Below are 57,512 nucleotides of genomic sequence, written 5' to 3'. Positions count from 1 at the left end.
AGCTCCATGAATTGAGAGTCCAACGGGATCCAGCGGTGGTAGGTGATGCCCTTCATGGCCTCGAAGGCAGCCTGAGCCACATCGTCGGCGACTTCGCGGATCTTGCTATAACTGCCCGCCGATTTTTGAGCGGGTTTTGAGTAGTCGTTGTTGTTGATGTTGCCGCTGGTGCCGTTGCTGAGCATGGCGACAAAGGGGGGATCTTGCCTGTCAGCGCCTAACAACTGTTGCAAGCGGTCACAAAAAACAGGGAAGTAATCCGCCGAGACGTGGCCATTGCCGACGCCACCGACATAGTGCAGGGAGTAATTGGCCAGCACGGCCAAGGGTGTGCCTTCGAGCGTTTGGACAGAGACCACGCAGACTTGGGGGTCTGTCGGTCCGGCGGGTTTGACGAGATTTTCTCCTCGCGGCGGGTTCATCTTGACCTTGTCGATGCCACCAAAGGGATTAGGAGGCACGGTGCCTTCCTTCATGAACCAGCGACGGTTGAAGACTTGATCCGGTTCTTCCCCCACAGCCCAGCCGATTTGAGCGGGAGCCAGATTATTCACCGCACGGGTGACTCCATCGGCGATGCGTCGTGCGACGAAGGTTTGGTATTCGGTTAGAGGTTCATTCACCGAGTAGCGATTCTCGCTGAGTGCACTGCTCGCCGAATGCGTATGTGTGGCCGACATCAGTAGGCATTCTCTGGGGATGCCTGTCTGTTCCTTCACAAGGCGAGCCGCTTCATCAAACATCTGCTGAGCTGCACCGAGGAGGTCGCACACCACGATGGCCATTTTTTTTTCGCCATTGTCCAAGACTAGGCAACGGGCATGCAGCTCATCGTGAATGTGTGTGGAGGGGAATGGACTAAAGCCACCGACGATAGCCCCAGCAATGTTCGGCGTGATGTTGCTGGTGGCTGCGCCCGCGCGGAGCTGTTTGGTGGACTCTTGAGCCTGAGCACAGAGTGTGATGAAACTGATCCAGAGAACAAGATAGCGCATCTGACCTCATACGAAGAAGGGCACGAAGTTCATTCGTGCCCTTCCTTAAAGTGTCTCTTTGATACCAGATTGCAGCGCAATGGGTTTACTTGAAATAGCCGCTGACCTTGAGTTTTCGACCGAAGATCTTATCTCCAGCGGCAACATACAGGATGTTATGATCCTTGCCTGCAAACTCGACGCTGACGACCTTGCCATCGCGTACGGGTTTGGCAATGATTCCAGCGAGACGTCCAGCAGGGTCAAAGATCTGAACCCCTAGCTCGGTGGTGACGAAATAACGGCCATTGGCTTCCGTGGTGGAACCATCCCCGGAGGCGCTTTCTTTACCCACAGGCAGCCACATGGTCATGAAGGGCGCGCCACCGGTCAGAGTGCCATCGGGTTCGATGCGCCATGTCCAGACGTGCTTGCCGCCATATTCGGAGACGGCGAGTGTGGCTTCATCCGGCGAGATGGTGATGCCATTCGGCTTGGCCACATGGCCTTCATCCGCGATGATGTGCTTCTTATCCGCCGTGATGAGATGGATGCACTGGGTGGGAGTTTCCGTGAAATACAGATGGCCTTTCTTACTGACGACGAGGTCGTTGCATTTGACGCCCGTTAGAAGCTCCTCCACCTCGCCCTTCATGGAAATGGCGATGATGCGTTGCTCCCGATTGTGACAGGCATAAAAACGCCCATCCGGGCCGATCTGTAGCCCACTGATGCCGGGTAGATTATCGAGGAAAAGGTCGGTTTTACCAGTGGCGGCATCGAGCTTGTAGATGCCTTTGCCTGCCTTGACATCGGTGAAGTAAAGATTGCCTGCGGAATCCGTGCAGAGGCCATCGGTGAAAGTGTAGCCACTGACCGCTTCCACCCAAGGCTGATCATCACTCAAATACTCGTGCAAAGACGTGTCTTGAGCATCTGATAACAGGGGGAAGAAGGCGAGAGAAAGAAAAGCGAAGTGTTTCATGCGAAGTTGGAATAACAAAAAGAGATGAAACGAGGGGTTCTCATTTTTTCCACAGCCAACGAAGGGTGTCGGGAAGCATAGACGCCCCGTGTTTACCATTATGCGTGCCTTCACCCAGCACGAACTGATAATCATAACCAGCGAACTTCAGCGCGGCGGCCATGTCCTGATTGGCGAGAGGCCAATTGCCAAACTGATTGTCGAGATCGTTGCGTCCGTCTTGCAGGAACACTTTGAGGGGTTTTTTGTCGGTCTTACGAATCAGAGCTGGATAGACATGGCCTCCGCGAATGTTGGTGAAGGAACCGATGTGGCTAACCACTTTTCGAAAAGCGTCAGGTCTTTCCCAGGCCACGGTAAAGGCGCAGATGCCACCACTGCTGTTGCCGCAGATGGCGCGTTCGTCGGGATTGGTCGTCAGGTTGTAATCCTTGGCCACAGCTGGCAGGATTTCCTCCAACAGAAACTTGGCATACAGATCCCCGAGTGAATCATATTCAAAGCTGCGGTTGCTGCGGGCTTTGACTTTAGGGTCTTGGTTGGGGAAAACTCCGGGTTGAATGAAGATACCAATCGTCACGGGCATTTCGCCTTTAGCGATCAGGTTATCAAAGACAACGGGGGCGCGGAATGTGCCATCGGCTTTCACAAAACCAGCCCCGTCACAGAAGACCATCACGTACGCTGGCTTTGTTTTGTCGTATTGGGCAGGGACGTAAATCCACCAGTCGCGTGTGGTGCCTGGATAAATCTTGGAGTCATTCCAAGCTGGCATCTGAATGACCTTCCCTTGAGGCACACCTGCCTGGACTTGGGAGTCAGGTCCCAAGACATACTGGTCGTCTTGGGGGGCGGCTTGAAGGCTGAGGCAAAGAGCTAGGGAAAGGGAAAGACAAAGAATGGCTGGCTTCATACAGAGTGAGCCAGAACAAACGTCTCTACGGGCTACTTGTTGCAGGGCTCTGCGACAAAGCACAGTGACTCCTATCAGTGACTCGCGACTGCCACTGGGGCAGGAGTGAGCAGCTTTTGCAGCGGCTTCGGATACACGCCCACGACCACAATCACCACGGCCAACACAATCGCACCTGCCTTGGCCCCCATCGAGACATTGAGGGCATTGGCACTGGATTGGGCATCACTTGAATACATGGCCAGAATCGCACGGAAGTAGTAGTAGAAGCCAGCCGCCGCACCGATCACCGCGCAGAGCAGGGCACCCCAAGCGGCCTGATCCATGAGACCCAGGAACACGAACAGTTTGCCCATGAAACCTGCGGTCAGAGGCAGACCAGCCAAAGAAGCCAAGGCCAGAGTCATCAGCAGTGCCAGCAGAGGGCTGCGCTTGGCCAAACCGCGGAAATCACGCAGGTCTTCACCGCTGCCATTGGCACGGAGCAAGGCCAGAACCAAGAATCCGAGAACCGTCATGGGCAGATAAGTGGCCAAGTAGAAGGCCACCACACCACCTGAGTTCAGGTCAAAGCGTGCGGAACCAGCACCGAGAGCCAGAAGCAGGTAACCCGCATGGCTGATGCTGGAGTAACCCAGAAGGCGCTTAACGCTGGTCTGGAAAATGGCAGGCAAGCTGCCGAGGAGAATCGTAAGACTGCCTCCAATGATCAGAAGATGCTGCACTTCAGTCGCAATGATCGAACCCGGTGCAGTGAACGCGGCCACAGCCCGAGTCAAAACGATGAAACCTGCTGCTTTGGAACCGACCGAGAGGAAGGTTGTCACTGGAATGGGAGCCCCTTGATATACATCAGGAACCCACATCTGAAACGGTGCTGCGGCGACTTTGAAACCAAGACCTGCCAACAAGAAGGCGGCTCCTAGCAGCACGGCTTTTTTCGAAATGGAACCCGAGGCCAGAGCGGCTGAAATTCCTTCAAAACTCATGGAGCCTGTTGCCCCATAGACCCAAGCAATACCATACACCAGAACACCGGTGCTGAGCGCTCCCAAGATCAGGTATTTGACACCAGCTTCGAGGGCGAGACCGTTTTTCCGAGCAAAGGCGACCAAGACGTAGAAGGAGATTGTGACGAGTTCCAACGACACAAAGACGGTGACCAGATCTTTGGCAGAGGCCATCCACATCATGCCTGCACAGACGATGAGAGGCAGGCTGAAAAGCTCACTGTAGTTACCACCTGGAACAAACCGAGTCAGGTAAGTCGAGCTCTCCACCGTCAGCCAGAGCACGAGCAGCGTGATGATCAGAGCGAAGCCTTTGTAAAAAACGGCCAGTGAATCCAGCTGATGATAGGGCTGAACGAACGCAGGCAGATCTGCGGTGGCTTTAGAAGCGAAGAGGAATAGGACGAACGCCAGAGCAACGCCTCCGATGCTGAGTGCGGAGAGTGTGCGGCGATGGATCGTCGGGACAAGTGCTTCCAGGCACAACAGCGCCAGAGCGAAGACGACGAGGAAGATTTCGACGGAGAAAACGGACATGGACGAGGTGAAAATTCGGTTTCTACATCGCAGCCACCGGGGCAGCAGACAGAGACTTCATGAGGCCCAGCAACAGCCAGGGGCAGCAGCCAACGATCAAAAGAGCTGCGGCCAGGAGAATCAACGGGATGCGCTGGCTGACGGCAGGATCATTCATAAACAGACCCGCTTTGGCGGAGCCTTGGAAGATGCTGCGATAAGCGCGGAGCATGTAAACGGCAGACATCACGACGCCCCACACAGCAAAGACGACGGTCCATTGAAGCGGACCGAATTGGGTGTTGCCATTGCCACCGAAGGCCCCGAGGAAGATCATCACTTCTCCCGAGAAGTTTGCAAGGCCTGGCAGACCGATGGAAGCGAATGTCCCAAAGGCAAACAGGATCGTGAACACAGGAGCGTGAGAGCCCAGCCCACCCAGTTTTTCGAACTCTAGCGTGCCGAGTTGATTTCTCATGCGTCCAGCAAGAGCGAACAGCAAAGCAACCGAGATCCCGTGAGCGAACATCAGCAAGACAGCCCCTTGAAGAGCGAGTTCTGAGCCTGCGGCAAGCCCCAGGAAAATGTATCCCATGTGCATCACGGAGGAGTTCCCCAGTACTTGATCCAGCGACCGCTGAGCGATGGTGACAAAGCCCATGATGAGGATGTTCCCCAGCAGCATGAAGAGCAGGGCCTGCTGCACCCACTCCACATGAATACCTTGGGGGAGGAGGGGCAGGGCGATGCGAAGGAGACCGTAGAGACCGAATTTCTTCAGCACACCGGAATGGAGCATGGCCACTGGGGTAGGCGCAGTGGCGTAGGCGGGTGCTGCCCAGCTGTGCAGCGGGAAGAGACTGACCAGCGTGCCAAAACCGAGGAGCAGCACGAAGAAAATCTGAGCCTGCTTTTCAATTGGTAACGGAGTGGCTGCCGCTTGGGCACGCAGAGCGTTCAGATCGAAAGTCAGCTTCTGACCCCCACTGTATTCCAGAACGACCCACGCCAGACCTGCGAGTAAGATCAAGCTGCCTGCGCCGAGGTAAATGGTGGTTTTCCAAGCCACGGCTTTGCGATGGGAGTCTTCACCATGACCGTAGAGACCGATCATGAGGAAGGTGGGGATCAATGCCAATTCATGGAAGGCATAGATGAAGAAGACATCCGTGGAGAGGAAGGCCCCCAAAGCTCCGCCTGCAATCAGCAGTGAAGCGATGTGATAGATGGCTGGTTTATCAGCAGCGATCTGCCAGACGGCGGCAAACGTCACGAGGACGGTCAGCAGCGCGAGGATCAAGGCGACACCGTCGGCCCCCACGCCAAAAGTAATGGCGGGATTTTCCAGAACGACGCGAGCGTTTTGGAAGGCAAAGCCAGCTCCACCCGCCGAAGCGGATTTGAACTGGAAGACCAGTCCAAGAAGGATCAGCAAATTGAGAATAGCAGCCCCAACGGAGGTCGCACGAGCCGGAGCACCGAGCCAAATGGCTAGGGCGGCAAGAATAGGTAGCAGGATGACGATTTCGAGAACGCTCATTCCAATCCTCCATCAATGGCCCACATCGGGCAAAACAAACACGACAACATAAATGACGAGCAACACGCCCAGCCCCAACAAGAAGGTATAGCCTTGAAGATGTCCGCCCTGAAGGACTCGAGCGGCTGAGCCAACGCGGGCAGCTAGATAAGCTGGGAGACGTGCCATGATGCCGTCCACCACCAGGCGCTCCAGACCTGCGACAATCCAAGCCACAGCGTCTTGCAGGACCTTCACGATCACAGCATAGATCTCATCAAAGTAGAACTTGTTAGCGAACAGCTTGATGTTCAGAGGGTCTTTGTCCTTCCCTTTGTAGAGGAAGAATCCGGCACCTGTTCCCAAGATCAAGGCACCGATGGAAGCGATCATGACCGTGGAGTGCGGCTGGGCATGGTGAGGCTCCATCGCCTCAAAGAGGGAGGTAGCCCAATGCCATGGCGAAACGATGGTCAGAAGTGCCAGAATCAGGAGCGGCAGCACCATGATGATGGGGGCTTCCACGGCATGATGGGCCGAGTCCGTGCGAGGTTTGCCCAGGAACGCGACGACAAACAAACGCGTCATGTAGAAAGCGGTCAGCATGGCGGTCACTACACCGATCCAGAACAGCGGGCTGCCACCTTTGACTTCGAAAGCAAGGCCGAGGATCGCTTCCTTACTCCAGAAACCACTGGTGATGAAAGGCACACCCATCAGGGAAGCCGTGCCAATGGCGAAGGTGACGAAGGTCACAGGCATGTGCTTCATCAGACCCCCCATTTTCCACATGTCCTGCTCATGATGGCAGGCATAGATGACGGCACCCGAGCCCAGGAAGAGCATGGCCTTGAAGAAGGCATGGGTGTAAAGGTGGAACATGGCTGGATGACCGGGGCCTGCTTCGTGGTTGTGACCACCCACCTGCATGGCGAGGAGACCGACTGCCATAACCATGTAGCCCAGTTGGGACAGGGTCGAGTAGGCCAGCACGCGTTTGATGTCGCTCTGCTGTGTGGCCATCAGAGCGGCCAGGATGGCCGTAATACCACCGATCCAAGCGATGATCTCAGCGGCGTTGGGGGAAGCTTCGATGACGAACGCACAACGCACCAGCATGAAGACCCCGGCAGCGACCATGGTGGCTGCGTGGATGAGAGCGGAGACAGGTGTGGGGCCTTCCATGGCGTCGGGTAGCCAGACGTGGAGAGGAAACTGAGCCGACTTACCGACTGCTCCCATGAACAGACAAAGGGCTGCCATGGCCATGAACGTGGTCTGACTAGCAGCTACCTGATGAAGAGGACCAGAAGCGAAGCTTTCTTTGAGTCCGGTGAAGCTGACATCGCCAAAGTTGGCCGTGAACAGCATCAAAATACCGATCATGAAACCGAAGTCACCGATACGGTTGGTGAGGAAAGCTTTTTTGGAAGCTTCAGCCGCCGAGGCTTTTTCAAACCAGTGACCAATGAGCAGGTAGGAACTCAGACCCACCAACTCCCAGAAGATGAACATCATGATCAGATTTCCAGCCAGCACGATGCCGGTCATGGAGAACATGAAGAGGGAAAGGGAACCGAAGAACCGGATCTTGGCTTCATCTTCCTTCATGTATCCGAGCGAGAAGACATGGACCAGAAGGCCGATGGAAGTGACGATCAGCATCATGCCGCGGCTTTGCTGATCAATCAGGGCATCAATGGCGATGCGGAGTTTACCCACCTCCAAGAAGGGCAGCAGGATGGGTGAAGAATCCTGGGAGTGGAGGAGCATCAAGCTGATGACGAAGCAGATCGCGGCGGAGGCGACGGACAGGACCACGCAAGCGCCTTTCAAGAGCTTGTGGCCGAGCAGAACCGTCAGCGCCGTGAAGAGCGGCAGCAGCAGGAGCAGGGTAGGGAGTGTGGGGGCGGCGTCCTGGGCGGGCATGAGCTAGAAAGTCAGTTGCGCTTAGCCTTGCAGCTTAGTGACAGATTCAGTTTCGACGCTCTGCTTCGCACGGAAGAGAGCCACGATGATTGCAAGACCCACAGCCACTTCAGCAGCGGCTACGGTGATGGTGAAGAAGACAAGAGACTGGGAAGCGTAGTCCGGCAGACCATCCGTCAAACGGAAGCGCGAGAAGGCGACCAGGGTCAGGTTGGCAGCACTCAGCATCATCTCGAGGCACATGTAGATGATGAGGATGTTACGGCGAGCGATGACGCCCGCTAACCCGAGGGCAAACAACAGCCCGCTGACGATGAGGTAATGATTCAGGGTGATCATCAGGCGTCCTTAACTCCTTTCTCACGCTTGCTCAGCACCACGACACCGATCGTGCCCACCAAGAGCAGCAAACCGACGACCTGAAGGTGAAAGCCGTATTTGTGAAAAAGATTCAGACCCATGAGCTTGGCATCGGGAAGCACGCCTGCTTTGAGATCGTTGGAAATAGTGGCCAACTTCGCTGAAGACGAGGTCGATGCCTGCTCAAGGTTGAGTGCAGCGTCCTTCAAAGGAACACTCCCTGCATCAAAAGAACTGCATACGGTGGCGACTTGAAGCGCCAAAATGGCGGCCAGGACGATTCCGCCTGCGATGGCTGGCAGGTTGGGCGCTTTGCCTTCTTCGGCCTTGATGTCCATGAGCATGATGATGAACAGGAACAACACCATGACGGCACCAGCATAGACCAAGATCTGAATGATGCCGATGAAATAGGCATCCAGACTGAGGAACAGAGCTGCCAAGCCAACGAAGCTCATCGCGAGGGACAGAGCGCTCGTGACAGGGTTGCGCGCGGTGACAACCAGCAGGCCAAAGCCTAAGGTGATAGCGGCAAAGAGATAAAAGAGGATCGAGGGCATGGCCTACTTCAGTTCATTCCACTTGTTCACGAGGCCCACACGCTGACCACCGATCTCATAGAGCTTCTTCTTGTCGTGCACCATTTCAGCGCGGGATTCGCCCGTGATGGCGTAGTCTTTGCGCAGAAAGATGGCCTGTTCAGGGCAGACTTCTTCACACATGCCGCAGTAGATGCAGCGGATCATGTCGATTTCGAATTCTTTCGGGCGCTTCTCCACCTTAGCCCATGGATCGTCACTTGGGATTTCGCCTGGGGTGATGGTGATGGCTTTGGGGGGGCAAATGAATTCGCAGAGCTGGCAGCTCACGCAACGCTCACGGTTGTGTTCATCTGTCACCAAAGCGGGAGCGCCGCGGTAGTGAGCCGGAAGATTGGCATCCCACTTTTCTTCGGGATATTCCATGGTCACCTTGGGTTTGCGCCCGGTGATTTCACGGAAGGTTTTCAGAGCATGGCCCAAGGTGATTTTCAGACCTTTGAAGAGTGTGGAAATGAACCACTTCTCGTGCCAGGCAAGCTTGGGGCGTTGGACGATAATCGTTGCCATCGGAACGGATATTTAAAACTTCAGCGGGAACCAGATCATGAGCACAGCGGTCAGGACAACATTGGCCAGAGCGAGCTCGAACATGAACAGCCATCCCAGCTTCATCAGTTGGTCGAAGCGGAAACGCGGCAGGGACCAGCGGATCAGGATGAAAAAGAGAATGAAACCGACGATCTTGGCAAAGAAGGTGGCGATATGAAGGATACCGAGCCAGATCGGAGTCGCGCCAGCAGTGTATTCCAGGCCCAAGAGAGGTGCAAAGGGAATACTCCAGCCACCCAGAAAGAGTGTCACCGCGATGCCTGACCCAATGATCATGGCGGCATATTCACCCATGAAGAAGAGGGCAAATTTCATGGAACTGTATTCCGTGTGATAACCTGCGACGAGTTCGGTTTCGCACTCGGCCAAATCGAAGGGAAGGCGGTTGGTTTCGGCAAACATGGCCACCGTGAAGATGCAGAAAGAAATCAGCATCGGCACCCAGAGGACCCAACGTCCGACAGTGAGGCCGTTGCCCCACAGTGGCAGCAGAAGCCAGCCATTAGCATCTTGATAGATGGCCATTTTGGAGAGGTTGAGTTCGCCAAAAACCATCAAAACTGGGATGACGGAAAGGCCCAGAGACAGCTCATACGAGATCATCTGAGCCGAAGAACGAACGCCGCCAAGGAAGGGGTATTTAGAATTCGATGACCAGCCTGCGAGAACGATGCCGTAAACGCCCAGAGAAGCGATGGCGAAGACGAAAAGCGGCCCAACGTTGAGATCGGCAATCACCGATTTGATGGGAGCCGTGAAACCCGTGCCGCCAGCGGCGACGATAAGGGGATTTAAGAAGCTCAAATCCAGCTCACTGCCGAAAGGAAGGACCACGCAGGTCATCAGTGCAGGCACCATGGTCAGGCAGGGGGCCAGCCAGTAGTAGAAGGTATTCACCGTGCGGGGGGTGAAATCCTCTTTGAGCAGGAACTTCAAACCATCCGCCAGGGGCTGAACGAGACCGCCGATGCCGAAGATTTGAATGTCTTTTTTGAAGCCGAAAAGCGTCAGCGGGATGCCCGTCCGGTTGGGGCCCACGCGATCCTGAATGATCGCGGAGAAGCGCCTCTCTGCGTAAACGGAGTAGGCGACCATGGGCAGGATGACCAAAAAGGTCAGAAAGACGATCTTCACCACTGAAGTGATGAGGAGGGTAAGATCAAAGCTGGCGAGAAGTGTTGCCATGGGGCTCGGTCATTATCAGGAAGGCTTTACAACGGGCAACCCGAATTTGTGAAAAATTTCACAAGCTCCGTCTTTTGAGAGTCTTTTCCCTCATGTTTGAGCCAAAGGCAGCGGGTGAATGGAGAGAAGATTTCGTCGCTTTGCTTATCGCTTTGGTGAAAAACAAGGCAGAATAGGGCATGCCTCCCTGGATCGAATACTCTGCCTGTGCTGTTTGCGCCATCTCTGGCGTTTTAGCGGCGGAGGGCAAACGGATGGATCTCTTCGGGGCCGTGGTTCTTGCCTTAGTGACCGCCGTGGGCGGGGGGACTGTCCGAGATCTCTGCCTTGGCATTCGTCCCGTGTTTTGGGTCCAGGCCACGGATTATCTTACGTGGTCGATTGTCGCAGCGGTGGGGACTTTCGTCCTCGCTCGTTTCATGCCAATGCCAGCCCGTGCGTTAGCCGTCGCGGATGCCTTTGGCCTAGCGTTGTTTGGGATCGTCGGCACTGAGAAAGCCCTCTTTATGGAGGCGCCTGCCTTAGTTGCGGTCTTGTTGGGGATTGTGACCGCCGTTGCGGGAGGCATTTTGCGGGACGTGCTCCGTGGCGAGATTCCGTGGGTGTTTCGTCCCGAAGTGGATCTTTACGCCACGGCCGTTTGTATCGGAGCCATGGTGTTCATTCTGATGCAACAGTGGCTGCCGTCTGCGGGCTGGCATCGCTATGCAGCCATGAGCGTCATCCTCGTCCTCCGCTTAGCGGCCATGCGTTGGAAGTTGCGACTGCCCATTTTTGAAACTCGGGGCTAATCAAGCCGCGTGCTCAGAGAGGCTCGCGTCCCGTAGCCTCCAAGAACTGCTGCCGTAGGCTGTGATAGTGCGTTTCCCACTGATCTAGACTGCGCTGATATTCAACGATCTGTCGTTCGAGGAGACTGATGCGCTGATGAAGCATGGTGTCCGTGCTGCCCCGCTGCGCGTCGGGCCACTGGGTGCCAACGTGCGTGGTCTCGGCACTCCGCATGTGTTGGGGACTGAAGCTGTAGAACGGCTGTTCATTCAAGCGCGACTCGGAGCCATCAAGGCAATTGATGAGCACGACGTTGCCGTCCACTTGCCCTGAGGCGAGGAACTCTTGGATGGTCGCCACATTGGTCGGACCGTAAAGGAACTGGTCGGGCATCTGGATGAGCCAATCCATCTGCAACTCCTTCACCATCGGTGCTCTCAGCCAATTCTGGCGTCCGTCATTGGAGAGCTTGTCCATGGGCGAAATCTTCGCTTCACTGGCCCAGCCGAGAAGCGTCTCGGTGGTGATCGGGCCAAACTCTTGATTGTCGGAAGCTTTGATGAGGTGCCAAATTTGGTCTGACATATCAGCAGTTTAATAAGATGACATGAGGGATGGGAAGAAGAAAATGGATGGGAAGCTCACCTTCACTCCCTGATGAATTCGTCTGGATCACCGTCGGTGATGGTATGCTGTTTGAGAGTTTGAAGCTAAATCCACAAGTGTGGAGTTTGACTCAGATACCGGAATAGCGATGTTGTTCCCTCAGGGAGGCGCTCGTATTTTATAAAGATGTCTTTCAGGCTTTTTCGAAATGTGGTTATCTTGATCCTCGCGATTTCTGTCCTGATCGTGGGGGCATTGATTTGGATGGCTGGGGAGGAGTTAGCCAGCCCGGGGGCGGCCCCTTCATGATTACCATCTCGAGTTTCTTGCCGACCCCGCATCGCATGGGGTGCGGTTGGAAAAGTGGTCTCTGAGTGACGGCACGCCCTCCATCCTATGTGAACCGGTCGCTGAGGGTAAGCTCGGACAGCGAGGGCTGAAGATTCGTCAGCAGATGCTGGATCGAGGTATCGAGTTGAAGCCCGCGGGACAAGTGGTGGGAACTTTGGTCCTCGTGCATGGGCGTAAGGCCCGTAAAGAGGACTACTTGCTCATCGCTGAACGCCTTTGTGCGGTGGGATTTCGTTGCCTGCTGGCTGACATGCCTGCGCATGGAGAACATCCGGGCCAAATGATCTATTATGGCGTAAGAGAGGCTGGGTTACCTGTGCGCTTGTTGAAGGAGGCCAGTGAGCGATTCCATTTTGCACCACAACCTGCGGGTTTGCTTGGGATGTCCATGGGTGGTTCGGTGGCCGTTCATGCGGCGGATCAGCCGGATGCTCCATGGCGTGCCTTAGTGGTGATTTCGAGTTTCGATGCGTTGGGGCCCGCGATTGAGGTTCAAGCCCAGAAGATGACAGGAGCTTGGTTGGGCGGGCTCTGGGCGGGAGCTGCAAGTGAGGCCTATTCCTGGCGCTCTGGCCTAGCTGTCTCGGCCATTCAGCCAAGGGTTCATGCGGCTCGTTTGCGGATGCCGACACTCATTGCGCATGGCACCCAGGATCATGTGGTGCCGATGGAGTCTGGACGTAGGCTCTATGAAGCTTTACCGGAATCCCTGGTCAAACAATGGGTGGAGGTTCCTGGCGCAGACCACGACAATGTTCTCATCACCGATTTTCCTATCTATGCCACAGTGGCGGAGTGGATGTGGAAGTATGCTCGCTAGTGGGAACAGAGATCTCTTCGTCGTTGATGATCATCAAATATTGATGAATGATCATATGTTGATAAGATCTGGTTATGCCATCCATCTTGAAATCACTGAGCTTGATTGCCGACCCGACGCGGGTGAGGATTTTGCTGCTCCTCGGTCAGGAGGAGCTCAGTGTGGCCGAGTTGCAGGAAGTCTTGGCCTTACCACAGTCGAACATTTCCGCTCAGTTGGCCAAGCTCAAGTCAGCCGGATTAGTGAGTGACCGTCGCAGCGGTAAAAACCGTCTTTATCAGTTGGATGAACCTTCGAGCAAAGAGAAGAGTGCGCATGAGCACTTCATGGCGCTGCTTGAGGCAGCGGGAGCAGAACTGAAAGAAGTGAAAAAAGACGCTGCCGCTCTCAAAGTGGTTTTGCGTAAGCGCACTCGTGCGGCTCAGGCTTACTTTGATACCTTGGCGGGAAAGTTTGGTCGCCATTACATTCCCGGGCGTTCTTGGAAGGGCTTGGGGGAAACGCTGCTGAAACTGATGCCGCCTCTCATCATTGCCGATCTCGGGGCGGGCGAGGGGACGCTTTCGCAATTGCTGGCTCAGAGGGCGCAGAAGGTTATCGCTGTGGACAACAGTGAGAAGATGGTGGCTTATGGTGCAGAATTGGCCTCCAAGCATGGCTTCTCCAATCTCGAGTATCGGTTGGGGGATATTGAGGAGCCTCCGATTGAAAACGCCTCGGTGGACCTCGTGTTTTTAAGCCAGGCGCTGCATCATGCGCTAAATCCTGAGCGGGCCATCAAGGCCGCTCACGCCATCCTCAAGCCAGGAGGCAGGATTGTGATTCTGGACCTGCTCAAGCACCAGTTTGAAAAAGCTCGTGAGCTTTATGCCGATGTTTGGTTGGGGTTCTCGGAAGCCGAGTTGCATGAGTTGTTAGGCCGTGCCGGTTTCCGGGATGCGGAAAGCAGCGTGGTTCATCGTGAAAGTCAGAGCCCTCATTTCCAATCGGTGCTCGCTTTGGCGACCAAGGCGTGAATGCGTTTTTGTTCCTTAGTTTGGAATAAAAGAGAGGATGCGGCTTCTCAAAGGAGCCGTTATGAAAACTTTTATATCCTTTGCTTTGTGGGTGGTCACCTGTGTGGGAGTCTTCGCCGCTCCCCCTGACGATTTCACCCTCAAGTCAGTGAGTGAGACGGGCTCCTTTTCACTCCAAGCGGCCAAAGGCCAATTTGTGGCTCTTCACTTTTTATTGAAGACGGAGTGTCCGGTGTGCTTGCGCCATACCCGAGAACACATGACCAAGGCGGCCGCTCTGCCGAACGTCATCCAGGTGTTTGTGAAACCGGATACGGAAGAAGAGATTCGTGCATGGGCGGATCAACTGCCGCCTGAAGAGCTCGCCAAGACGCCGATCTATCGTGACCCCGATGCGGCATTGGCCAAAGCCTTTGAAATCCCTGATGGTTATGCCTTTCATGGCCAGGTGGTGCATTATCCCGCCACCGTTTTGATCGGCCCAGATGGCAAGGAAGTCTTTCGATATGTGGGAAAGAATAACCGTGACCGCCTTTCGTTTGACCAGTTAGCGGCCAAGGTGGCTGAGTTATCCAAGCCCGGCAAATGATCTCAGGAAACGTCTAGCCGACCTTCGACTTCAACTGAGCGACGACTTCCTGAAGAAACATCCAATTGCGCGTGATTTGGGTGCAGACGAAGGCGACCAGGAGGAAGGTAATGGGCAGTTTAGCCCGTGGCCAATGCTCCAAGCTACGCTCTAAACCAAGCCCCACGGCAATGACCACGGCTGGTGTCCAGAGACAGGCCTGGACGAGGAGCCGATCTAGATCTCCATACCAGGGTAGTGCTGCGAGGCACCAGACCAGGATGCTGACGATGCCCAAGGTGAATGGGTCCATCTGAGCACGCCACACCAACCCCGCAAAGGCGAGAGCAAGCAGGAGCAGCCAGCCCGCCATGATGCCGTTCTGAAAATTGAGCTTGGGCCAGGCAGCTCCCGCCAGCACGACACGGCGGCGGTTTCCCAACCCGTTATCGGCTTCCGTTGAGACGACTCTGGGTGCCACGATGTTGGCTAGAAAAACCTCCCGTGAGACCAGGCCTGCATTCTCCCGGGTGGAGATCCACGGTTCACTGCGGATTTTCCAGTCGGTCAGCCGGGTTGGGAGAGGGGTAGATTGGGGATAGATCACGCGTTGCAGATTCGCCAGACCGAAGCTGACGGTGATGGCCACCAGCACCACTAGAAGTGGGCGGACGATGAAGCGTTGTTGCTGACTGCTATCGTAAGCACAGCGAGCCAGGGCCATGAGGAGGGCTGGCAATACGTTACCCACGAAGCAGCCTATGGCGTAGATACTGACAAGACCATGCAACCACCAGGGAGCCAGAGCGCCCCTGGCGGTAACAGCCATGAGAGCAGCCAGGCCAAGTCCGGCGAAGACCCACACCTCTGGTAAAGGCGCTGTCACGAACAGGCAGGTGCTGGCACCACAGATCACCGAGATCATCACGGCCCTCAAGGAAACAACGCCGCTCCAGAGTAGGGAATGATAAACCATGACCACCGTCAGGGCACCTGCGAGGCAGGTCAGCAGGGCGACACTGTATTTTTTGGCCTGATTGAGATCTTGGCCGAGCCATTGCCACCCGTGAATTAGAGCTTGGGTGGGGCCCTGATGCAAAAGAGTAAAGACGGAATGCTCCGGGCCAATCTGGCGGTGATTACCAGTGCGTGTCGTGGTCAGGTCTTGGAAAACGGTCTGACTTTCAGCACCGAATAAAAGACCGTCACGCACGTAGATGGGGCTGTCGCGGAACTGTTGGTGCGCGGCAAAGAAAAGGCTGTAAAAGGCAATGGCTAACACGGCTCCCATCCCACGCCACCGAGTGATAACGTCGGTCTTTTGAGAGGCGTGAATATAGGTGGATTGGCGCATGGAATCTTCAAGCTCCGCGAGATTGCTCCAAGCAGCAATCAGGAAAAAGTCTCCCAGCGAGGCGAGAAATGCAGCTTCGAGTGACAGTCGCCTTGTCAGGGCTATTCAGGCGGCTAGTTTATCGTCTCGATGAAGAGGCTGCTCCGACGACTGTTTAAGCTCGGCTTCGCCAGTATTTTGCTGGCGGCGGCAGTCTATGCAGGGACGGACTCCTTTGCCAAGCAGTGGCGGGAATTCATCGTGGGGCAGCTTGCTGAGCGGGGCCTGCACATGGACTTCAAAAAGCTCCTGCTGAATCCTTTTGGCGGACTGATCGCTAAAGATGTGCGGCTCTTTTCAGATGCGGAGCGCTCGCATGTTTTAGCTTCCGTAGATCGTCTGAACCTGGACTTCGACTATGGAAAGCTTCTGGAAAAGAAGTTTGTCGTCAATGGACTCGACCTCAGCCATGCCAGTGTCTCTTTGCCTGTCGATGATGCTGGGGGCGCTCAGACCATGATCACCATGGAAGACTTCAGCGCACGTGCCTTTCTTCGCGAAGGCGTGCTGGAGATTCGTCAGGCGGAGGGAGTCTTATCTGGGATTCATCTCAGCATCACCGGCATGTTGACGCTGCCGGAAAAGAAGGCGGATGATGCGCCCAAGATGCAACTGCCCAACCTTTCCGTCAGTCATCAGATGGAGGTGCTGAATTCCCATCATCGGCGCATTCAAAAAGGGCTCGATTGGCTGCACCGATTTAAGTTCGGTTCGGTGCCCAAGCTCCGTCTGGAGGTCAATGGCGCGATGGATCGACCGCTGGAGTTGGTGGCACGGTTGTTTTTTGAAGTCTCCGGTTTGCGTTACGATACCTACGTCTGCGAAGATCTCGTCGCGGAAGCTGAATACAATGCGGGGCTGATTGATCTGACTCGGCTGTATCTGAAGGATCCGACAGGGCAGGTGAATGCCAGTGCCACCTGGCGGATGGGAACCCCAGAACTGCGTTTCCAAATGACTTCCAGTGCAGATCTGCCGAATCTGGCTCAGGCCTTTTTGAACAGCGATAATCTGCGCGAGATTGTTTTCTACGGCACCCCACACCTTGCTCTCAACGGCACTTGGTTCGTGGATGGTCCTCTGGCCAAAGGTAAGCGGCCGCTCATCGCCACCGGGCGTTTGGATTGTGGGCGCTTCAGCACCCGTGGAGCTGTCTTCGACGGCCTTGAAGCGAATATCGGAGTCGCCCCCGAAGGAGTCTATATCCGTGACCTCCTGCTGAAGCATGAAACGGGGACATTGTCCGCCCAGGCTTTGTCTCATGATACGGAAGGGTTTCGTTACCGTGCGGTGCTGCGCATGGACCCCAATGCGTTTTTGCCGTTTGCAAAGATGCCGCAGACTCGTGAGATTATCTCGCGATTTCAGTTTAACTCCAAATCGAACATCTACTTTGAAATCGAAGGTTCTGGGCCCAAAGCAGACCTGCAAGAATGCTTAAACGCCGGGCGTGGTGAACTCCGTCACTTCCGTTATCGAGGCGTGGACTTGGAATTGATGGAAGCGGATGTGGAGTTCCAGGGGCCGGTGATGCATTTCCGTAACGGCAAGCTTGAGCGCGAGGAAGGGGTAGGGCAGGTGGCTCACGTGCATGTGGATGATCGTGAAAAGTGGGTTCGCTTGGAAGGCATCCGTGCAGGCCTAGATCCTGTTGCCGTGACGAGTTGTTTTGCTCCCAAAGTGGCGGGAGCGATCGCCAAATACCGTCTTCCAGCCACCACATCGGTGGAGATGGACGGCATCATCTATTACAAGGATTCGACTCGGAATGACTTTGAAGTGAAGTTTCGTCATCCTTCAGGGACGGGCCACTATGTGTTGATGGGAGAAGACCATCTGATTTCAGCGCCGGAAGGCCACTTGGTCTTCAAAGGGGATGACTTACGCTTTGATATCGATGGTCGGCTCTTTGGCCAGCCGATGAATGCGAAGGGAAATGTAGATCTGGCTCCTGGGACGAACGACTTCAGTGTGGCCGTCAAAGCGGGCAAATTCCCGTATGAGGTGTTCAGTAAGGACATGCCCTTCGAGGATGTGATTGCCAATGTGGCCAGTAAGGGCAGCACCACCTCCTTCGATATCAGGTCGGCTTTGTTAGGCGGGCGTTTCTCCCTCAAAGGATCACTGAACGAACGCGTGCAGCCGGAGCCCTATCAGGGAGAGTTGCGCCTAGACGGTGTGAGCTTGCCGCAGTTAGCCCAGATCTATTCGAAGAACAACGATACGGAAGGTGACATCACCGGCCACTTTCGGTTCGAAGGGAAAATGAATGATTGGATGGCCCTGAAAGGCGGTGGTGCAGCCATCATCGTGAATGGTAACCTGTACACCGTGCCCATTCTGGGGCCTCTAACCCCTTTGTTAGGCAGCGTTCTGCCTGGCACGATCAAAGGTTACAATGTCGCCAAAGAAGGCAATTGCACCTTTGAAGTGGCGGATGGCTTTGTGGTGACCAAAAACTTCGAAGCTCTGACCAGCGTGTTTAAAATGGCCCTCAGCGGCCGCATCGACTTCATTCGTGATGATGTGGACGTCACCGCTCAAGTGCGCATCCGTGGGCTGCCCGGATTGGTTTTCCTTCCTTTCAGCGAACTGCTGGAATACCGAGGCACCGGTCCGATCAATAACACCAAATGGTCGTCCAATCTGCTACGCATGGACAATGATAAGGATGATCGGGCTCCGCCGAGTGTGGAGACCATGAAAGAGGCGCAGCGGATCTCAGGTGAGGCCACGCGGAAAGCTTCCCCCCAGGCCGAGCCGAAACGTCCAGGCTCGATCTTTAACCGGCCAGGCGGGCGATAAAGATTTGCCGTTGCACGCGCCTCAGACCCCAGCTATGGGCAGGCACGGCGCGTCAGCCCCTGATGCGTTTTCTTTATCAAGTCCACGTCATGCATGAATGACATGGCAGCCTTTCGTAGATGCAGGGAAGACCGTGAGAATCGGTCACAGTGGCGCTGCGGTATCGGGTCACAATTTCACAACATGCGGTTCAGTGATGAGCGGCAGGCAAAGTCAATCGGTGGGTAACTGCCGGTGAAGGCGAGTGAAAAAGGCGAGGAGTCATCCTCACAAACCCGGAGTCCGAATATCTCTCTCCGAATGCTCACACCCGCTCCTCCATGGGGAGACAGGCGGGTTCACACTTCATCGCAACAATGAAGGGTGGGATCGAATGCCCAAGCTAGGTCAGTCTGTTTCAGGCTGCCGCCTCGGCTTGTGTGCTCGCTCTTGCCGCACCTTAGCAAGACCTAATGACATCAAAAACCTATGGCCTCCGTTCCATCATCGGCACGGCTGGCATCGCTATCGCAATCACTCCCTATCTGCTGCTCTCCGCTGAACCGGCGAGAGAAGCTGCTCCAGAAACCAAGGATACCAAGCTCCTCCCCGAGATTGTCGTTACCGCCACGAAGACGGAAACCGAGTCATGGAAGACCGCCTCCTCCGTCACTGTGATTGATCGTGAGGAACTGGAGCGCGAAAACTACCCCACCTTGGTGGAAGCTCTGCGCCGGGTTCCCGGTCTCACTCTCGCCGACCGTGGAGGGCCTGGCACCATCACCACCGTGCTGATGCGTGGCACCAAATCGGAGCATACCTCGCTGCTCATCAACGGACGCCCCATCCCCATGAACCTAGCCGGTCTCTACAACATCGAGACCACTCCCCTGGATAACATCCAGAGAATCGAAGTTCTACGAGGACCCGCCTCTAGCCTCTATGGAGGTAAGACCATCGGTGGAGTCATCAACATCATCACCCGCAGCGGACGCGGTGTGGAGAAACCCGAGACCACCGCGTTCTTCGAGGCCGGTAGCTACGGCAGCTTTCGCGAGGGCGTGAGCACGTTGGGTTCTGCTGCTGACTTGGACTGGGCGTTTGATTTCAATCGCTCGGACCTCCAGGGACAGCGCATCAACAGCCAGTTCCAACAGACCGGGGGAGCGGGGCGCGTGGGGTATCAGATCACCGAGACGCTGCGCTTTGAACTGGATGGTAACTACTATGAAGCCATCGTGGGAAATCCAGGCAATCGTCTGGCTAACAATCCCAATGTTCAACTCCGCACCGAGTATTGGAACATCTCGCCCCGCCTCATCTGGGATACCACGGAGAATTGGCGACAGACGCTGACCTACTCCTACAATGCTTTCCGTCAGGCAGCTACAGGCTCCACCAGCTCCTTCAGCCCCAACAATCGCATCACGGTGGAGACCCAGTTTCTGGAATATCAGAGCGAGGTCAAAGCCACCGACTGGTGGACGCTGACCGCTGGGGCTTGGTTTCAAGATATGGGTTATGATCGTTTTAATGATGACACTGGTATCCAGGACATCAGCCAGCATGAGACCAACTGGGCTCTCTATGCGCAGTCTCAGATGGAGATTGCGGAGGGACTGAACTTCGTCGCCGGTCTGCGTTACGATAACTACTCCGATTTCGAGGACGCCGTCACGTGGCGCGTCGGCCTGAGCTACCGCGTGCCTGTCTTGCAAACCCTCCTCCATGCCAACTACGGCACCGCCTTCTCCCCTCCATCTCCGCAGGATCGTGAACCCGCTTTGTTTGGCAACGCCCTACTGGCCAAGCCTGAGCGCAGCCGGGGTTACGAGGTCGGCTTTGAGCAGCCGATTCCCGCCGCCAAAGCCAAGTTCAGCGCCACTTACTTCCACAACGACATCGAGGACACTTATCAGTTTGATCTGTCCACCTTCTCCCTTCTCGCGATTGGAGAAGCCCGCACGCGTGGCGTAGAGCTCGGTGCCGAGTGGCAGCCGCTCGATCAGCTCGGCTTCTATGCCAACTACACCTACCTTGATGCCGACGACACTCTGGCCGATCTGCGCCTCGTGCGCCGTCCGCGTCACTCCATCTCCGGTGGGGTGATCGCCAAACCGGTGGAAGATGTCACCGTCAGCCTCTCCGCCACCTATGTCATGGACCGCGAGGACTTCGATCCTGTGACCTTTGCTCAAACGGATCTCGAGGATTACCTCGTTGCCCGTCTGTCTGTCGCTTGGCGGGTGCACAAGAACGTCGAGCTCTTTGCCCGTGTGGAGAACCTCTTCGGCGACAACTATGAAGAAGCCGCTGGTTTCCCTGCCTATGATACTGGTGCCTATGCGGGTGTGAAAGTGCGCTTCTAATTAAACCCCGCTACTTCACAGAGCCGGAGCCTGATTGAGATCGGGCCCCGGCTTTTTAATGCTCCTGTCGCTAGGACCAAGTCTCCTTATTTACCTCACGCCCAGGCTTGGGCATCGGCGATGAAGGTGTCTACATCGGCTTCGGTGGTGGCCCAGGAGCACATGAGGCGTGAGCCACCGCCGATGAAGCTGTAGAACATCCAGCCACGTTCTTTGAGACCGGATTTCATGGTCTCGGGTAGGCGGGCAAAGACAGCGTTGGCATCCACGGGGTAGAGGATTTGAGCGCCGGGGAGTTGGCCCAGACCATCGGCCAGCTTGCGGGCGAGCCCATTGGCCCGGGCAGCATGTTGGCGCCAGGTGTCATCATTCAGGATGCGCAGCCACTGGGCGGAGATGAAGCGCATCTTCGAGCACAGTTGGCCGGCTTGCTTGCAGCGGTATTCGAAGTCGCGAGCGAGGTCGTGGTTAAAGAAGACCACGGCTTCGGTCACGGCCATGCCGAGCTTGGTGCCGCCGCAGCAGAGCACATCCACCCCGGCTTTCCAGGTGAGGTCGGCAGGAGTGGCTGTTTGCGCAGCCAGGGCATTGAAGAAGCGGGCTCCGTCCATATGCACATGCAGGCCGTGGCTCTTGGCCAGCTTGCAGAGTCCGGCGATCTCGCCCGGGCGATAGACGGTGCCCAGCTCAGTGCTCTGGCTCAGGCTCAGGGCCTTGGGGCGTGGATAATGGAGATCGGTGCGATGGGTGATCAGGCGCTCCACATCGGTGGGGTCCAGCTTGCCTAACGAGCTTTTGGCCGTGAGAAGCTTGGAGCCGTTGGAGAAGAACTCCGGTGCCCCGCATTCGTCGGTTTCCACATGGGCCAAGTCACTGCAGATGACGCTGTGATAACTCTGGCAGAGAGAGGCCAGCGCGAGGGAGTTGGCGGCGGTGCCGTTGAAGACAAAGAAGACCTCACAGTCGGTATCGAAGAAACGGCGGAAGCTCTCACAGGCCTCGGCGGTGATGGCATCGGCTCCGTAGCTGGGATGGTAGCCCACGTTTGCTTCCGCCATGGCTTGCCAGGCTTCAGGACAGACGCCGGAGGTATTGTCAGAGGCAAAGTGGTATTTCATGGAGTGTGAGACGTGCAATCATCCGCCGGAACGGACTCAGGTAGCAATCTTTTAGAGCAGCACGCTCAGGCAGCTTGGCAAGCACACGGATTGATACCTGGGTGATGGGCTTGGGCAGTTCCAAAGCCGCTCGCACGGGACCTGGGATGGACAGCTAGGGCATGGCTTCCTCGCTGGATCAGTTCATCGAGGTGACGCGGTATTCCGTCACGCGAATGACGCTAGGTGGAGCCTTGCCCCTTGAGGGGGCAAGTGACGATCCCTTGACGGTAGGACACCTGCCTGACCTCCTCAGAGCAGCCTCGAGCGACCGTGCGTTTGGCGTCTCTACTTGGCCACGTAGTCCACCACGCAGACCTTATCGAGCAGGGGTTTGAGCTGTTTCACAAACTCCTGGTGGGCGGCGTGGGGGAGGTAAACTTCCAGTCCGGCTTTGTCGGCAAAGGTGACGAAGAAGCAGTGGGTGAAGCCGTCGTTGAGACCTTCAGGGCTGACGTTGATGCCCCACTCATACCCTTTGACGGTGTCGATCTTCGTCGCCAGCTCACCGAAGGCCTTTTCGATGTCCTGGACTTGCTCGGGGCTGGCGCTGTCTTTGAACTTGAAGAGGACGACGTGGCGATAGGGGGCTTCGGCAGCAGGGGCGGTGGTCATGAGGAGAAAGGCGGCGGCAAGGGTGAAAAGGAAGGATTTCATGCGAGGTGAAAACAACGTCGCTAAGATCCGACATGATGCAGCAGATATTGACCATGGCGCCTGCATTCGCTCTGGCAGGGGGCTTTCTCCTGGGTATGTCTCAGGCCCTCTCATGCCTCCTCCGACTGCTGCTCTCCTTTCTGCGACCGAACTCGCGCTCTCTTACGGCAACCAGCTCCTGCTGGAGGCCGTGACGCTGGCGGTATCTGCCGGGGAGAAAGTGGGGCTGGTGGGCCGCAATGGCTGTGGTAAGACGAGCCTGCTGAAGATCCTGGCGGGTGTGGAGCGGCCGGACAGTGGCGATCTGTCCCTGCGTCGAGGTTTGCGTATGGGCTATCTGCCGCAGGAATTCGAACTGGATGGGGAGAAGACGGTGCTGGAGAACATCCAATCCGGCGCGGCGGATCTGATGAGCTGGCTGACGCGTTATGAAGCAGGGGAGGGGAGTGAGGCCGAACTGGCGGAGATGCTGCACCAGATCGAGGCGGCCGATGGCTGGAACCTGGAGGCCCGGATTCGTGCGACGGCCACGGCTTTATCCGCCCCGGCTCTGGATGCCAAGGTGGCTCCGCTTTCCGGGGGGGAAAAACGCCGCGTGGCTCTGTGTCGGGCGTTGGTGGCCCAGCCGGATCTGCTGCTGCTGGATGAGCCGACCAACCACTTGGACTCCGACTCCATCCGCTGGCTGGAAGACACGCTGAAGAACTTCTCAGGGGCGGTGATCTTTGTCACTCACGACCGTTACTTTCTGGATGTCATCGCCACACGAATCATCGAGCTGGCGGATGGCGTCTGTTATTCCCACCCGGGGAACTACACGGCCTTCCTGGAAAGCAAAGCTGCACGCCAAGCCATCGCTGAACAGGCGGAGCGTCGCCGTCAGCGCTTCCTGCGCACAGAGCTGGAGTGGGTGCGTGCAGGGGTGAAAGCCCGAGGCACGAAGCAACGCAGCCGCCTGGATGCTTTTTATGCCATCGAGGGGCAGGAGGCCCCGCCTGAAGAACGGGAGATGGATTTGTTGTTACCCCCAGCGGCGGAGATGGGAGACATCGCCGTGAACCTGGAAAACGTCGGCGGTAAGGTGGATACAGAGACGGGGGAGCGGTGGCTTTTCAAGAACCTCGACATCGTCTTCCGCCCCGGTCAGTGCACGGGCATCGTGGGGCGTAATGGAGCGGGGAAGACCACGCTGCTACGCATCTGCATGGGCCAGCGGCCACCGGATGAAGGCAAGGCCACGGTGGGGAAGAAGGTGGTGTTTAACTACATCGACCAGACCCGCATGCAGCTGAATGGCGAGGGCACCGTGCTGGAGGAAGTGGCGGATCAGGATGATGTCGTCTTCTTTGGTCAGCAGAAGCTGGGGGCCCGAGGTTACCTGCGGCGGTTCCTCTTTAACGATGATCGCACCAATGAACGGGTGGATCGTCTCTCGGGTGGAGAACGCGCCCGTCTGATGCTGGCCAAGGTGCTCAAGCGCGGGGGCAACGTGATCGTGCTGGATGAGCCGACCAATGATCTGGACCTGCAAAGTCTGCGTATTTTAGAGGAAGCCCTGACCAGCTTCGAAGGCAGCACCATCGTGGTAAGTCATGACCGCTATTTCCTGGACCGTGTCTGTGATCAGATCGTGGCCTTTGAGGAAGGTGGCGTGCATGTGCAGGAGGGGAACTACAGCTACTACCTGGAGAAGCGTAAGGAGCGTGAGGCCCGGGATAAACTCTGGTCCGCACCTGCCAAGCAGGAGAAACCCACTGCGGCTCGAACGAACACCAAACCTCGAAAGCTGAGCTTCAAGGAAACTCGTGAACTGGAAGTCATCGAGGAAACCATCTTAGCCGCTGAGGAGAAGGTGGCGGAACTGGATGGCACGCTGAACGATCCCTCCTTCTACATCACCCGCTCCACTGAGGCCGAGGGGTTGATTGCCGAGCTGGAGAAGGCGAAACAGGCGGTAGCGAGCCTTTATGCCCGCTGGGAGGAACTGGAGGCCATCAAAGCGGCCAGTGAGGCGGCGGGCTGATCAAAGTTGGCTGAGGGCCCGTGGCTTCAGAAAGGGAAGACCTCTCAGCACGCCCCTACCCCAGCCCTTTCGCTACGCGGGTTTCACCCCCGCAAGCGGAGAGAGGGAGGATGTCTGGGGGCCTTCGATAAAAGCAGACCAAGCGATTCGCCCCTCTCCCTTGAGGGAGAGGCTGGGTGAGGGTGAGTGTTTCATGTCCACACGATGTCTTTGCTCGCGAACACGAGCGATGGCTCGTGTCGAATGGAAGCCCACTTGGATTCCAGATAGGTGGCGGTGCCTTCTCAGGGCGTAAGAGTGGAGGATTCTTGTCGTCATAGGGTGCATGCGCTTCACCACGCTCTTCAGTCTCGTCCTTCTCGCTGCCAGTCAGGTGCTGGCAGCATCGCGGCCTAACATCATCCTCATCATGGCGGATGACATGGGGTATTCGGATCTCGGTTGCTACGGCAGTGAGATCCAGACGCCGAATCTCGATGCCTTGGCACATAAGGGGGTACGCTTCACACAGTTCTATAACACGGGTCGCTGCTGCCCCACCCGGGCTTCTTTGCTCACCGGTCTGTATCCGCACCAAGCTGGGATTGGGCACATGATGGAGGACAAGGGCCTGGATGGCTATCGCGGGGAGCTGAGTCGGGATTCGGTGACGATCGCGGAGGTTCTCAAGCCTGCGGGCTATCGCACCTACATGGTGGGGAAATGGCACGTGACGAAGAAGACCCAGCCTGCGGGGGAACAGGACAAGAGTAACTGGCCGCTCCAGCGCGGCTTTGATCGATTCTATGGCACGATCCATGGCGCAGGGAGCTTTTACGATCCGAATACGCTGACGCGCGATAACACCTTCATCTCGCCGTTTGCGGATGCCGAGTATCAGCCGAAGGACTTCTACTACACGGATGCCATCGCGGATAACGCGGTGCGCTTCGTGGCCGATCACAGCCGCGAGCATCAGAAAGAACCTTTCTTCATGTATATGGCCATGACCGCTCCCCACTGGCCCATGCATGCCAAGCCGGAAGACATTGCCAAATACAAAGGCAAATACGATGCCGGTTACGATGCTATCCGCGCGGCTCGTGTGGCGAAGATGAAGAAGCTCGGCCTGCTGTCGGATTCCTGGCAGGTGGCGGCTCAGGCGGGCGGGGCCTGGAGTGAGGTGGGGAACCGAGAGTTTGAGATCCGCTGCATGGAGGTCTTTGCCGCCATGATTGACTGTCTGGATCAAGGCGTGGGTCGCGTCGTGGCGGAGCTGAAGAAGCAAGGGCAGTATGAGAACACGCTGATCCTTTTCCTCCAAGACAATGGCGGTTGTGCAGAGCCCATGGGCCGGAATGGTCCCTTCACCCCCCGTGCGGACAAGCCCTCTCTACCCGCCATGGCCGCGGCGGATCTACAGCCCGACATGATTCCCAAACAAACCCGCGATGGGTATCCCATCCGCCAAGGTTATGGTGTGCTGCCTGGGCCGGCGGATACCTATCACGGCTATGGCGAAGCCTGGGCGAATGTGAGCAATACGCCCTTCCGCGAATACAAGCACTGGGTGCATGAGGGGGGCGTCAGCACCCCCCTGGTGGCGCATTGGCCACAAGGCATTCCCGCCCCTCGGCAGGACCATTTGGAGAGCCAGCCTGCTCACTTGATCGACCTCATGGCGACCTGTGTGGATGTCGCCGGGGCAACCTATCCCAGCGAGTATCAAGGGCACAAGATCACACCGCTCCAGGGCGTGAGTCTAAAACCTGCGATGGCCGGTGAATCGGTGAATCGCCAAGGCCCCATCTTCTTCGAGCATGAAGGCAATCGTGCGGTGCGTGATGGCCGCTGGAAGCTGGTGGCTAAGGGACCGCGTGGCGAGTGGGAACTCTATGACATGGAGGCTGATCGCACCGAGCAGAATGATCTCTCCAGCAGTCAGCCGGAGCGAGTGAAGACCCTGTCAGAACAGTGGCTTGTCTGGGCCAAGAAATCCCAGGTCATCCCTTGGATCTGGGGACTGCCGCATGGCGATCCGCTGCCTGCCAAGAAGGCTGGGAAGCGTAAAAAGAAGGAGAACGAATGATCAAACGACTCTTCACATTCTCGGCACTGCTGCTCGCAGCCACGAGCCAAGCGCTCCATGCGGCGAGCGATAAGCCAAACATCCTGCTCATCTGCGTGGATGACCTGAAGCCGAACATTGGCTGCTATGGGGACGCTTTGGCTAAAACGCCCAATCTGGATCGCTTGGCAGCGCGTGGCATGCGCTTCGACTTGGCTTTCTGCAATCAAGCCGTGTGTGCACCCTCCAGGAATAACCTCTTGTTAGGTTCGAGGTCCACCTCGCTGGGTATCTACAATCTCTCGGATAACTTCCGCAAAGCGGTGCCGGATGCGGTGACTCTACCTCAATACTTCAAGCAGCATGGCTGGCGTGCCGAGGCCATCGGCAAGATCCTGCATACCGGGCATGGCAATCATGATGATGAAGCCTCCTGGAGTGTCCCTCCTATCAAGGACAAGGTGGTGGAGTATCTGGACCCGGTGAACTCCGCCAATGGCAAGCTGACTCGTGAAGAGGCTTTCTTTAGCAATCAGAAGCTGGGTAAGATCCGCACCCTACCCAAGGGAGCCGCTTGGGAAAACCTGGACGTGCCGGACAACGCCTATGCAGATGGCCGGATTGCCGACGCGGGAATCCGCAGTTTGCAGGCGGCAAAGGCCAAGCCTGATGAACCTTTGTTCCTCGCGCTCGGGTTTGTGAAGCCTCACTTACCCTTCACTGCACCGCGTCAATACTGGGAGATGCATGATCGCTCTGCCTTTGCTTTGGCCCAGCGGACCACGCCTCCAGATGGGGCGCCTGAATATGCAGGCAAGACTCTGGGGGAGCTGAACAACTACACACCAATCCCTGAGAACCCGCCTCTCACGGAGGACACCCAGCGCACTTTGATTCACGGCTATTATGCTGCAGTCAGCTTTATGGACGCGCAGTTGGGCCGTGTTTTGGATGAACTGGATCGTCTGGAACTGGCTCAGAACACGATCATCGTGCTCTGGGGAGACCATGGCTGGCATCTGGGAGATCACGGCATGTGGACCAAGCACACCAATTATGAACAGGCCAACCGCATTCCGCTGTTCATCATCGCCCCAGGAGTGACTCAGCCCGGCAGCCACACAAGGCAGCCTGCGGAGACGGTGGATGTGCTGCCGACCCTGGTCGAACTCGCTGGATTACCGAAACATCCGGGCCCTCAACCTCTGGATGGAACCAGCCTCGTGCCCGTGCTCAAAGACCCGAGCGTGCGTGTGCGTGCTTATGCCACTCATGCCTTCCCAAGGCAGCGGGATGGCAAGCAGGTGATGGGACGTGCCATCCGCACCGAGCGTTATCGGCTGGTTGAATGGAAAGAACCTGGAACTGCTCCTGAGACCGCGGATCTGGAGCTGTATGACTATCAGGAAGATCCTCTAGAAACCCACAATCTGGCGGAAAGCCAGGCGAGCGTGGTGAAAGAACTCAGAAACTTACTCCAGGAGCAGCCAGAGGCTGCCCGGCTGCCGAAACAACCTTAGTTTAGTCCCGACCGAGCCATGAAACTGCTCTCTCTTCTCTGCTTCTCTTGGATTTCGCTGGCGAGTCTTGCTGCCGATAAGCCTAACGTATTGTTGATCCTTGCGGATGACTGCACTCACAATGATCTATTGGTTTATGGTGGCAAGAATGCCAAAACGCCGAACATCGACCGACTCGCCACAGAGGGGCTGGTTTTTAACCGTGCCTATGTCAGTGAGGCCATCTGTCAGCCCTGCCGTGCCGAGCTTTACACTGGCCAGTTTCCCATGCGCAACGGCTGTGCCTGGAATCACAGTGCCAGTCGCACGGGAACACGTAGCCTGCCGCAGCATCTCGGTCCGCTGGGATATCGCGTCGGCATTGCCGGGAAGGTTCACGTGTTGCCTGAGGAGTCGTTCCCCTTTGAGTCCGTGCCTGGATTCGATCCCAATTGTGTTCGCAACCCCACCCAGCCTCACAGTCTCGCGGGTGCGCGTGAGTTCATGAGCCGAAATGCGGAGCAACCCTTCTGCTTGGTCGTGGCCCTGGTGGAGCCGCATGTGCCCTGGGTGATGGGCGATCCCAGCCAATATCCGCCGAAGAAGATTCAGCTCCCTCCGAACATCGCGGATACACCGAAGACCCGGCAGGACTTCGGTCGGTATTTAGCGGAAATTACCTTTATGGATGGTCAGGTGGGCGAGATCCTCCAAACTTTGAAAGAGACAGGTCACGCCGAGGATACGCTGGTGATGTTCACTTCCGAACAGGGCTCTCAGTTCCCAGGGAACAAGTGGACGAATTGGGATACGGGGCTGCATACGGCATTGATCGCTCGCTGGCCCGGAAAGGTGCCGGTAGGACAGCGGACGGATGCCATGGTGCAGTATGCAGATGTCACCCCGACGCTCATTGATCTGGCCGGTGGTTCGGTCAAAGATCATCCTTTCGACGGCAGCAGCTTTGCGGCGGTTTTGCGTGGCAAGGCGACTCAGCATCGCAGCTTTGCCTACGGTGTGCATAACAACATCCCCGAGGGGCCGGCTTATCCCATCCGCACCATCTCGGATGGCCAGTATCGCTACATTCGCAATCTGACGCCCAACGAGATCTACATTGAGAAACATCTGATGGGTCAGCTGGGAGGCGCGGTGGAGCATAATGCGTATTGGCCGACCTGGGTGGCTTTCTCGGCGGACAAGCCCGAAGTTTACTCCCTGGTGAAGCGCTATGTCAGCCGCCCAGCCGAGCAGCTCTATCACACCGCCGAGGATCCTTTTGAGATGAAGGATCTGGCCGAGGACCCGCAATACGCAGAGATCAAGGCCAAACTCAGCTCAGAGCTGGATCGTTGGTTAACAGAGCAGGGGGATCCTGGTATCCCTCAGGATACGAAGGGGGCCCACCAAGCTGCCAAGCAAGGCAAGCATGTCTATTTCACCAAGCCCTGAGATCGCAAAAAGTGCCAAGACAAGCCGATGCTCAGGTTCACATTCCTGACATCGTCGCAGTTGCCAGTTGCGAGCAATGCATCCATTCTGCGCCCCGTGATTTCCTTTTCTCGCATTTCCTGCCTGTCCTGTCTCTTGTTGCTGTCCTTTCTGGCGGTCTCATGCGGCACTAGCCGACCTAAAGGTCTGCCACGAAATCTGCCCACAATCAATCTGCAAGGCTCTGCGCAAACCCCTGCGCACAGCATGGAGCGGAAGGATTACCCGTTTGACCCAGCCACTGGAAACTACATGGTGGCCTGGGCCTCCGAGGGCGAGAAAGCTGCGTCCGAAGCGGATGCACTACGCTGGGCTTCATCCCATGGTGGCAGTGTCTCGCGCAAGCAGCCTTCCCGGGTGATGAAGGTATCTTCCAAGAAGTCCTCCAGTTCTAAAGGGGGCAAGTCTTACACCATCAAGAGTGGAGATACCCTGGGCGCGATTGCACGGCGAAACAACACCACGGTGGCCAAGATCAAAGCTGCCAATGGCATGAGTTCCGATTTCATCCGCGCCGGAAAGACGCTGAAGATCCCGTAAAGGGGAAGACTCAGCCCTCCACGGTGCGGCATTCGACGCGTCCTGCTCGCAAATTAGCCCAGGGAACCTGATCCGAAACATCTTGCGGATCAGGCACGGCGGCTAACTCATCAGGGAGCTTAGCTGGTGAAAGGATGGCGAGAAACACCAAGGGTTCTTGGTGGGGATTGTAAGTGGCATGAACGACGCCTGCGGGGATATGAGCCATCTCTCCCGCTTTCAAAACACGGCACTCCTCACCCACCCACTGTTCCGCACGCCCATAGAGCACATAGATAATCTCCTCTCGATGGGGATGAATGTGAAAGGGATGGCAGTGCATGGGGGCCATGTTGGCCCGCACCAGAAGAAGCTTTTCTGCCTCCACGAGATCCGGCCTGCAGAGCCACTCGTTGTTGGTCCACGCATTGGATTCGCGGGCGGCATCATCAATCTGGATAAAGCGGACGGGGGAGTCGGACATGCGAGCAGCCTAGCAATCTCTCCCTCATCGTGCAATGGCTCCAGCCTGGATAACACCCACCTCTGCCTATCCGATACCAACTTGGCCGAAGCTCTGCTTGCGTTTATTTTCCTGAAAAAGTGTAGGCAATCATCCTTATCGACGTAAAACTCACACCATGATGCGCACCTCAAATCCGGTTTTAAATCAGTCCACCTTCGAGTCCTCCATGGCTGTGAGAGGTGCTCAGCAGATGACCCTGCAGGGAACCGTGAATAAGACCGGCATCCTCCTGTTTCTGACTTTTGCCACGGCGCTTTACACCTGGAACATGGCCCATGCTCAACCAGGCTCTGCCATGCCGTGGGTCATCGGTGGAGCCATCAGCGGCTTCGTTCTGGCCTTGATCACCAGCTTCAAACCGGTGTGGTCGCCAGTCACAGGTAGCTTTTATGCTCTGGCCGAAGGCCTTTTCCTGGGCGGCATCTCAGCGCGTTACGAGATGCAATTTCAGGGCATCGTCCTCCAGGCGATCTTGCTGACGGGCGGCACCTGCCTCGCTCTGCTGGCGGCTTATTCCATGCGTCTGATTCGAGCGACGGAGAACTTTAAGCTCGGTATCTTTGCGGCCACGGGCGGCATTGCTCTCGTGTATCTGGTGACATGGGTGCTGAGCTTTTTTAGCATTCAGGTCCCTTACATCCATGAAAGCGGCATGATCGGGATCGGCTTCAGTGTCTTTGTGGTGATCATCGCTGCACTGAATCTCGTGCTGGATTTTGATTTCATTGAAAACGGCTGCACGCATGGAGCCCCCAAATACATGGAGTGGTATGCGGCTTTTGGCCTGTTGGTGACCCTGGTCTGGCTCTACATCGAAATACTGCGCCTGCTATCCAAACTCTCCAAGAGAGACTGAATAGCAGGCGGCGGTGTGAGAACGACTGATGGAGGAAATTAGAGCCGATCAATCATCGCCCTTTTTCTTCCGTTCGGGCTTGGCCTGCGGTCTGGTAGCGGGTTTAGGTGCCGCTTGTTTCACCTGAGGGCGAGGCTGGGGAGCACTCTTCCGGACTTCAGGTTTAGGGGCGCTTTTCGCTTGCGGGATTGAAGGTCTGGCTTGCGGTTTGGCGGCTTTCACCTCAGGAGCCTTCACCCGTGTGTCGCGGCTTTCAACGGAGGGGCGTTGAGGCTTGGGCATCGGTACCGTCTTCGCTTTTGGAGCTTCTGATTTCGGCATCGGACGGGTTTTCGGGGTCGCCTTCGGCTCGGGCATAGGCACGGGGCGAGTGGCTTCGGGCTTCACGCGAGGCATTTCAGGCTTCGCTTTGGGTGCCGGTGCTTTCCGCTCGCTGTCAGTTTTGGGGGATGGAGGAGAGTCTTGAACCTTGGACTTTTTGGTATCGGGCTCATCAGACGCTCCGCCGCGACGACGAGGGGTTTCGTCTGGCACCACGCCAGGGGCTAAACGTGGACGAGGGGCTTCGTCTGGCTTTACTCCAGGGCGACGGTCATTCGAGTCTCTTTCAGGACGCATGGTGCCTTCCGGGCGACGATCTTCATTCCGATCTGCCCCAGGGCCGGGACGTCTTTCATCCCGGTCAGCGCCGGGAGGCATTCTGGAGCCTGGACCGCGATCCCGTTCATCTCGAGCATCATCACGGGGAGTGCGATCCACATCAGGGCGGGTCATGGTGCGTCCCTCCCGTTCTTCACCTTTGGCGGCGGGTGGCTGATCTGCTTTACCCAGCTTGCTGGCGGCTCCAGGGGGCAGGCCCTTGCGGACTTCTTCATCCACCTCACGTGGATTTGGGCGCTGGGTATTGCGCTGACGTTCCTGAACAGACAGCAGGCGGCCTACAGCGGGTGGTGGGGCTTTGCTGGTGGCAATCTCGAGGCCCTTCGCGGGAAGGTTAGCTGGTTTGGCTTTGGCAAACTCGGCCTGACGACGCTCACGCAGTTGTTCAATGGCTTTGGAGTCGCCTGCGCCACGCCAACCGCGGTCAATTTCAGGGCGCTCGATACGACGGCTCACGCGAGATGGCAAAGCAGGGGCGTCATCACGACGAATGCTCGGCGCTGCGACTAACAAACGATCATCTTCAATGCGGGACAGGCTGCGGAAGTCCCGATCACGTCCATCACGACGATCAATCCAGTCCTGACGGAATCGGTCATCATCCCGGCTTAAGCGCAAGCGGCGGATGCGGTTATCCCCACGGTCAAAGCGATCTGGATCGGGACCGCCCACGAAAATATTGTTCACCACATTCTGGCGATACGTGATGTTCGTCACGTTTACCGACCGATTCACATACGTGATGTTACGGCTACGATCCACGATGACCGGCCTCAAAGAACTGCGGCGGGCAAAGAGATTGAACGGGACAAAGTTGTAGTAGGCGGGACCGACATCATAGTAGGCGTCCGACCATTGGTTAAAGCCGATGCTGGCTGTCCACCGCGCCTCAGGGGGCAGAGGAGCCCAGCCGATGTAGTCATCGGTTTGGCGCCAGGACACCCAGGCAGGTGCCCATTCATAGCCCGGCACCCAGACCCAGCTGCCTTGCATGCGCACCCAGCGTCCATAGTGGTAGGTCGCCCAGCCGAAGGGCTCCTCCGAAATCCAGGTCCAGCCAGCATCCGTGTAGGCCCAATAACCGTCGCTGTAAGGAGCCCAATCCGATTGGGAAGCCATGGCGGGCTGGAAGACATAACCGTAATCATCCGCATAGATCCAGTCGCCATGCGGGCTGAGGTTATCGAAGAAGAAGTCAATGGAGACATTCACCTCCGCTCGCGCCGTAGGGACCGGCGCAGCCATCGCGAGAAGCGTGGCGCATAAAAGAAGAGAAAGAGATTTCATGATAGGGTGGGTTAGTTCACTTCACCCGCCTTGGATGCAGTTAGGGGTGTCTTTCATTCGATCAAAATGCAGACACCCCCAGCCAAGCATTCCACCAGCTGGAGAGTTACTCCCTTCCCTTCGCATGGACGTAGCCACACTCGTGATGCAATATAAAGCGTTGAAAATGAGTGATTTGACTACCTGGGGAGATTTGGGATTTCGTGCGTATCGCAACACTTTCCCGATGGTAAGCATGCAATATCGTGTGAGGTGAAGCACGGGGGCTTTTGAAACAGGCGTAAATCCAGAGTTACTTTTCCTTTCAGCTAGGGCCGGGCCTTTATCTTTCAGACGTGAAGAATAGTTGACCTCTCAAGACTCCCAACCACCGAATTCTAAGCTCTCAACTTCAATGACTAGAGCTATAATTTTTCATGCCGTGGCCGCACGTGGAAAACGTCCAGCTACCGCTTCGGCTCATACCGCAGCGCCACCGCGCCCGAGTTGAACTCCCGGCGGCCGACGAGCTTTAAGTCCACAACCTTCGATAGCCCCGCAAACAGCGTCGGCCCATGACCTGCGATTCTGGGGTGCACGACGAACTCGTATTCATCGATCAACCCCAACTCTGCCAAGGCCAGCGGGAGCGTCACACCGCCGACGAACAGCCCCTTGCCTTCGCCATGCTTGAGTTGCTCCACTGCCGTGGTCAAATCTCCGTGTAGCAACTCCGCGTTCCAATCCACCTGCTTCAGCGTGGTGGACACGACATACTTCTTAGCGGAATCGATCGTGCGGGCAAAGGGTTCCATCCACTCCGCCATCCACTCGGGGCGCTGCCCACTGGCGGGCCACCGCCACGCGATCTGCATCATCTCGTAAGTCACCCGGCCAAAGAGGAGGGCATCGGCCTGGGCAAGTTTCTCAGCCCAAAAACGATGCAGTTCTTCATCGGTGACGCCTGCCCGATGATCGACACAGCCGTCCAAGGTGACGTTGATGGAATACTGAAGGTGTCGCATGAAGTGTTATTGAGTAGGCTGATGTCAAAGAAAAGCCATCCGTTTGGCGAGACGAAAATGAACGCCTTGAGCGAGCGACGCTATCGCCAAGTTGGGTGTTGTCGTGACTTGTTGAGGCCCCCCTTATTTGTCGTGAGTTGAGCGTGAGTGCTGCGAGATGGCCAAGACCAACCGCTCCCGCAATGGATGCTATCAATGCAAAGAATGGAAATAGTATGTAGAGGAGTAGATGGCCTTGGTTGTTTGGGCCCGGCTTTGCTTGAGTTCCGAGAAAATAAGACATCATGTGCCCGTTTAAATAAGCTGTTCCCAGACCGACTACTGAGCCGATGAGAATCAGACTTAGCGTGACCCAAAGAGGTGCTCCCGCACTGTTTGCAGAAACTGGTGTCCCGATCGCAAAAGTGATCAAAGTTAGGAAAGAGGTCAGGTCTGCGACATTCATTTTTTATGCCACGGGTTTGCAGGCATCAATCGCGGCGGCCAATCGTTCTGCAAAGTAAGGGGCATCATCAAGAGTGAAAATCTCGGTGAAGTTCTTCAAACGAGGATACAAACGAGAGTCGTGGGTTACCTCAGCCGCTTCGATGCTCAGGATGCTAACTTCACGGTCGCGCCACTCGTTGAGCAAGTCAGGGACAATGCAGGGGTCTCCTCGCTTCGCGAGTCCAACGAGGGCCTCGCCACGGATCTCATGGTCGGGATCAGCCAATGCCTCTCGTAGCGCCTTTCGAATCTCCAGCGAATCTGCCTCGATCTGAGAGCCGAGCCCAAAAACGGCCCAGTTCCTCACATCATGGTCGTCGTCTTTGGAAAGTTGGATAAGCGCTGCAATAGCTCGGTCATCCTCATGCCCGGAGAGTCCTAATACCACACCATACCTTACAATCGCGTCAGAGTGGCCGCATAGACCGAGGAGACTCGGGATCGCTGAGGGGGCTGAGCGGTGGCCCAAGCCGACGGCAGCGCAATGGATAACATAGGGGTCTGAATCGCCCAACAACTCAGTCAGGATCGCCACGCTCTCATTCTGAAAGGTGCGATCACTCCACCCAAGCTGCGCCAGCATATCAGCTCCTGTGGCACGATCCGCAGCATCGTTACTGCGACAGTACTCGCTGCCAAGCTTAAACTCGTCTTCCCCTCCGCGGTAATGTAGCAAGGCAAGGCTTGCTTCTTGATCATCGTCGTCGAGGGCTTCGCGGTAACGTCGTGCAACCTCGTGACTCGGAGTCGGGTCCGCTTCAAAGTGTTCGTGGTGCCGAGTTTTCATTCTGCGCTGAATGTCCAAGTCATCTTGCCATCCCGGGTCTGACCGACGGCGTGCTGCGCCTTCCGGTTGATGGTTCACATTTCTTCCCGCTCAAAGGAGGTCGGACGTCAGGATCAATGGCCTGCTAACAGTTTGTGCTGACCGACCCTCATCCGAATGTAGTCAAAGTTTTCACAAGCGATAGTATCAGGGTAACCTCTCCGTTCAATCAAGCGGACAGGGCGAGAAAAGTCGTAAAACAGTTCGTTTCGTGGTTCTGCTCCAAGCCGCTCCAGCAGTTCGATGGCAATCCGTTCGCTAAATCGGTCCTTCTTCAATTTCGTTTTATAGAGACTCAAATCTTCTTCAGGGAGTGGTGCCCCAATCTCGTGGAACTCCCATTTCGAGTCCTGCTGCGAGCAATGCACAGTCCTCTCTAACAGTGTACCATCTGAACCAATCATCCGATGGCAGAAAGTGCTTCCTGGCTGAAACATAGAGGGGGTATCAGACGCCTTCCAGTGAATCGTTCGCAAACCATGTTGGCTCGTCAGGCAGTAACACAGCGAATCGTAGCCATCACAGAGGAAACAATTCGTCCAGAGCGCAGTCCACCTGCTTTTGGTTGGGATGCAGAAGAACTTGGTCGGCACATTGGTGAATGAATTGACGGAGCGATACAAGGCATTCCAGTCCGTCGGGTGACACTCGAACTCCTCAATTTCTTCAGATCCTGTGAACCGCTTGATTTGAGCCCGGACCGCGTCCGTTACGATGGAGACGTCTCCCTCGACAAGATCAATCGACACGCCAAGAGGAAACCACTCGTGGAAAACGTTAGTGCCTATCACTTGGAATGTCCTTTCTTTAGAGAGCATCGGAATGACATGGTGCTTTGCTCGGCTGCTTCAGAGGTTTCTGTGGAGAGCGTTTTTTAGTCCTCTTGTTTGGCTTTTGAGATTCTATTGGTTAGAAGTGCATATCGCGCAATGCGAATCACGCCAAGACAGGCAAAGACAAGTGACGGAAGCGCCCACACCATCCCTCCTGAGTTCACATTGCTTCCATCGGGTGTGAGAAAGCTCGTCTCCACTTGAGCGATCTCCTCCCGCCACGCCCAGAACCGACCATAAAAGCAAAAGCCAAAAAGAGCTGCGAAACCAAAATGAACGATCGCAATGATGAGGTGGGACCACCTTCTCTTGGCAGTGAATGATGTGTTGACTGTCACTTTCGATTTCGTGAAGATTCCCATGTTATGGTCGAGATGAGCGAGCCATTTGCTTGGTGTGATCGGCGCCCGTGCGCAGCACGGAGATAGCACTGATGGTGATAAGCAATCGGCTTCGCCCCGTCGCATTGTTAGGCTCCTTTTTCATATGCTATCGTCGTTTCGATTCCTTGGAGCTTCGCTTTTTGGGCGTAGTCTCGCGCGCGCCACATGGCAAGACACGGAACGGTAATCGACGCGTCATCCTTCCGGTATGCTTCCAATAACTCAGCTGTGGATCGGTTCGATAATTCTCGAGCGATGGAGCGGACGATAGGAATCTGCTTCGGGGAGGAAAGGCGGAACACGAAATCATATTCATGTTCGATCTCGATTTCGAGTGGAAAGGATGCTGTGCCGCAGGAAGTGAATCCGCAATCTTTACAGCAAGACGTCCAAAAAGCGGCACCCGCCATGGTCATTCGTGGGCTGTGGCACTGCGGGCACGTCTGCATGTCTTTCTGACCAACGTCTCGAATCTGGCGACGGCGAGCGCAAGCCGTTTCTGATACGACAGATCGCCTTCGCGCCATGGCCTAAATCCGTTTTGTTCGGCCGTTGATGATTTGAGGGATGCGATCATCGTGTCAGGGATTTGGAAAGGACCACGCTGCGATAGTTGGTGTCACGCCAGGATACATGCTGAATGAATCGATAACCCAGGCTGGAATACCAGTCCCATAAATGGGTCGCTCCCTCCGAAGTATCCAGGGCAAGCTCGGTCGCGCCTCGAACAACGGCCTCATGCTCCATCCTCTGGATCAATCGCTCTCCGATCCCTCGGCGCTGAAAAGCGGGATGCACGGCAAACTGACCGAAAATAAACACAGACGGTTCCCGATACCATTCACAGGGGGAATCGGCTTCGGAGGCTCGGAGTGTGATGGTGGCAACGATTTGGCCCGATAGCGTACCCACGTAAGCCCATCCCGCCTTCAGTCGCTGCAGCGTAATCGAATCATCCTGATGGGAGGCCAGGTAGCGAAACCCTCTCTCAGCGAGAGGCGCGTAGGCCGCATGAAGAAGGGCCGTGATGGCTGAAAGATCATCCTCCTCTCGAAGGGCTCGAATCTGGACTTCCTCGCTCACGATGGTGTGATTAACGCCCCGGATCAGGCGACGTGAGCGGGAGGCGTCGATGACACTACAGATGCCATACGAGCCGTTGCCTGCATCCTTTTGTTAGTCCTTGGCGGCTTTCCAGTTTGCATATCGTTGGTCAATGATTGGCTTCAGCAAATCAAAATTGTCCCAAGTATCAGCCACATAATATAGCTCGGGCAGCTGCCGTCCGAGCATGTCCCCATAATCGCATAAATACTTGCCAGTCTCGAAGTCGAAGTAGCTGGCTGTGAAAGCATTCCCCTCGTCGTTCAGATCTTCGTCCGTAAACTTACCATCACAGCTACTCAAGAAAAATGCTCCTGGTGTCACGGTGCGATCTCTGAGCATCGGAATGCTCTCAGGGAAGTCCTCAATATGAACGTCGCCAGCAAGGCCCGAAAGTAGCGCCCATGCAACAAACATGCCGGTGTGGGTGGCACCAGCTTCTGGTGGTAAATCCTCAGGGAACTTGCCTCCAGAGTGCCAAGACGTGTCGTCGTATTTCATCTTTGAAGAGGGAGTGTTTCTTTTCTGGGGCTAACGTCTAAGATGAGCCGCAGAGGTAAGTGGCGCAGGCCATGCGTTAGCATGGCCTGTGACACTTACCGGAGTTGGCTCCATCGCGTTGTTAGGCTCAGGTTTCATTTCTTATATCTTTCGCGTCATGAACACGCTATTAGGATCAAGCCTGTATCCGCTGAATGGCCCACAATAAACAAATCCTATTCTTTCATATAGCTTTCGCGCAGGGATAAAGAAATCCATCGATCCTGTTTCGAGAAATAAGGTATCTAGGCCACGCTTCTGTGCCTCCGAAATCAAGTGCCTACAAAGCGTCTGCCCCAAACCTCGACCTCGATATAGCTTTGATACGCGCATCGACTTCACTTCTCCCTCATGCTTGGAAATGGTCTTTAGTGCGCAGCATCCGACTAAGCCGACATCATTCCACGCGGTCCAAAACGCGATCTCCGGCTTCCATAGTCCGTTTAGGTCCAGCGCGTGCTTGCTCTCCGGCGGGGAGACAGAGCGCATATCTTGAATGTGCTCTTCGAGGAATGCAGCTATTTCGGGGTCGGACAGATCGTCGATTTTGATGTTCATATATTTCTGCCTAACGATAAGCTGTGGCGACGGCGGGGCGCAAGAATTCGCTGACACGACAGACGGTTACGAGCCGTTGCCTGCATCCGTTTTGTTCGGCCTTGTGTTCATGGTGAGGTTGTCGATGTGGGAGTCTGAACCGCAATGGCTGCGACAAGCTGCCATCCAATGAAAAGCACCAACCAGAGCAGCAGCAAAGGCGTCGCACTCAAAACCTTGCCCAAATAAGAGGTTCCTTCGCCGACTGTCGCGATCACAAGCCATACATCTGTCACGAATCCTACCAGCAGGGCGGACACAGCAAATGTCCTCCCAAGTGCCACGCCTCGCATGGCCCATGCAACACCGGCCAGCGGTGCGCCTACGATGCTCAAAGACGAGATGACTCCAGAACCCCAACCATGGCCTGGGCCTGTAAAGAGGACACTAAGACCGCCGATACCCAATCCAACGACAAGTCCCAGCGCCAAGGAACCCAAGACACTGCCTGCGCTGATTCTGGTGGCGTCACTCATTTGGGTTGGGCGAACGATTAAGCTGTGCCGACCGCCGGGGCGGGGTGAGCGTGGAAACGGGAAGGCGGGTTCGAGTTACGGAGCGCTCCGACGACAGGGCAGCCCAGGTGGTTGGCACCAGCGCCTTGTTCACCCTTGGTTGGCTGCGAGTGTTAGCTCCACCGGGTGAAGGCGTGATAGTGGGCAGGCTGCTGCCAGTGGTCGAGCTCTGTATGAGCCAACAGGCATGGAGTAGTCTATGACAGGAAGAAACGATCATCTGGAAAGACTGTCAAACTCTGTTGGAGAATCCGGTTACATCAGGCTGTGAACCGTAAAATGCCCCCGGATACTCTCCATGCTCCAGCGGGTGTCTGGCGGCGTCAGAAGTGAGGCACCAATCGATCAGACTACGGACTCCCGACGGTAGAATGACGCCATCCATGTCAAAGCGCGGACAACGAAATCGAGTCCAACAACCGCCTGTTGGTGCGCCTGAAAACTCCGACCCAAGCACGATTAACAGACTGGTGGTATCGTCCTGTCCCAGAACATAATGAGTAATGAAACGCTTATCGTCACTGACCACATGGAGGACCATGTCGGTGCTGTCCAAGTCTGGGGCAACCCACCAAACGAAAAGCCGCCCATCCCGGACAAGCTTGCGGCGACTTTTGGTTGAGATGGACATGAAGCGCAGAGTCTTGGGTGAACGGTTAAACTGAGGCGATCGCTGGGGCGGGGGTGGACATCGAATCGGCGGTGAGGGGTGGAGTTAAAATAGAACATCTCCGGCACAGAGCCCCGGCGGTTGCCTCCTGTGCCTTGTTCTCCTTCGTTGGTAGACTGCGGCTATTCATCATGGTAACTCTGAGCGAACCCACGGGTCAGAAACAGTCTCTCTAGTAGCCTCCCAGCCCACGGGCAGATCAGTAACTAAAGCAAGCGAAGGGTCTAATGCCAGCATATCTGGCTTCGGAAGTACAACAGGACCACGCAACGGCTCAATGTCATCGTAGAACTGCCAGCCACCATGACCGTCCTCATGAACAATTCGGGTAACAGGTTGGCGTCTCTGAGCTACAGCCTCGGTGGTGATGACCGCTGGGTCGAGTGGACTAAACCAGTCGGAGTTGGGCTGCTTCATTGTGCGTGGCGCGTTGAGTTAGGCGAACGATCAAACTGAGGCGACCGCTTGGACGGCGGTGGACGTCGAATCGGCGGCATAGGACTTATAGAGCGAAGTGAACGAAGGACGTTATCCGCTGTGGTCACTATTGATTTCTTCTGCACGTTTTTGGTGTTGGCGAATACGGTGAATCGCACAGGCTGCCGATAGGGGCAGAAAGATCGACGCAACAACCAAAAAGCTTAAAAGGTTTATCTCCGGGAGAGAAAGTCCGAATGAATCCGTTCCGTAAAAGAAAATTAAACCTTGGCTTCCCTCTTTGAGGAATCGAAACGTCAAATAAGCCATCGCTAAAAGTAAAGTCACGATAGCAAAAGCTCTCCAAATCAACTTTGGTTCACGGGAGAACGCACCGACCATTGGGACTGCCATTGTCACGATGAAAACATAGTGAAGGAAGATTAATGAGCCACCGAACATCAAGACGAAAAGTGAGACCCAGTAGCCCTTGGAGTGAAGGCTTCCTAGAGAAGGAACATGAATCAGCGGCGTCTTCATTTCTTGGCAGAACGTCTAAGCGCTGGCACCGCTGGGGCGGAGGTGAGCGTCGAGACGGGATGGCGGGTTAAAGTTACGGAAAGCATGGCCGATACAGCAGCCCCAGCGGTTGCCCAGCCGCGCCTTGTTCGGCTTCATGTTGTAGCGCTGCGGCTTCATAATCCTTGGCTTGGGTCCTCTAAGGCTCTTTGTCACTGAGCCTCACGGCCGTTGCTGTCCTCGGTTGCCTGAGCAGCACCGACGAACAAATCCGCACCAGCAAGAACCATCCGTGCGATGGGTTCAGGCAGCATAAACCACTGCTGATGTTTGTAAGTGCTGGGAAATCCTTGTGGGCGCTCATCGCTTCGATTCCAAGTGACTCCAATTGCGCCCTCAGTGCTTCGGGCGATAGCATAATCATTGGTCTCGACGAGATAGGTCTCTACGTCGAAGGCTGAAGTAGAGCCGAGTGTGATATTCAGTTGTTTTGGGAAATGCATTGTCTTTGTGTTTCTGCCTAACGTTAAAGGTGAGGCACGGGCTTTAGCCCGTTGCCTCCACCGCTTTGTTCGGATTGTTGGATGTATCGACCGCCGTTCTCGTCGATTGATTCTTCTGCGATCTTGAGAACGGAGTCGCGGAATGCAATTAAATCAGGCAAGGTGGATTCAGAAGCAAAGAAACCGAAGGCATATTGCGGTCCTCCAGAATCTATGCCGCCTGTGATCCATGAGTCGGCAAGTGCATCTAGGTTGCGGCCATGCCATGTAGGAGATCCGCACTGAGACAAGACCGAATCATAAAAAGCTTCTTCGCTCGTAATGAGTGACCAATCAATGATCACTTGAGTAGCATCGGCATACTGCAAGATACGGTGCCATGCGGAGCCGATACGCTCGCGCTGCGCCATCCAGCCCGGAGGCAAGTCGGCAATCTCAGTAACGCTCTGATCTATATTCACGATCTCCTGAAGCGAAACTAACATAGCATCCTTGGGGTGCGTGATATGCTCTGAGCAAAACTGCCATCCGTGATCATCCTCATCATGGTAGGCGCGGGTAATAGCGGCACCATTCTGCATAACATGTGTAGTCGTCATCGTTGCGCAGTTGGGTGGTTGATCGAATGGCCACATAGTGTCTTTCTTCGCCGAACTAGTTGATGAGAAACAATGGTGTCGAGTACGTCAACAGCCTTATGGCCGACAGTTTTGTCGAGTACGAACAAGTTTTTAGCATTAGGGATGTCTCCTTTGGCGCAGATGCCGTTAATAAGTGACACAATTGTCGATGATAACGCAAATGCGCGTCATAATCTCATGTAATTATTACCGATAGTCTTAAAAGACTCCACCTGAATGATGTCGGGTCATATCATCGGTTGGTTCTAGGGTGTGACCTCGCCATTGGGCGCTTGCATTTCCGAAAGTTAATCCACCCGATGAGGGGAGTGAGAAAGACTAACAAAAAACGTGTTTCACGATATCGGCAGAACTTGAAGGCTAGAGGGTGGAGATGATGCGGGGGCGGAAGACATCGTCAGACCTTGGGGAATACCGGAGTTGCGGGCAGGAGTGCCCGCATCACTTGACGGTGCGCAGTGCTCCCAAGGAGTCGGGGCGGCTCGCCCCAGACCTTTCATCACGGATGACGCGTCAGGTCGTGCTGCGCACGAATGCAGCCGAGGTGCCTCCATACCCAGTGAGGCTACCGCCTGCTTTTGTAGTCAGTTGTGTCCACTCGCTCGCGGTTTTGTGCAGCGGGATGATTTTGAAACACAATGTGTTAGGTCGCTGGGGTCGGGCCTTTATCGACAAACGGAAAAAGGTCTGCCAAACGGGATGGGACCGTTTGGTTCGGTGGTCCTGCGAGTCCCCAATAGAACAGCGGCGTCTCCCGGAGATCGGGATGACGCCGCTGCGTAGAAAGTTCGGTCTGAGTCGTCGAGGCTTAGGCCAGCTCTTCGGGAGTACCGTGGTGCTGGAGGGCAGCCTGAACGAAGCCACGGAAGATCGGGTGCGGATCGTTGGGCTTGCTGCTGAATTCGGGGTGGAACTGGCAGGCGACGAAGAAGGGGTGGTTCGGCAGTTCGATGGTCTCGGCCAGCTCGCCTTTCTCAGAGACGCCGCTGATGACGAGGCCATTGGACTCGAGCTGGTCTTTGAACTCGTCATTGACCTCATAACGATGGCGATGACGCTCGTTGATGGTGGTTTCTTGGTAGAGTTCGTTCACCTTGGTGCCCTCGGTCAGTTTGGTGACCCAGTTGCCGAGACGCATGGTGCCGCCGAGCTGCTTCACCTTTTTCTGCTCCTCCATCATGCTGATGACGGGAGCGGGGGTGCCTTTATCAAACTCGGTGCTGTTGGCGTCTTTCAGGCCGCAGACATTGCGGGCAAACTCGATGACGGCGATCTGCATGCCGAGGCAGATGCCAAAGAAGGGAATGCCGGTGCGGCGGGCATAACCTGTGGCGGCGATTTTGCCCTCGGTGCCACGGTCGCCGAAGCCCCCGGGGATGAGGATGCCCTGCAGGCCGCTGAGGTAGATGTCGGGGCCGCCTTTCTCGATGGCCTCGGCGTCCACACGCACGATGTCCACTTTGCAGTCATTGGCTGCGCCAGCGTGGGTGAGTGCCTCGTAGATGCTCTTGTAGGCGTCTTGGAGTTCGATGTATTTGCCCACAACACCGATGCGCACGTGGTGGGTGGGGTGAATGACGCGCTGGACGAAGTGGCGCCACTTGCTGAGATCGGGCTCCTGCGTGGTGAGGTTGAGCTGCTTGCACACAACGTCGTCAAAACGCTCTTCGTGCAGTTTCAGCGGCACCTCATAGATGCTGTGTTTGACGTCGCGGACCTCGATGACGTCCTCGATGGGCACGTTGCCAAAGAGGGAGATCTTTTCACGCACGTCCTGATCCAGTGGATGCTCAGTGCGGCAGAGGATGATGTGGGGGGCGATCCCGATCTCACGCAGCTTGGCGATGGATTGCTGGGTGGGTTTGGTCTTCAGTTCCTGAGCGGCCTTGATGTATGGCACGAGGGTGGCGTGGACGAAGAGCACATTGCCCTGGCCCATCTCATGACCGAACTGACGGATGGCCTCCAGGAAGGGCAGGCCTTCGATGTCACCGACGGTGCCGCCGATCTCGGTGATGATGACGTCGGCGGTCATCTTGGAGGCAACTTCCTTGATGCGGTCTTTGATCTCGTTGGTGACGTGCGGGATGACCTGCACGGTGCGGCCCTGGTATTTACCAGCACGTTCTTTAGCCAGCACGCTCTGGTAAACCTGACCGCTGGTAAGGTTGTTCAGGCGGGAGAGATTGGTGTGGGTGAAGCGCTCGTAGTGGCCGAGGTCGAGGTCGGTCTCAGCGCCGTCATCGAGCACATACACTTCACCATGTTCGTAAGGGTTCATGGTGCCCGGATCGATGTTCAGATACGGGTCAAACTTCTGCATGATCACCTTCAGCCCCCGCAGCTCCAGCAGGGTGCCGAGCGCCGAAGCGGCCAGACCCTTGCCCAAGGAGCTGACGACGCCTCCGGTGACAAAGATGTACTTCATGGGCTGGTTTTGTTGGGAGGTAGGCATGGTCGGTCAGGGGGAGGGTTGGGAAAGGAGTTGCTGTTCGATGGCGGCGGCCTGCTCGGGGGTATCCACGCCGGGCGAGAGGTCGTCCGTGAGCACGATGCGCAGGGGAACGCCGTTTTCCACGGCACGCAATTGCTCAAGGGACTCCGTCTGCTCCAGCCGGGAGGGCGGCCAAGCCACGAACTGAAAGAGGAAGCTCCGCTGGAAGCCGTAGATGCCCAGATGGCGGTAGTGACGCACACCGGCCGTGGCATTGCGCACGTAGGGCAGGGGCGAGCGGGAGAAATACAGCGAGTCGCCTTTCACATCAAAGACCACCTTCACCACATTCGGGTCGGTGACCTGGGCGGCATCGTGGATCGGCGCGGCAGCGGTGATCATGCGCACCTGGGGCTCGCGCCGCAGGACAATGGCGAGTTCGTCAATGAGGGCTGGGGAGATGAGCGGTTCATCGCCCTGGACATTGATGATGGTGCGGTGATCGGGAAACGAACGAGCGGCCTCAGCGATGCGATCCGTGCCACTGGGGTGATCGGGCGAGGTCAAGACGGCACGCGCGCCAAAGGAGGCTGCGGCTTCGGCGATGCGCTCGTCATCGGTGGCGATGATGATGTCGTCCACTTCACGACAATCCTGGCAACGCTCCCAGACATGCTGAACCAGCGGCTTTCCCGCGATGAGATGAAGCGGTTTGCCAGGGAAGCGTGTCGATCCCCACCGAGCGGGGATCGCGACGAGAGTGCGTTGGTTTTCGGAATCGGCCAAGGGTGGTGACAGGGCAGTTCCTCTGAGATGGCGCGGAGGGGCGGGACGTGCAAGGGGAATGATGCAGCGGAGAAGCGCCGGTTTCTGTCCCACAGTGCTGTTTTTTGAGCGTCGCGAAGGAAAGGTTTCCGCTTCAGCGGATGGCCTGGGCAGAGGTGGCGGGCGAGTGCGTTTTACCATTCTTCCGGACCCATCTGACGGAGCAAGTGGGCTTCCCCCCGGTGCTTGGGATATTTCGGACTTCGAAAAGATCCACCGCATTGAAAAGATCGCTGAGTTTTTTAAAACCATAGTTTCGGCAATCGAATGAATCTTGGTTCGAGATGTGTTGGCCGACTCCTCCCAACACCGCCCAACCATCATCGCCTTCGTTTGCCTCCACGGCGCTACGCAGCATGTTCATCAGTTTGCAGTCTTGCTTTAAAATCCGACCCTCGGTGGGGGCTTTGGCCGATTGGGTCGTGGTCAGGCTTTCATCCAAGAACAAGAAACGTGTGCAGCTATTCACAAACGGGGCGGGAGCCTTTTGCTGCCCAAATCCAATGACCTGCCTGCCCTCTGCACGCAGCCGGAGGACGAGCGGAGTGAAATCACAATCTGACGAGACTAAACAAAAGGTGCCCACATTCTTGGTGTAGAGAATGTCCATTGCCTCGATGAGCAAGGCCATGTCAGAGCCATTTTTCCCCTTCACCAGATCAAAGTGCTGAACCGGGCAGATGGCATATTCGAGGAGCATTTTCTCCCAGCCCGCGAGTTCCGGTTTCTTCCAGTTACCATAGGCACGGCGGATATTCACGACACCATAGGAGGCTAACTCACTGATGATGAATTGAATTTTCGCCGCCGGGGTATTGTCGGCGTCAATAAGTAAAGCGATGTTTTCGGAAGAGGGAGTATTCATGGGGTAAAGCTATATCGAGTTAGCTCAAAGCGAGAGAATGCATGTGCGAACGATAGACATCGTTATATTATAAAGTGAGTGGGCTTTTCTAGCTGGGGTCGTTTTAACGGGATGTGTCTTAGAAGGCAGTCGCTGCAATCTTGGCCTTTCGCGTTAAGCGCAAAGTCAAAAGGGCGCCCAAGAGACCGATGAAGCCGCCAAGGTAACTCGCATTGTGGATGTAACCGACGCGGATGAAGGCGAGCAGATTCTTAACTGTATCCAAAGTCCAGGGTTAAAGCTGGCTAAATGCCAGGAGTGCGGATAAAAGGCCCTAAGCTAACTTTGAAGTCGAAGGAAACTCCCATAAGCCCGGTGCCGAAACACCGCGTCAAATCCCTCGCCGCAATGCCACTACCCCTTTGTTCTCATTCCTGACAACTCCTTCCATGCTATTTTTAGTCTTACCATCACAAAAGGCTTGGTAAAACCTCCCGGATCGATATTTTGCAAGGGATACGGTTGGGTCTAGCTCAGCCATGACAGTGAAAGACATCTGCTAGCATTTTTTTATGATCCCAGAAGACCATTTATACGAGAACACCGATTGGGAGTCGCCTCCATCTTGTAAGTGCGGCCAGATATCTGACGCTTGCAAAGAGGGATTTCTCTTCGCGAGCAGATTCAACGAAGGTGGCCAAACCATGCTCTACATTATGCCTACCAGATCCGACGGCACTATTGCCAGATCAAAGGGTATCATGATTTCGTACTGTCCGTGGTGTGGAGATCGCATCACCGGCAATCGACGCATAGCACGATCATGACCACAACGCCAATAGATGGCGAACAAGGCGGTGGAGGCAACTCCGCAGAGCTTCGTGTCTCATCTTGATCGTTCGCCACAAAAACATGGCCAAAGAATCTCCCCTATTTCAGAGCTCCCTCGAACTCTTTGCGCACGCTATTGAACATTTCAATGGCGGAGCCGAGCTGGATCGGAAGCTGGCGATCCTTCACCTAGCGAATAGCGTAGAACTGATTTTCAAGGATCTACTTCTTGATCTCGATGTGTCGATTTTTAAGGGAGCCAAGGAGACAATTTCGATTCATGGCGCGATCAAGGAACTTAAAGACAAGAACGTTCCGCTTCCGTATCTCAACAAGGTTGAACTTTTGATTGATGAGCGGAACGCTCTTCAGCATCGATATGGCTCGCCGAATGAACTCACCACGATTTTCTACATGGAATCGACCTACGAGTTCATGAAGAGCCTGCTTCAAGCTCAGTATGATTTGGATCTTGATGAGGTGTTACCACAGTTCACCAATGCGGCCGATATAGAAGCGTTCCGACTCAGAAAGCCTCGTGAGGAGAAGGAGCTGGAAGGACTGAAGAAGGTGTCGAAGGTCCATCCATTGGGTGCCTTCCTTGCGGCATACAACTACCTTGATACAGTCATCCGGAAGTTTTCCTCGGAAGTCTCTCAAGGTAGAGATCGTATGATGATGATGTCTAGCCGCCCAGTCTCTCTACGGACTGTTGAGCGATATGGAATTGAGGTTCCAAATGATCTTTCCGAGAAGGTCGATGATTTGCGCCAGATGCGGAATCACGTTGCCCACGGGAGAACCGAAGCAAGCCGTGCTGATGTCGAGACTGCAATCAAGGTTGCCGAGGCCGTTGAGAAGTTTCTTAGCGAGCAAGATATTGAGAAGGCTTCACACCTCTACGATGAGTATGAGCGCAAGCGTCAAAGTGAGCAGCCTCGATTCTATGGAGGCGGGGAAGTTGTGTATCGACCCTCCCAGAAGAAAACAATCGGCGAACAAGACGGCGCTGGACAACCCGCTTCCCACTCCGAGTCGGATTCGGAGGGTGGTAACAACCCTCAACACATCGCCCCATGAATGACATCATCCTTCTGATTATTGGCGCCACTGTTGGCGGAGCAATTACCAAGTTAACCGAATTGTGGGTAGAATCCATCAAACGACGAAACGAGGTGAAATCTAGGCCAGTCATATCTAGAATTGAAGATGTTCTTACCTGGCGTTGGGATGGGAAAGCTCTGTTGAAGCGCCTTATCGAGCAAGATAGAGATTTGATCGGTGAAGAGCTTACGCCACTTCGCGAGGGAACGGTTGAGCAATGGGCTCCGGTGTTTATGGCTCATCCAGATGGTTGGGCGCTGCTCACAGCGGGGCCAAAAAATATAGTTGGGTATTGGAGCATAGTTGCTCTCAATGACGATCATTACGCCCTAGCAAAAGCTGGCGAGTTGTTTGATAGCCAAATTAAAACTGATACTGTTGTTCCGTTCGATTTTCCCGGAGTATATAACGCATATTTTTCACATTTAGGTGTCCTTCCCGGCTATCGCCCACATAGACGGAAGCTTATTGAGGCTTTTTACGAGAATCTTGAGCAATTAGCCTCAAAAGGAGTATTTTTTCGAGAAATTTGTGCAAACGCATTTTCTGATGAAGGAATTGAAATATGCAAGGGATTTATGACATACATAGGACCTCACAAAGATTTTGGTCATGTTTATTCTTTACCGCTATTTCCTTGGCCGAAGAGGCTACAGCACAAGAGGTGGCATGAACTAGAGCGACTGTATCAGAAAGCGTATCAAGAACACAAGAACGAGGCAGAACATGTTAGCAACCGGCGTTCAGTTGGTGCCTGATCCGAGCCGTCAGGCGCATGAGCTGAACTCGAATTCCACCCGCGCGGATGGATCTCGTCAAGCGTAGCCAAGAGAAACGGCGATGTCAGACTTCCATCAATCTATTTTGACGAAGGCAAATGCGGCGATCGCTCAAGGCGACAATGAGTGGTTCCTGTCGTTCTGCACCGAGGACACGGAATGGACGTATGTCGGCGACTAGACGCTTCAGGGGAAGGATGCCGTTCGTCGGTATCTTGAAGCGGCGGAGGAGCCTCCCAACTTTACCGTCACGGCAATGATCGCCGAGGGGGAGTTTGTCACGGCGCTGGGCGACATCACCACGAAAGACAAAGACGGGAAGAGGGTCCATCAATCCTACTGCGACGTCTGGCGCTTCCGCGATGGTCAAATGGCCGAACTCAGGGCTTTCGTCATTCCAACTGAAAGTTAAACGATGAACTCCAATGCCGGTTCAACGGAAACTCGCCTAACCATGCGTTGCGGCGGCTGCGCCGCCTTTCGCTGTCGCTGAGCTTGGGGGCGTTCGGCAAACCAATGCACACTCGACCGTAAGGTGCTTTCAGGCCGTGTTTAAGACCACCATAAAACTCGCATGGCGAAAGTGCCCTACCTTATGCTTCGTCTTTGCGGTCTTCGTTTTTTTATTTCTCACGATACTTCCGATCTTTTTTCCTGGGCCACCCCTCGATGAGAACGACCACCTGCTTGGTCCGACCATAGGCATCGCAGGATTGATTTTGGTTGTAGTCCTTTCAATTTCTCTTCCGGCATTGGTGATTGGATACAGACTAAAAAAGAAGGCATCAGCTAGCAACCGCCATGACTCTTGAATCCAATACACGACGAATGCCGAACAAAACGCTGGTGCCAACCGCCGGGGCTGCTCTGTCGGCCATGCTCCGCCGTGCCTTCATCGTCGCATTCGTTGCATCGACCGTCTTTGCGGCAGATGCGCTCGACGCGACCAAAGTTCCCAGGAGCTTTTCTGAGATTGTTGACTCAAATCCTTCGGCCACTTTCGTTCGGTGCCATGATCATCCCGACATCGTGGCAGTGTATTGCGAGCAAGAGCCCGAGTGGTGGGGACGACTGTCCGTGTATCAGCGGAGCGGTGATGCCGTCGATTGGCAATATTCATATCCAGACTCTTATGAGGAGTTTCGCGGTCACTACGTGGTGAGGTTTCGTTGGATTCCACTGAGACAGGCAGAGAAACCAGTTTTGGAGGTTATCGAGAGCACACACATGGGGAATGGCTCTCTCTGCCTTTGGGAGCTTCGTGGTCGGACGTTGCGACTATTGCTTGAGACGACCGTTCGAGGGAGGTTTTGGGACCCTCCGGCGGCGTTCAGAGTGCCAGAGACCGGTGAGGCGCGTTTCGAGGGCGACCATCTCGCTGTGGACTATCAGAGACCAGCTGGAGAGGAGTTTGATCGAATCCATTTGACCGGTTCGATTCAGATCTCTGACATCGAGGGCAAGGCGATGCCATCTCGCAGGTTTCAGCAGGTTTGCCGATGGGACCCAGCCAAGCGCATATTTTCAGCACAGGCACCCACATCACCATGATCGAGCTACAAGAACCAACCAACGCCGAACAAAACGGATGCAGACAACGGCTGGAAGGCTATCTGTCGTGTCAGCAACGTCTTGCGCTCGCCGTCGCTTGATCCGAGACGTTAGGGCCACTCCACGCTTATGACACACGTTGATCCAGAAGACCAGAAGATGCCCGGACCAAACTGCGAGGCGGTCATCCCTTCTACCCGAGCAGCCAGGGCGTCTTTCGCGCTCGCCATTATCACGTTTGCTGGGAGTGCCGTTTGTATCTTGGGAAGACACGGGCCTCCTGCCGTAATCCTCGTGCTTGCTGGGGTGGCCGGAACTTTGACAAGCGTTCGTGCGTGGCAGATGCGCAAACTCATGATGGAGCGATCCAGAAGATGACAACTTCGCCTAACAAAATCGCTTCACCCAACAGCCACCCGACCTGTCAGTTTGATGTAGCGGCGGAGGTTCTGACGCCCGATTTCCTGCGGACGCCTTCCTCCGGTGGCTGTGGGTGAACTGGTCGTTAGGTGCTGCTATGCGCGTCCTGTAACGAAGACCCGTGAACCCAGCCCTGACAGCACCAGCGGAGTATCGCACTGACACCCGAGCCACGAAGCAAGCATTCCTGTGCATTGCGGAGTTTGTCGTGGTTGCGTTCTTTGCGTCGGCGCTCTATGGCGGAATCGGCTGGCACGAGGCTCTTGGCATTTCGGTGTAAAGGGAGAACGTGGCATACTCCAAGTGGTGACTTTGGTAAGTCACGCTCCTTGCGTGGCACTTTTCAGACAGCCTCTGAGCTTGATGGCGTTAGGTGTCAGCCCAGTGTGATGATCAAATGGACCTGGCTTATCGGGGCAGGCCATCGTTATCCCCCGCCATCACAACTGGACAACCGGAAACAAGGCTGGAAACGATCTCCTGGGATGAATCTCCAGGCCATCCGGGAAAATCGTATCGTGTTCCTGATCCGTGAAACGGTGCAGTCGTTCATTGAGGACAAGGCTCTGCGTCTAGCGGCGGCCTTGGCTTACTATTCGGTCTTTTCCATTGCCCCGCTGTTGGTGATCGCCATCAGCCTTGCTGGTTTAGTATTTGGCGTGGATGCGGTGAAGGGGCAGTTGGAGGATCAGATGCGGAGTTACATTGGCAAGGAGGCGGCCAGTGCTGTTCAGGCTTTGGTGCAGAGTGCGGCTAAGCCTAAAGAGGGGTGGATCGGCACCGTCACGGGGTTTGCAGTTCTATTGCTCGGTGCGTCGGGTGTCTTTGGGCAACTCAAAGACGCCTTGAATACGATCTGGGAGGTGAAGCCTCGCCCTGGGAGTAGCGTTTGGTTGTATATCCAGGAGCGATTGTTGAGCTTTGGCATGGTGTTGGTCATTGGCTTTCTGCTGCTGACCTCCTTGCTGCTCACCACGGCCTTATCGGCCGTAAGTGATCAATTGGGGCGGGTTCTTGGGTTACCTGAGCAAGTTTGGGTGTCATTGGCTTTTGCCATGTCCATGGGGATGGTGACCGGTTTGTTTGCCATCATCTTTAAGGTGTTGCCGGATGCGCAGGTGCGCTGGCGGCATGTGTGGTTGGGGGCCTTTGTCACCGCAGTCCTTTTTGAAATCGGCAAGTTCGCCCTAGGCTTCTATCTGGGGAGGGAGAGCACCGTCTCCAGTTACGGAGCTTCGGCTTCGGTGGTCCTGTTGCTCCTGTGGATCTATTACGCGGCCTGTATCCTTCTTTTGGGGGCAGAGTTCACTCAAGCGTATTCTCGGCTTACGGATCGAAAAGTCAAACCAGCGCCGAATGCAGTGCCTATAACTCGCCAAGAGCGTGAACAGGAAGGTATGGAACCTTGATTTGTAAGAGTCGAAGACGTCCTTTCAATACTTCGCTAAGGGTGAACTTAGCAGTTTGGAAACATTTTTTGTAAAGCCATCCAACCAAGTGGCTAAGCAGATCCGAACTCTAGCGACTATGAAAACACCTCTTGAACATTATTTGTTTGCCATGAGTGGCGAAGACTGGGTTTTGAAACGCGAAGTCGCGGAGCATCCCATGGAAGTTTATATCCATATGGAACGCTCTTCAGCTCTTCAGCACGCTATCCAACGAGTTCGAGAAACTGGAGGAGTGCTCCGAGTTTATGATGTCGAAAACGAGTTTGTCGAACGGCTGGAGTTTCCAAAGATGGGTCGTCTCAAACTCACTGCCTTAGCTGCGTAGTCGGTCGTTGAGGGAAAGACCGACTGACGACATTAAAGGCGTGGGCGATTGGCCATCAGTTAAACAAACCGGTTTGACGAAGAAGCCAAACGTAGAAAGCAAAGAGGGCAAACAGCAGGCCAACCATGAGGCATAGGAAGAAGGCTAAGGCCAGAAACATGCGGAAGGTGCTGCGGCGGACCTCCCGTTGACGACCGGCTTGCCAAGCTTGCAGTAGCCGGAGATTGCGCAGGTTTGATTTGAAGAATGCGCTGACGACCGGGCCACCGAGGGGAAGAAAGTCAAACAGGGTGTTGATGAGCATGTTGCCGCTCATGCGGATGAGCACGGGAATCGACACACCACAGCGGATAGCTTCCACCAGGATGACGAGACCGCCACCCGAAGCCACGCTACTGCCGACTCCGGGGAAAAGGGCGAGAAGAGGATCGAGACCGATTTTGAAATTGGTGCCTGGGATACGCAGCCAATTGTCCAGCCATTTGGCCAGGAATCGCGCCACCTCAGATTCGGTGCCTGGCAGAGATGACAATGTTGAGGGCTCGCTTGAAGATGCCGATGCCACCTTACCCTTGGGAGGAAGGATTTCATCAATGAGGATCCGATCAGGAAGTTCTCCAGGCATAGGCGTCTAAAGATATACGCAACTGCCATGCCTGCCACGGGGATGTGGAGGATGATTCTCAAAGTTTTTTGCCCGAGTTCTGCGTGTGAGCAGCTCAGAGCATGGTGTTCTCGAGGGCCTGGACTTCTTTTTTCACCAGGGCGCCGACGCGATGTTTGGCGAGATAGACCTGAGCGGCATTGATGCCCAGGGCTTCACTGGTTTTCTTCACGCCCCAGCCTTTCATGACGTAGCAGTCAAAGATTTGAAACTGCCGAGGAGAGACCTTGGCTTTAACGCGCTCCAGCGCTGCTGCGGTGATGTTATCGCGCCATTCCTTGTCCCAGATGTTTTCGAGGAGGTTATCCTTTTCGTTGGAAAGGCGATCCAGCGCCAAGTTGCTGGTTTCTTCGGATTCGGAATTTCCCTGATCTGCTAAAGACGGCTGCCGCTTGCGAGCACGGAACACGTCCAGGACACGCCAGCGAGTCATCTGTAGCAGCCACGCCTTGAAGGACCCTGCACGAGGATCATACTGGCCTTTTTGCACCTGTCGGGCGATGGCGATGATGGTCTCCTGAATGACATCAAAGGCTTCCTCGCGGGTGAGGCCGGCTTTCGTCGCCACACTGTAGATGAGCCTCCAGTAGGTCTGGTAAAATTCATTCCAGGTCCTTTGGTCTTCCCAATTGTTCAGGCGCTCAATCAGGCTCTTGCGGGTTTTTTCCCACAAGCCCTTATCTTTCTTAGCATCTTCGGGGATGTCTGGCAGTTCCGGTTCCTCCATTAAGGAGGATTGTCTTCGTTTGAACCCTGCTGTCAAACCCCGTCTGTCAGAGGATAGCCCCCCGTCAGAAAAAAATGTCTCTTTCGCAAAAGATGCTGGAGGGGGCACTTCGACCCAGAAATCAGCTCTGACGGCTGCGAATTTCGAGCAGCTTCTTCATCACATGGCCTAGATTTCCAGACCATTGCGCAGTGCCAAAGGCATCGTGGAGGGTGTGATAAAGCGCATACAATTCAGCATAAACCGCCTGATTCTCAGGAATCGGCTCATAGACCTTTTCACGGGTGGCGGTGACTTTGGCTTGCAAGGTGCCCACATCGGCCACGTCGGCTGCGGCAGCTCCGAAGATCGCGGCACCCAGAGCGCAGGTCTGCTCGCTTTGGCTGACCTTCATGGGTTTCCCGATGATATCGGCGTAACACTGCATCAGAGTGGCGTTTTTGATGGAGAGACCGCCCGTATTGATGATTTCCTCCACCTTCACACCATAGTCTTCCACCCGCTTGATGATGGTTAGGGCGCCAAAAGCCGTCGCCTCAATGTAAGCACGATAGATCTCGTGCGCTTCGGTGTGGAGCGTTTGGCCTAACAAAAGGCCCGTTAAACGGACATCGACAAGCACGGTGCGGTTGCCATTGTTCCAGTCGAGAGCCAGCAGACCTGAGGCACCGGGTTTCTGCGCTGACATGGCTTTTTCCATGGCCACAAACTTCTCTCCTACAGTGCTGCCGTAGCTCTCTGGGACGAGGTGATTGACGAGCCACAGAAAAAGATCCCCCACGGCGCTTTGGCCGGCTTCGATGCCGAAGTATCCAGGGAGCACGGACCCATTGACGATCCCGCACACGCCGGGAATATCCGCTAGAGGTTTGTTCGCGGGTGCGATCATCAGGTCGCAGGTGCTCGTGCCCAGGATTTTGACCAGGGTGCCTTCCTTGATGCCCGCACCCACCGCACCCATGTGCGCATCGAAGGCTCCAACAGAAATTGCGGTGCCTTCTTTGAGTCCGAGCTTAGCAGCCCACTCGGCACACAGGCTACCGGCTTTGACATCTGACGTATGAGCCTCGCCGTAAAGGCGATCCCTCAGATCCGCCAAAGTGGGATCTAGTTGGGAGAGAAACTCCTTGTCGGGCAAACCGCCCCACTCCGCACTAAACATCGCCTTATGGCCAGCGGCACAAACACTGCGTTTCAGCGTGGTGGGCGTGGTGTCACCTGCCAGCACTGCTGGGAGCCAATCGCAATGCTCGACGAAGCTATATGCGGCAGCGAAGACTTCAGGATCAATCCGGCGCAGGCGCAGGATCTTACTCCAGAACCACTCGCTGGAATAAATGCCTCCGCATTTCGCGATGATGTTCGGCCGGATTTGACGAGCCAACTCGGTGATCTCTGCGGCCTCGGCGTAGCCTGTATGATCCTTCCACAGCCAGACCATAGCATTGAGGTTGCCTTTGAATTCTGGCAGCAGGCCGAGGGGGGTGCCGTCCTGATTGACGGGGATCGGTGTGCTGCCTGTGGTATCGATGCCAATGCCAATGACTTGGGCCGGATCGAAACCTGGGATTTTGGTTGCTGCTTGTTCCAGCGCTCCTCGGGTGATGGCCACCATGCCATCCAGGTAATCTTGAGGGTTTTGACGAGCCACATGCGGGTCTTTCGCGTCCAGCAAGACCCCCATTTCTCCGGAGGGGTAGTTGAAAACGGAGGAACCCATTTCTGCACCATTCTCGAGGTCGATCAGAAGGGAGCGGCAGGAGTTGGTGCCGTAGTCGATGCCAAGGGCGTATTGTTTCATGGTCGGTCGGGAAAAAGATAAAGGTCGGTGTGAGTGTAGGGACTGCATCCCACTCGGCGAGCAAAAAACGGACGAGTGGTGTCACCTCAGCAGCATTAGACTTTGGCGGCTTTGGCAAGTCTTTCTCATCTTGACGCCTTGATTCCCCTCAGGTGGAGAGCAGTGGCTGGGTGGAGCTTCCCCCATCATGATCAACATTTCCTGAAGTTCCGGTATCTGAGCTGCGCTGCCGGAATACGCTGAACTACTCGACCAATTCTCCTACCAACAAGATGGCGCCGGGGTAGATGTTCGTGCCGTCGAAGCGTTCAGGTTTGTCGATCTTATTGTTATTCTTTTCGAGAATCTTTGCCTTATCAGGTTGGTCGGGGTGGATCTCGATTTTTACGGTGTGCACGGTGTCAGAGAGATCACTGCCAATCAGTAGGGTATTCAGGCGATGATAAGTACAGTATGCGTCAAAGCGTGGCACGATGCGGGCAGGTTGATCGTCCAACGTGACGATGACCTGACCACAATCAGGGCCTACGAGGTCATAGATGGCGCAGCGGGTGCCTTTGAATTTGAAGGTGATGGTGTCACCTGCTTTGCCTGCCTTGTGCAGATCCTTCATGCGGCTGGCCCAGCGTTTGCCAAAGGGATCATTCGCCAAATCCATCTTGGCAAATCCAGAGGACAGTTTGGCAGCAGAGATGGGCAGCATCTTGGCCTGCTCGTAGTTCGTGGCGATGAATGGCGCGTCCAGCACGTGGGGGGCTGGGGTCTTCGTGGCTTGC

Annotated in this window: 53 protein-coding genes and 1 pseudogene (2 of these 54 running past the window's edge); 19 read left to right on the top strand and 35 right to left on the bottom strand. The window is 55.5% G+C overall.

The features are described from left to right. The 10 genes from B5D61_RS14045 to B5D61_RS14000 form a co-directional block, all read right to left on the bottom strand. Positions 1-995: the 5' portion of a hypothetical protein gene (locus B5D61_RS14045; protein WP_078813998.1), read on the bottom strand. It extends 433 nt beyond the left edge of the window; only the first 995 of its 1,428 coding nucleotides appear in the window; it begins with the start codon at positions 993-995; its stop codon lies beyond the left edge, outside the window. A gap of 85 nt (positions 996-1,080) precedes the next feature. Then, positions 1,081-1,959, bottom strand: a complete 879-nt coding sequence (locus B5D61_RS14040) for an SMP-30/gluconolactonase/LRE family protein (RefSeq protein ID WP_176159434.1) — start codon at positions 1,957-1,959, stop codon at positions 1,081-1,083. Positions 1,960-1,999: 40 nt separating this feature from the next. Then, positions 2,000-2,872: an alpha/beta hydrolase gene (locus tag B5D61_RS14035; RefSeq protein ID WP_078813996.1), complete on the bottom strand. Its 873-nt coding sequence runs from the start codon at positions 2,870-2,872 to the stop codon at positions 2,000-2,002. Between the two features lie 74 nt (positions 2,873-2,946). Then, entirely contained in the window at positions 2,947-4,419 is a 1,473-nt protein-coding gene (locus tag B5D61_RS14030) for an NADH-quinone oxidoreductase subunit N (RefSeq protein ID WP_078813995.1), read from the bottom strand. A gap of 22 nt (positions 4,420-4,441) precedes the next feature. Beyond that, the gene (locus B5D61_RS14025) at positions 4,442-5,938 is read right to left on the bottom strand and encodes a complex I subunit 4 family protein (protein WP_078813994.1); all 1,497 of its coding nucleotides are present in this window, start codon (positions 5,936-5,938) and stop codon (positions 4,442-4,444) included. Positions 5,939-5,950: 12 nt separating this feature from the next. Next, a complete protein-coding gene (gene nuoL, locus B5D61_RS14020) occupies positions 5,951-7,846 on the bottom strand; it encodes an NADH-quinone oxidoreductase subunit L (RefSeq protein WP_078813993.1) in 1,896 nt (631 codons plus the stop codon). A 21-nt stretch (positions 7,847-7,867) separates the two neighbouring features. After that, positions 7,868-8,185, bottom strand: coding sequence for an NADH-quinone oxidoreductase subunit NuoK (gene nuoK, locus B5D61_RS14015; RefSeq protein ID WP_078813992.1), 318 nt, complete (start codon positions 8,183-8,185; stop codon positions 7,868-7,870). Continuing rightward, complete coding sequence (locus tag B5D61_RS14010; RefSeq protein WP_078813991.1) at positions 8,185-8,766, bottom strand: NADH-quinone oxidoreductase subunit J family protein; 582 nt, start codon at positions 8,764-8,766, stop codon at positions 8,185-8,187. The genes nuoK and B5D61_RS14010 overlap by 1 nt, the downstream gene beginning before the upstream one ends. Positions 8,767-8,769: 3 nt before the next feature. Continuing rightward, the gene (locus B5D61_RS14005; protein ID WP_078813990.1) at positions 8,770-9,315 is read right to left on the bottom strand and encodes a NuoI/complex I 23 kDa subunit family protein; all 546 of its coding nucleotides are present in this window, start codon (positions 9,313-9,315) and stop codon (positions 8,770-8,772) included. Positions 9,316-9,327: 12 nt separating this feature from the next. After that, positions 9,328-10,542 carry a complex I subunit 1/NuoH family protein gene (locus tag B5D61_RS14000; RefSeq protein ID WP_078813989.1) on the bottom strand — a complete coding sequence of 405 codons (1,215 nt, stop codon included), beginning with the start codon at positions 10,540-10,542 and terminating at the stop codon, positions 9,328-9,330. Positions 10,543-10,721: 179 nt separating this feature from the next. On the opposite strand from B5D61_RS14000, the gene B5D61_RS13990 reads away from it, so the two are divergent. Next, positions 10,722-11,333 carry a trimeric intracellular cation channel family protein gene (locus B5D61_RS13990; protein ID WP_078813987.1) on the top strand — a complete coding sequence of 204 codons (612 nt, stop codon included), beginning with the start codon at positions 10,722-10,724 and terminating at the stop codon, positions 11,331-11,333. A gap of 13 nt (positions 11,334-11,346) precedes the next feature. On the opposite strand, the gene B5D61_RS13985 is transcribed toward B5D61_RS13990, so the two are convergent. Continuing rightward, complete coding sequence (locus B5D61_RS13985) at positions 11,347-11,898, bottom strand: hypothetical protein (RefSeq protein ID WP_078813986.1); 552 nt, start codon at positions 11,896-11,898, stop codon at positions 11,347-11,349. A 370-nt stretch (positions 11,899-12,268) separates the two neighbouring features. Here B5D61_RS13985 and B5D61_RS13980 point away from each other — a divergent pair, with 370 nt between their 5' ends. The 3 genes from B5D61_RS13980 (at position 12,269) to B5D61_RS13970 (ending at position 14,695) form a co-directional block, all read left to right on the top strand. Further along, complete coding sequence (locus B5D61_RS13980) at positions 12,269-13,090, top strand: alpha/beta hydrolase (RefSeq protein ID WP_176159433.1); 822 nt, start codon at positions 12,269-12,271, stop codon at positions 13,088-13,090. 74 nt (positions 13,091-13,164) lie between these two features. Further along, positions 13,165-14,106 (top strand): ArsR/SmtB family transcription factor, encoded by a 942-nt coding sequence (locus B5D61_RS13975; protein ID WP_078813984.1) that lies wholly within the window; start codon positions 13,165-13,167, stop codon positions 14,104-14,106. Between the two features lie 61 nt (positions 14,107-14,167). Then, the gene (locus B5D61_RS13970) at positions 14,168-14,695 is read left to right on the top strand and encodes a peroxiredoxin family protein (RefSeq protein WP_176159432.1); all 528 of its coding nucleotides are present in this window, start codon (positions 14,168-14,170) and stop codon (positions 14,693-14,695) included. Positions 14,696-14,708: 13 nt separating this feature from the next. On the opposite strand, the gene B5D61_RS13965 is transcribed toward B5D61_RS13970, so the two are convergent. Next, positions 14,709-16,028, bottom strand: coding sequence for a hypothetical protein (locus tag B5D61_RS13965; protein WP_139373256.1), 1,320 nt, complete (start codon positions 16,026-16,028; stop codon positions 14,709-14,711). A 129-nt stretch (positions 16,029-16,157) separates the two neighbouring features. Here B5D61_RS13965 and B5D61_RS13960 point away from each other — a divergent pair, with 129 nt between their 5' ends. Together B5D61_RS13960 and B5D61_RS13955 are read left to right on the top strand one after the other, a co-directional pair. After that, entirely contained in the window at positions 16,158-18,872 is a 2,715-nt protein-coding gene (locus tag B5D61_RS13960; RefSeq protein ID WP_078813981.1) for an AsmA-like C-terminal region-containing protein, read from the top strand. 452 nt (positions 18,873-19,324) lie between these two features. After that, positions 19,325-21,220: a TonB-dependent receptor plug domain-containing protein gene (locus tag B5D61_RS13955; protein WP_078813980.1), complete on the top strand. Its 1,896-nt coding sequence runs from the start codon at positions 19,325-19,327 to the stop codon at positions 21,218-21,220. A gap of 95 nt (positions 21,221-21,315) precedes the next feature. Here B5D61_RS13955 and B5D61_RS13950 read toward each other — a convergent pair whose 3' ends face one another. Together B5D61_RS13950 and B5D61_RS13945 are read right to left on the bottom strand one after the other, a co-directional pair. Further along, positions 21,316-22,338 carry a threonine aldolase family protein gene (locus B5D61_RS13950; RefSeq protein WP_078813979.1) on the bottom strand — a complete coding sequence of 341 codons (1,023 nt, stop codon included), beginning with the start codon at positions 22,336-22,338 and terminating at the stop codon, positions 21,316-21,318. A 327-nt stretch (positions 22,339-22,665) separates the two neighbouring features. Next, positions 22,666-23,034, bottom strand: coding sequence for a Dabb family protein (locus B5D61_RS13945; RefSeq protein ID WP_078813978.1), 369 nt, complete (start codon positions 23,032-23,034; stop codon positions 22,666-22,668). A gap of 112 nt (positions 23,035-23,146) precedes the next feature. Here B5D61_RS13945 and B5D61_RS13940 point away from each other — a divergent pair, with 112 nt between their 5' ends. The 5 genes from B5D61_RS13940 to B5D61_RS13920 all read left to right on the top strand — a co-directional run bounded on the left by B5D61_RS13940 (position 23,147) and on the right by B5D61_RS13920 (position 30,634). Continuing rightward, positions 23,147-25,057: an ABC-F family ATP-binding cassette domain-containing protein gene (locus tag B5D61_RS13940; RefSeq protein WP_078814038.1), complete on the top strand. Its 1,911-nt coding sequence runs from the start codon at positions 23,147-23,149 to the stop codon at positions 25,055-25,057. 325 nt (positions 25,058-25,382) lie between these two features. After that, positions 25,383-27,125, top strand: coding sequence for an arylsulfatase (locus B5D61_RS13935; protein ID WP_078813977.1), 1,743 nt, complete (start codon positions 25,383-25,385; stop codon positions 27,123-27,125). Further along, complete coding sequence (locus B5D61_RS13930) at positions 27,122-28,624, top strand: sulfatase (RefSeq protein ID WP_078813976.1); 1,503 nt, start codon at positions 27,122-27,124, stop codon at positions 28,622-28,624. The genes B5D61_RS13935 and B5D61_RS13930 overlap by 4 nt, the downstream gene beginning before the upstream one ends. Positions 28,625-28,642: 18 nt before the next feature. Then, a complete protein-coding gene (locus B5D61_RS13925; protein WP_078813975.1) occupies positions 28,643-30,055 on the top strand; it encodes a sulfatase family protein in 1,413 nt (470 codons plus the stop codon). Between the two features lie 96 nt (positions 30,056-30,151). Then, positions 30,152-30,634 (top strand): LysM peptidoglycan-binding domain-containing protein, encoded by a 483-nt coding sequence (locus B5D61_RS13920; RefSeq protein ID WP_217698979.1) that lies wholly within the window; start codon positions 30,152-30,154, stop codon positions 30,632-30,634. A 10-nt stretch (positions 30,635-30,644) separates the two neighbouring features. Here B5D61_RS13920 and B5D61_RS13915 read toward each other — a convergent pair whose 3' ends face one another. Further along, positions 30,645-31,097: a cupin domain-containing protein gene (locus B5D61_RS13915; RefSeq protein ID WP_078813973.1), complete on the bottom strand. Its 453-nt coding sequence runs from the start codon at positions 31,095-31,097 to the stop codon at positions 30,645-30,647. A gap of 160 nt (positions 31,098-31,257) precedes the next feature. Between B5D61_RS13915 and B5D61_RS13910 the strand changes: the two genes are divergently transcribed. Continuing rightward, the gene (locus B5D61_RS13910) at positions 31,258-31,995 is read left to right on the top strand and encodes a Bax inhibitor-1/YccA family membrane protein (protein ID WP_078814037.1); all 738 of its coding nucleotides are present in this window, start codon (positions 31,258-31,260) and stop codon (positions 31,993-31,995) included. A 48-nt stretch (positions 31,996-32,043) separates the two neighbouring features. Here the strand turns inward: B5D61_RS13910 and B5D61_RS13905 are convergent, their stop codons facing one another. The 4 genes from B5D61_RS13905 to B5D61_RS13890 form a co-directional block, all read right to left on the bottom strand. Further along, positions 32,044-33,942: a DUF6600 domain-containing protein gene (locus B5D61_RS13905; protein WP_078813972.1), complete on the bottom strand. Its 1,899-nt coding sequence runs from the start codon at positions 33,940-33,942 to the stop codon at positions 32,044-32,046. A gap of 446 nt (positions 33,943-34,388) precedes the next feature. Next, entirely contained in the window at positions 34,389-34,946 is a 558-nt protein-coding gene (locus B5D61_RS13900; protein WP_078813971.1) for a dihydrofolate reductase family protein, read from the bottom strand. A 448-nt stretch (positions 34,947-35,394) separates the two neighbouring features. Beyond that, positions 35,395-36,219, bottom strand: coding sequence for a HEAT repeat domain-containing protein (locus B5D61_RS13895; RefSeq protein WP_139373255.1), 825 nt, complete (start codon positions 36,217-36,219; stop codon positions 35,395-35,397). Positions 36,220-36,332: 113 nt separating this feature from the next. Further along, entirely contained in the window at positions 36,333-37,076 is a 744-nt protein-coding gene (locus tag B5D61_RS13890; RefSeq protein ID WP_078813969.1) for a hypothetical protein, read from the bottom strand. Positions 37,077-37,788: 712 nt separating this feature from the next. Here B5D61_RS13890 and B5D61_RS26345 point away from each other — a divergent pair. After that, complete coding sequence (locus B5D61_RS26345) at positions 37,789-37,977, top strand: hypothetical protein (RefSeq protein ID WP_176159431.1); 189 nt, start codon at positions 37,789-37,791, stop codon at positions 37,975-37,977. A 70-nt stretch (positions 37,978-38,047) separates the two neighbouring features. On the opposite strand, the gene B5D61_RS13875 is transcribed toward B5D61_RS26345, so the two are convergent. The 12 genes from B5D61_RS13875 to B5D61_RS13830 all read right to left on the bottom strand — a co-directional run bounded on the left by B5D61_RS13875 (position 38,048) and on the right by B5D61_RS13830 (position 47,104). Further along, positions 38,048-38,557, bottom strand: coding sequence for a GNAT family N-acetyltransferase (locus B5D61_RS13875; RefSeq protein WP_176159430.1), 510 nt, complete (start codon positions 38,555-38,557; stop codon positions 38,048-38,050). A gap of 93 nt (positions 38,558-38,650) precedes the next feature. Continuing rightward, a complete protein-coding gene (locus B5D61_RS13870) occupies positions 38,651-39,079 on the bottom strand; it encodes a DUF7832 domain-containing protein (RefSeq protein WP_078813965.1) in 429 nt (142 codons plus the stop codon). 141 nt (positions 39,080-39,220) lie between these two features. Then, positions 39,221-39,676, bottom strand: a complete 456-nt coding sequence (locus tag B5D61_RS13865; RefSeq protein WP_078813964.1) for a GNAT family N-acetyltransferase — start codon at positions 39,674-39,676, stop codon at positions 39,221-39,223. A gap of 107 nt (positions 39,677-39,783) precedes the next feature. After that, entirely contained in the window at positions 39,784-40,191 is a 408-nt protein-coding gene (locus B5D61_RS13860; protein ID WP_078813963.1) for a hypothetical protein, read from the bottom strand. Positions 40,192-40,462: 271 nt separating this feature from the next. Continuing rightward, complete coding sequence (locus B5D61_RS26340; protein ID WP_176159429.1) at positions 40,463-40,861, bottom strand: hypothetical protein; 399 nt, start codon at positions 40,859-40,861, stop codon at positions 40,463-40,465. A 567-nt stretch (positions 40,862-41,428) separates the two neighbouring features. Beyond that, positions 41,429-41,857: a hypothetical protein gene (locus B5D61_RS13855; RefSeq protein WP_078813962.1), complete on the bottom strand. Its 429-nt coding sequence runs from the start codon at positions 41,855-41,857 to the stop codon at positions 41,429-41,431. A 15-nt stretch (positions 41,858-41,872) separates the two neighbouring features. After that, entirely contained in the window at positions 41,873-42,016 is a 144-nt protein-coding gene (locus tag B5D61_RS26335) for a hypothetical protein (protein WP_176159428.1), read from the bottom strand. A 32-nt stretch (positions 42,017-42,048) separates the two neighbouring features. Beyond that, complete coding sequence (locus B5D61_RS13850; RefSeq protein ID WP_078813961.1) at positions 42,049-42,339, bottom strand: hypothetical protein; 291 nt, start codon at positions 42,337-42,339, stop codon at positions 42,049-42,051. Between the two features lie 23 nt (positions 42,340-42,362). Beyond that, a complete protein-coding gene (locus B5D61_RS13845) occupies positions 42,363-42,938 on the bottom strand; it encodes a barstar family protein (protein WP_176159427.1) in 576 nt (191 codons plus the stop codon). Between the two features lie 850 nt (positions 42,939-43,788). Continuing rightward, positions 43,789-45,408 (bottom strand): CTP synthase, encoded by a 1,620-nt coding sequence (locus tag B5D61_RS13840; protein WP_078814036.1) that lies wholly within the window; start codon positions 45,406-45,408, stop codon positions 43,789-43,791. A 33-nt stretch (positions 45,409-45,441) separates the two neighbouring features. Further along, positions 45,442-46,200, bottom strand: coding sequence for a 3-deoxy-manno-octulosonate cytidylyltransferase (gene kdsB / locus B5D61_RS13835; protein WP_245846542.1), 759 nt, complete (start codon positions 46,198-46,200; stop codon positions 45,442-45,444). A gap of 133 nt (positions 46,201-46,333) precedes the next feature. Continuing rightward, positions 46,334-47,104 (bottom strand): NYN domain-containing protein, encoded by a 771-nt coding sequence (locus tag B5D61_RS13830; RefSeq protein WP_078813958.1) that lies wholly within the window; start codon positions 47,102-47,104, stop codon positions 46,334-46,336. 891 nt (positions 47,105-47,995) lie between these two features. Here B5D61_RS13830 and B5D61_RS13825 point away from each other — a divergent pair. The 6 genes and pseudogenes from B5D61_RS13825 to B5D61_RS13800 all read left to right on the top strand — a co-directional run bounded on the left by B5D61_RS13825 (position 47,996) and on the right by B5D61_RS13800 (position 53,544). Next, positions 47,996-48,994, top strand: coding sequence for a hypothetical protein (locus B5D61_RS13825; protein WP_078813957.1), 999 nt, complete (start codon positions 47,996-47,998; stop codon positions 48,992-48,994). Continuing rightward, on the top strand, positions 48,991-49,776 hold the full coding sequence (locus B5D61_RS13820) for a hypothetical protein (protein WP_078813956.1): 786 nt from the start codon (positions 48,991-48,993) through the stop codon (positions 49,774-49,776). Before B5D61_RS13825 ends, B5D61_RS13820 begins: the two co-directional genes overlap by 4 nt. Before the next feature lie 82 nt (positions 49,777-49,858). After that, positions 49,859-50,209: pseudogene (locus B5D61_RS27080) on the top strand (nuclear transport factor 2 family protein). Between the two features lie 1,680 nt (positions 50,210-51,889). Further along, positions 51,890-52,048: a hypothetical protein gene (locus B5D61_RS26330; protein ID WP_176159426.1), complete on the top strand. Its 159-nt coding sequence runs from the start codon at positions 51,890-51,892 to the stop codon at positions 52,046-52,048. A 109-nt stretch (positions 52,049-52,157) separates the two neighbouring features. After that, complete coding sequence (locus tag B5D61_RS13805; RefSeq protein WP_217698978.1) at positions 52,158-53,177, top strand: YihY/virulence factor BrkB family protein; 1,020 nt, start codon at positions 52,158-52,160, stop codon at positions 53,175-53,177. A 118-nt stretch (positions 53,178-53,295) separates the two neighbouring features. Then, positions 53,296-53,544: a hypothetical protein gene (locus B5D61_RS13800; protein WP_139373254.1), complete on the top strand. Its 249-nt coding sequence runs from the start codon at positions 53,296-53,298 to the stop codon at positions 53,542-53,544. Between the two features lie 55 nt (positions 53,545-53,599). Here the strand turns inward: B5D61_RS13800 and B5D61_RS13795 are convergent, their stop codons facing one another. From B5D61_RS13795 to B5D61_RS13780, 4 genes are all read right to left on the bottom strand, one after another. Further along, positions 53,600-54,169: a DUF4112 domain-containing protein gene (locus B5D61_RS13795; RefSeq protein ID WP_078813952.1), complete on the bottom strand. Its 570-nt coding sequence runs from the start codon at positions 54,167-54,169 to the stop codon at positions 53,600-53,602. 94 nt (positions 54,170-54,263) lie between these two features. Beyond that, positions 54,264-54,935 (bottom strand): RNA polymerase sigma factor, encoded by a 672-nt coding sequence (locus B5D61_RS13790; RefSeq protein WP_078813951.1) that lies wholly within the window; start codon positions 54,933-54,935, stop codon positions 54,264-54,266. Between the two features lie 121 nt (positions 54,936-55,056). Beyond that, on the bottom strand, positions 55,057-56,736 hold the full coding sequence (locus B5D61_RS13785) for a ribulokinase (RefSeq protein WP_078813950.1): 1,680 nt from the start codon (positions 56,734-56,736) through the stop codon (positions 55,057-55,059). Between the two features lie 244 nt (positions 56,737-56,980). Next, positions 56,981-57,512: the 3' portion of an SGNH/GDSL hydrolase family protein gene (locus B5D61_RS13780; RefSeq protein WP_217698977.1), read on the bottom strand. It continues 824 nt past the right edge of the window; only the last 532 of its 1,356 coding nucleotides appear in the window; its start codon lies off the right edge, out of view; the stop codon is at positions 56,981-56,983.

It is taken from the genome of Prosthecobacter debontii (assembly GCF_900167535.1).
GTDB classification, from domain to species: domain Bacteria; phylum Verrucomicrobiota; class Verrucomicrobiia; order Verrucomicrobiales; family Verrucomicrobiaceae; genus Prosthecobacter; species Prosthecobacter debontii.
The sequence above is the reverse complement of the archived record's forward strand: the minus strand, read 5'-3'. Positions and strand labels throughout refer to the sequence as shown.

Bases quoted from the DNA above. Each gene is read 5' to 3' on its own strand.
- B5D61_RS13945 (WP_078813978.1), bottom strand. From the start codon at position 23,034: ATGAAATCCTTCCTTTTCACCCTTGCCGCCGCCTTTCTCCTCATGACC.
- B5D61_RS13895 (WP_139373255.1), bottom strand. From the start codon at position 36,219: ATGAAAACTCGGCACCACGAACACTTTGAAGCGGACCCGACTCCGAGT.
- B5D61_RS13860 (WP_078813963.1), bottom strand. From the start codon at position 40,191: ATGAGTGACGCCACCAGAATCAGCGCAGGCAGTGTCTTGGGTTCCTTG.
- B5D61_RS13950 (WP_078813979.1), bottom strand. From the start codon at position 22,338: ATGAAATACCACTTTGCCTCTGACAATACCTCCGGCGTCTGTCCTGAA.
- B5D61_RS13850 (WP_078813961.1), bottom strand. From the start codon at position 42,339: ATGCATTTCCCAAAACAACTGAATATCACACTCGGCTCTACTTCAGCC.
- nuoK (WP_078813992.1), bottom strand. From the start codon at position 8,185: ATGATCACCCTGAATCATTACCTCATCGTCAGCGGGCTGTTGTTTGCC.
- B5D61_RS14035 (WP_078813996.1), bottom strand. From the start codon at position 2,872: ATGAAGCCAGCCATTCTTTGTCTTTCCCTTTCCCTAGCTCTTTGCCTC.
- B5D61_RS13930 (WP_078813976.1), top strand. From the start codon at position 27,122: ATGATCAAACGACTCTTCACATTCTCGGCACTGCTGCTCGCAGCCACG.
- B5D61_RS13955 (WP_078813980.1), top strand. From the start codon at position 19,325: ATGACATCAAAAACCTATGGCCTCCGTTCCATCATCGGCACGGCTGGC.
- B5D61_RS13785 (WP_078813950.1), bottom strand. From the start codon at position 56,736: ATGAAACAATACGCCCTTGGCATCGACTACGGCACCAACTCCTGCCGC.
- B5D61_RS13820 (WP_078813956.1), top strand. From the start codon at position 48,991: ATGAATGACATCATCCTTCTGATTATTGGCGCCACTGTTGGCGGAGCA.
- B5D61_RS14010 (WP_078813991.1), bottom strand. From the start codon at position 8,766: ATGCCCTCGATCCTCTTTTATCTCTTTGCCGCTATCACCTTAGGCTTT.
- B5D61_RS13855 (WP_078813962.1), bottom strand. From the start codon at position 41,857: ATGAAGACGCCGCTGATTCATGTTCCTTCTCTAGGAAGCCTTCACTCC.
- B5D61_RS13970 (WP_176159432.1), top strand. From the start codon at position 14,168: ATGAAAACTTTTATATCCTTTGCTTTGTGGGTGGTCACCTGTGTGGGA.
- B5D61_RS14000 (WP_078813989.1), bottom strand. From the start codon at position 10,542: ATGGCAACACTTCTCGCCAGCTTTGATCTTACCCTCCTCATCACTTCA.
- B5D61_RS13915 (WP_078813973.1), bottom strand. From the start codon at position 31,097: ATGTCCGACTCCCCCGTCCGCTTTATCCAGATTGATGATGCCGCCCGC.
- nuoL (WP_078813993.1), bottom strand. From the start codon at position 7,846: ATGCCCGCCCAGGACGCCGCCCCCACACTCCCTACCCTGCTCCTGCTG.
- B5D61_RS13890 (WP_078813969.1), bottom strand. From the start codon at position 37,076: ATGCTCTCTAAAGAAAGGACATTCCAAGTGATAGGCACTAACGTTTTC.
- B5D61_RS13865 (WP_078813964.1), bottom strand. From the start codon at position 39,676: ATGAACATCAAAATCGACGATCTGTCCGACCCCGAAATAGCTGCATTC.
- B5D61_RS26345 (WP_176159431.1), top strand. From the start codon at position 37,789: ATGTTCGATCTCGATTTCGAGTGGAAAGGATGCTGTGCCGCAGGAAGT.
- B5D61_RS13830 (WP_078813958.1), bottom strand. From the start codon at position 47,104: ATGAATACTCCCTCTTCCGAAAACATCGCTTTACTTATTGACGCCGAC.
- B5D61_RS13965 (WP_139373256.1), bottom strand. From the start codon at position 16,028: ATGCGCCAATCCACCTATATTCACGCCTCTCAAAAGACCGACGTTATC.
- B5D61_RS26335 (WP_176159428.1), bottom strand. From the start codon at position 42,016: ATGAAGCCGCAGCGCTACAACATGAAGCCGAACAAGGCGCGGCTGGGC.
- B5D61_RS13845 (WP_176159427.1), bottom strand. From the start codon at position 42,938: ATGACGACTACACATGTTATGCAGAATGGTGCCGCTATTACCCGCGCC.
- B5D61_RS14030 (WP_078813995.1), bottom strand. From the start codon at position 4,419: ATGTCCGTTTTCTCCGTCGAAATCTTCCTCGTCGTCTTCGCTCTGGCG.
- B5D61_RS13800 (WP_139373254.1), top strand. From the start codon at position 53,296: ATGAAAACACCTCTTGAACATTATTTGTTTGCCATGAGTGGCGAAGAC.
- B5D61_RS13795 (WP_078813952.1), bottom strand. From the start codon at position 54,169: ATGCCTGGAGAACTTCCTGATCGGATCCTCATTGATGAAATCCTTCCT.
- B5D61_RS13905 (WP_078813972.1), bottom strand. From the start codon at position 33,942: ATGAAATCTCTTTCTCTTCTTTTATGCGCCACGCTTCTCGCGATGGCT.
- B5D61_RS13960 (WP_078813981.1), top strand. From the start codon at position 16,158: ATGAAGAGGCTGCTCCGACGACTGTTTAAGCTCGGCTTCGCCAGTATT.
- B5D61_RS13935 (WP_078813977.1), top strand. From the start codon at position 25,383: ATGCGCTTCACCACGCTCTTCAGTCTCGTCCTTCTCGCTGCCAGTCAG.
- B5D61_RS13975 (WP_078813984.1), top strand. From the start codon at position 13,165: ATGCCATCCATCTTGAAATCACTGAGCTTGATTGCCGACCCGACGCGG.
- B5D61_RS13840 (WP_078814036.1), bottom strand. From the start codon at position 45,408: ATGAAGTACATCTTTGTCACCGGAGGCGTCGTCAGCTCCTTGGGCAAG.
- B5D61_RS14025 (WP_078813994.1), bottom strand. From the start codon at position 5,938: ATGAGCGTTCTCGAAATCGTCATCCTGCTACCTATTCTTGCCGCCCTA.
- B5D61_RS26340 (WP_176159429.1), bottom strand. From the start codon at position 40,861: ATGTCCATCTCAACCAAAAGTCGCCGCAAGCTTGTCCGGGATGGGCGG.
- B5D61_RS13985 (WP_078813986.1), bottom strand. From the start codon at position 11,898: ATGTCAGACCAAATTTGGCACCTCATCAAAGCTTCCGACAATCAAGAG.
- B5D61_RS13900 (WP_078813971.1), bottom strand. From the start codon at position 34,946: ATGCGACACCTTCAGTATTCCATCAACGTCACCTTGGACGGCTGTGTC.
- B5D61_RS13940 (WP_078814038.1), top strand. From the start codon at position 23,147: ATGCCTCCTCCGACTGCTGCTCTCCTTTCTGCGACCGAACTCGCGCTC.
- B5D61_RS13925 (WP_078813975.1), top strand. From the start codon at position 28,643: ATGAAACTGCTCTCTCTTCTCTGCTTCTCTTGGATTTCGCTGGCGAGT.
- B5D61_RS13870 (WP_078813965.1), bottom strand. From the start codon at position 39,079: ATGAAATACGACGACACGTCTTGGCACTCTGGAGGCAAGTTCCCTGAG.
- B5D61_RS13805 (WP_217698978.1), top strand. From the start codon at position 52,158: ATGATCAAATGGACCTGGCTTATCGGGGCAGGCCATCGTTATCCCCCG.
- B5D61_RS13990 (WP_078813987.1), top strand. From the start codon at position 10,722: ATGCCTCCCTGGATCGAATACTCTGCCTGTGCTGTTTGCGCCATCTCT.
- B5D61_RS14005 (WP_078813990.1), bottom strand. From the start codon at position 9,315: ATGGCAACGATTATCGTCCAACGCCCCAAGCTTGCCTGGCACGAGAAG.
- B5D61_RS14040 (WP_176159434.1), bottom strand. From the start codon at position 1,959: ATGAAACACTTCGCTTTTCTTTCTCTCGCCTTCTTCCCCCTGTTATCA.
- B5D61_RS13910 (WP_078814037.1), top strand. From the start codon at position 31,258: ATGCGCACCTCAAATCCGGTTTTAAATCAGTCCACCTTCGAGTCCTCC.
- B5D61_RS13825 (WP_078813957.1), top strand. From the start codon at position 47,996: ATGGCCAAAGAATCTCCCCTATTTCAGAGCTCCCTCGAACTCTTTGCG.
- B5D61_RS13790 (WP_078813951.1), bottom strand. From the start codon at position 54,935: ATGGAGGAACCGGAACTGCCAGACATCCCCGAAGATGCTAAGAAAGAT.